The 57,671-nt window shown below is 49.1% G+C and carries 56 protein-coding genes (2 of these 56 only partly in view); 22 read left to right on the top strand and 34 right to left on the bottom strand.

The annotated features are described in order from the left end of the window. Together EL268_RS03805 and EL268_RS03800 are read right to left on the bottom strand one after the other, a co-directional pair. Positions 1-503, bottom strand: the beginning of a protein-coding gene (locus tag EL268_RS03805) for a DEAD/DEAH box helicase (protein ID WP_047069536.1). It extends 1,780 nt beyond the left edge of the window; only the first 503 of its 2,283 coding nucleotides appear in the window; its start codon is at positions 501-503; its stop codon lies beyond the left edge, outside the window. Between the two features lie 523 nt (positions 504-1,026). Continuing rightward, entirely contained in the window at positions 1,027-1,614 is a 588-nt protein-coding gene (locus EL268_RS03800; protein WP_106657368.1) for a TetR/AcrR family transcriptional regulator, read from the bottom strand. A gap of 155 nt (positions 1,615-1,769) precedes the next feature. Between EL268_RS03800 and EL268_RS03795 the strand changes: the two genes are divergently transcribed. After that, complete coding sequence (locus tag EL268_RS03795; RefSeq protein WP_106657367.1) at positions 1,770-2,333, top strand: YEATS domain-containing protein; 564 nt, start codon at positions 1,770-1,772, stop codon at positions 2,331-2,333. 12 nt (positions 2,334-2,345) lie between these two features. On the opposite strand, the gene EL268_RS03790 is transcribed toward EL268_RS03795, so the two are convergent. Continuing rightward, complete coding sequence (locus EL268_RS03790) at positions 2,346-3,101, bottom strand: DUF4241 domain-containing protein (protein ID WP_106657366.1); 756 nt, start codon at positions 3,099-3,101, stop codon at positions 2,346-2,348. Between the two features lie 181 nt (positions 3,102-3,282). Between EL268_RS03790 and EL268_RS03785 the strand changes: the two genes are divergently transcribed. Next, the gene (locus tag EL268_RS03785) at positions 3,283-4,461 is read left to right on the top strand and encodes an oxalate decarboxylase family bicupin (RefSeq protein WP_106657365.1); all 1,179 of its coding nucleotides are present in this window, start codon (positions 3,283-3,285) and stop codon (positions 4,459-4,461) included. Positions 4,462-4,500: 39 nt separating this feature from the next. Here EL268_RS03785 and EL268_RS03780 read toward each other — a convergent pair whose 3' ends face one another. From EL268_RS03780 to EL268_RS03750, 6 genes are all read right to left on the bottom strand, one after another. Beyond that, positions 4,501-5,574 carry a glycerophosphodiester phosphodiesterase gene (locus EL268_RS03780; protein WP_106657364.1) on the bottom strand — a complete coding sequence of 358 codons (1,074 nt, stop codon included), beginning with the start codon at positions 5,572-5,574 and terminating at the stop codon, positions 4,501-4,503. A gap of 192 nt (positions 5,575-5,766) precedes the next feature. Further along, a complete protein-coding gene (locus tag EL268_RS03775) occupies positions 5,767-6,996 on the bottom strand; it encodes an MFS transporter (RefSeq protein WP_106657363.1) in 1,230 nt (409 codons plus the stop codon). A gap of 65 nt (positions 6,997-7,061) precedes the next feature. After that, positions 7,062-7,661, bottom strand: a complete 600-nt coding sequence (locus EL268_RS03770) for a TetR/AcrR family transcriptional regulator (protein ID WP_106657362.1) — start codon at positions 7,659-7,661, stop codon at positions 7,062-7,064. 441 nt (positions 7,662-8,102) lie between these two features. Continuing rightward, entirely contained in the window at positions 8,103-9,251 is a 1,149-nt protein-coding gene (locus EL268_RS03760; protein WP_106657361.1) for a chromate transporter, read from the bottom strand. A gap of 177 nt (positions 9,252-9,428) precedes the next feature. Further along, positions 9,429-11,228 (bottom strand): vWA domain-containing protein, encoded by a 1,800-nt coding sequence (locus tag EL268_RS03755; RefSeq protein WP_106657360.1) that lies wholly within the window; start codon positions 11,226-11,228, stop codon positions 9,429-9,431. A 3-nt stretch (positions 11,229-11,231) separates the two neighbouring features. After that, complete coding sequence (locus EL268_RS03750) at positions 11,232-12,296, bottom strand: AAA family ATPase (protein ID WP_106657359.1); 1,065 nt, start codon at positions 12,294-12,296, stop codon at positions 11,232-11,234. A 247-nt stretch (positions 12,297-12,543) separates the two neighbouring features. On the opposite strand from EL268_RS03750, the gene EL268_RS03745 reads away from it, so the two are divergent. After that, the gene (locus tag EL268_RS03745; RefSeq protein WP_115984486.1) at positions 12,544-13,503 is read left to right on the top strand and encodes an alpha-helical endospore appendage domain-containing protein; all 960 of its coding nucleotides are present in this window, start codon (positions 12,544-12,546) and stop codon (positions 13,501-13,503) included. A 155-nt stretch (positions 13,504-13,658) separates the two neighbouring features. Then, positions 13,659-15,200, top strand: coding sequence for a vWA domain-containing protein (locus tag EL268_RS03740; RefSeq protein ID WP_106657357.1), 1,542 nt, complete (start codon positions 13,659-13,661; stop codon positions 15,198-15,200). 9 nt (positions 15,201-15,209) lie between these two features. Here the strand turns inward: EL268_RS03740 and EL268_RS03735 are convergent, their stop codons facing one another. Next, positions 15,210-15,821: a DedA family protein gene (locus EL268_RS03735; RefSeq protein WP_106657356.1), complete on the bottom strand. Its 612-nt coding sequence runs from the start codon at positions 15,819-15,821 to the stop codon at positions 15,210-15,212. A 131-nt stretch (positions 15,822-15,952) separates the two neighbouring features. Here EL268_RS03735 and EL268_RS03730 point away from each other — a divergent pair, with 131 nt between their 5' ends. The 5 genes from EL268_RS03730 to EL268_RS33190 all read left to right on the top strand — a co-directional run bounded on the left by EL268_RS03730 (position 15,953) and on the right by EL268_RS33190 (position 20,154). Further along, the gene (locus EL268_RS03730; RefSeq protein WP_232030246.1) at positions 15,953-16,801 is read left to right on the top strand and encodes a helix-turn-helix domain-containing protein; all 849 of its coding nucleotides are present in this window, start codon (positions 15,953-15,955) and stop codon (positions 16,799-16,801) included. Between the two features lie 79 nt (positions 16,802-16,880). Next, positions 16,881-18,359: an amidase gene (locus tag EL268_RS03725; RefSeq protein ID WP_106657354.1), complete on the top strand. Its 1,479-nt coding sequence runs from the start codon at positions 16,881-16,883 to the stop codon at positions 18,357-18,359. Positions 18,360-18,532: 173 nt separating this feature from the next. Further along, entirely contained in the window at positions 18,533-19,279 is a 747-nt protein-coding gene (locus EL268_RS03720; RefSeq protein WP_106657353.1) for a hypothetical protein, read from the top strand. A gap of 106 nt (positions 19,280-19,385) precedes the next feature. Further along, positions 19,386-19,898, top strand: coding sequence for a DUF1254 domain-containing protein (locus EL268_RS03715; protein WP_232030244.1), 513 nt, complete (start codon positions 19,386-19,388; stop codon positions 19,896-19,898). Continuing rightward, positions 19,837-20,154, top strand: a complete 318-nt coding sequence (locus tag EL268_RS33190) for a DUF1214 domain-containing protein (RefSeq protein WP_307724184.1) — start codon at positions 19,837-19,839, stop codon at positions 20,152-20,154. The genes EL268_RS03715 and EL268_RS33190 overlap by 62 nt, the downstream gene beginning before the upstream one ends. Positions 20,155-20,208: 54 nt before the next feature. Here EL268_RS33190 and EL268_RS03710 read toward each other — a convergent pair whose 3' ends face one another. Genes EL268_RS03710 through EL268_RS03700 form a run of 3 tightly spaced genes read right to left on the bottom strand, consistent with a single transcriptional unit; the run spans position 20,209 to position 23,221 of the window. After that, positions 20,209-21,135, bottom strand: a complete 927-nt coding sequence (locus EL268_RS03710; RefSeq protein WP_106657372.1) for a glycine betaine ABC transporter substrate-binding protein — start codon at positions 21,133-21,135, stop codon at positions 20,209-20,211. Between the two features lie 17 nt (positions 21,136-21,152). Then, positions 21,153-21,998 (bottom strand): ABC transporter permease, encoded by an 846-nt coding sequence (locus EL268_RS03705; protein WP_106657352.1) that lies wholly within the window; start codon positions 21,996-21,998, stop codon positions 21,153-21,155. Continuing rightward, positions 21,995-23,221, bottom strand: a complete 1,227-nt coding sequence (locus EL268_RS03700; RefSeq protein WP_106657351.1) for a quaternary amine ABC transporter ATP-binding protein — start codon at positions 23,219-23,221, stop codon at positions 21,995-21,997. Before EL268_RS03700 ends, EL268_RS03705 begins: the two co-directional genes overlap by 4 nt. A 260-nt stretch (positions 23,222-23,481) precedes the next feature. Here EL268_RS03700 and EL268_RS03695 point away from each other — a divergent pair, with 260 nt between their 5' ends. From EL268_RS03695 to EL268_RS03685, 3 genes are all read left to right on the top strand, one after another. Beyond that, a complete protein-coding gene (locus tag EL268_RS03695; RefSeq protein ID WP_088909459.1) occupies positions 23,482-24,030 on the top strand; it encodes a GbsR/MarR family transcriptional regulator in 549 nt (182 codons plus the stop codon). 215 nt (positions 24,031-24,245) lie between these two features. After that, positions 24,246-24,803 (top strand): cysteine hydrolase family protein, encoded by a 558-nt coding sequence (locus EL268_RS03690; protein WP_106657350.1) that lies wholly within the window; start codon positions 24,246-24,248, stop codon positions 24,801-24,803. Between the two features lie 113 nt (positions 24,804-24,916). Beyond that, complete coding sequence (locus EL268_RS03685) at positions 24,917-25,342, top strand: NUDIX domain-containing protein (protein WP_106657349.1); 426 nt, start codon at positions 24,917-24,919, stop codon at positions 25,340-25,342. Between the two features lie 53 nt (positions 25,343-25,395). On the opposite strand, the gene EL268_RS03680 is transcribed toward EL268_RS03685, so the two are convergent. Beyond that, positions 25,396-25,599 (bottom strand): YwbE family protein, encoded by a 204-nt coding sequence (locus tag EL268_RS03680; protein WP_106657348.1) that lies wholly within the window; start codon positions 25,597-25,599, stop codon positions 25,396-25,398. 78 nt (positions 25,600-25,677) lie between these two features. Here EL268_RS03680 and EL268_RS03675 point away from each other — a divergent pair, with 78 nt between their 5' ends. The 7 genes from EL268_RS03675 (at position 25,678) to EL268_RS03645 (ending at position 33,134) form a co-directional block, all read left to right on the top strand. Beyond that, positions 25,678-26,157, top strand: coding sequence for a hypothetical protein (locus EL268_RS03675; protein WP_106657347.1), 480 nt, complete (start codon positions 25,678-25,680; stop codon positions 26,155-26,157). Positions 26,158-26,269: 112 nt separating this feature from the next. Then, positions 26,270-27,892 (top strand): response regulator, encoded by a 1,623-nt coding sequence (locus tag EL268_RS03670; RefSeq protein WP_106657346.1) that lies wholly within the window; start codon positions 26,270-26,272, stop codon positions 27,890-27,892. A 12-nt stretch (positions 27,893-27,904) separates the two neighbouring features. Continuing rightward, a complete protein-coding gene (locus EL268_RS03665; protein WP_106657345.1) occupies positions 27,905-28,267 on the top strand; it encodes a response regulator transcription factor in 363 nt (120 codons plus the stop codon). Then, positions 28,264-31,152: an ATP-binding protein gene (locus tag EL268_RS03660; protein WP_106657344.1), complete on the top strand. Its 2,889-nt coding sequence runs from the start codon at positions 28,264-28,266 to the stop codon at positions 31,150-31,152. Before EL268_RS03665 ends, EL268_RS03660 begins: the two co-directional genes overlap by 4 nt. Before the next feature lie 152 nt (positions 31,153-31,304). Next, positions 31,305-31,511: a cold-shock protein gene (locus EL268_RS03655; RefSeq protein WP_106657343.1), complete on the top strand. Its 207-nt coding sequence runs from the start codon at positions 31,305-31,307 to the stop codon at positions 31,509-31,511. A gap of 84 nt (positions 31,512-31,595) precedes the next feature. Further along, the gene (locus EL268_RS03650; RefSeq protein WP_016741286.1) at positions 31,596-31,904 is read left to right on the top strand and encodes a hypothetical protein; all 309 of its coding nucleotides are present in this window, start codon (positions 31,596-31,598) and stop codon (positions 31,902-31,904) included. Positions 31,905-32,093: 189 nt separating this feature from the next. Further along, entirely contained in the window at positions 32,094-33,134 is a 1,041-nt protein-coding gene (locus tag EL268_RS03645; RefSeq protein WP_106657342.1) for an acyltransferase family protein, read from the top strand. An 84-nt stretch (positions 33,135-33,218) separates the two neighbouring features. Here the strand turns inward: EL268_RS03645 and EL268_RS03640 are convergent, their stop codons facing one another. From EL268_RS03640 to EL268_RS03630, 3 genes are all read right to left on the bottom strand, one after another. Next, complete coding sequence (locus EL268_RS03640; protein WP_106657341.1) at positions 33,219-34,361, bottom strand: sensor histidine kinase; 1,143 nt, start codon at positions 34,359-34,361, stop codon at positions 33,219-33,221. 145 nt (positions 34,362-34,506) lie between these two features. Continuing rightward, on the bottom strand, positions 34,507-40,614 hold the full coding sequence (locus EL268_RS03635) for an alpha-helical endospore appendage domain-containing protein (protein WP_197724039.1): 6,108 nt from the start codon (positions 40,612-40,614) through the stop codon (positions 34,507-34,509). 441 nt (positions 40,615-41,055) lie between these two features. Next, positions 41,056-42,144 carry a glycosyltransferase family 2 protein gene (locus tag EL268_RS03630; protein WP_106657206.1) on the bottom strand — a complete coding sequence of 363 codons (1,089 nt, stop codon included), beginning with the start codon at positions 42,142-42,144 and terminating at the stop codon, positions 41,056-41,058. A 150-nt stretch (positions 42,145-42,294) separates the two neighbouring features. Between EL268_RS03630 and EL268_RS03625 the strand changes: the two genes are divergently transcribed. The 3 genes from EL268_RS03625 (at position 42,295) to EL268_RS03615 (ending at position 45,095) form a co-directional block, all read left to right on the top strand. After that, positions 42,295-43,398 (top strand): glycosyltransferase family 2 protein, encoded by a 1,104-nt coding sequence (locus EL268_RS03625; protein WP_106657205.1) that lies wholly within the window; start codon positions 42,295-42,297, stop codon positions 43,396-43,398. Positions 43,399-43,400: 2 nt separating this feature from the next. Beyond that, a complete protein-coding gene (locus tag EL268_RS03620) occupies positions 43,401-44,279 on the top strand; it encodes a glycosyltransferase family 2 protein (RefSeq protein WP_232030243.1) in 879 nt (292 codons plus the stop codon). Positions 44,280-44,591: 312 nt separating this feature from the next. Beyond that, positions 44,592-45,095: a S4 domain-containing protein gene (locus EL268_RS03615; RefSeq protein ID WP_106657203.1), complete on the top strand. Its 504-nt coding sequence runs from the start codon at positions 44,592-44,594 to the stop codon at positions 45,093-45,095. Between the two features lie 46 nt (positions 45,096-45,141). Here the strand turns inward: EL268_RS03615 and EL268_RS03610 are convergent, their stop codons facing one another. The 17 genes from EL268_RS03610 to EL268_RS03535 all read right to left on the bottom strand — a co-directional run. Then, a complete protein-coding gene (locus EL268_RS03610) occupies positions 45,142-45,978 on the bottom strand; it encodes an N-acetylmuramoyl-L-alanine amidase (RefSeq protein ID WP_106657202.1) in 837 nt (278 codons plus the stop codon). A gap of 6 nt (positions 45,979-45,984) precedes the next feature. Next, positions 45,985-46,440 carry a phage holin family protein gene (locus tag EL268_RS03605; protein ID WP_106657201.1) on the bottom strand — a complete coding sequence of 152 codons (456 nt, stop codon included), beginning with the start codon at positions 46,438-46,440 and terminating at the stop codon, positions 45,985-45,987. A 135-nt stretch (positions 46,441-46,575) separates the two neighbouring features. Then, a complete protein-coding gene (locus EL268_RS32630) occupies positions 46,576-46,722 on the bottom strand; it encodes a hypothetical protein (protein WP_164724428.1) in 147 nt (48 codons plus the stop codon). A 29-nt stretch (positions 46,723-46,751) separates the two neighbouring features. Beyond that, a complete protein-coding gene (locus EL268_RS03600; RefSeq protein WP_106657200.1) occupies positions 46,752-47,051 on the bottom strand; it encodes a hypothetical protein in 300 nt (99 codons plus the stop codon). After that, positions 47,048-48,103, bottom strand: a complete 1,056-nt coding sequence (locus EL268_RS03595) for a hypothetical protein (protein ID WP_106657199.1) — start codon at positions 48,101-48,103, stop codon at positions 47,048-47,050. Before EL268_RS03595 ends, EL268_RS03600 begins: the two co-directional genes overlap by 4 nt. Further along, positions 48,103-49,707 (bottom strand): hypothetical protein, encoded by a 1,605-nt coding sequence (locus EL268_RS03590; RefSeq protein ID WP_106657198.1) that lies wholly within the window; start codon positions 49,705-49,707, stop codon positions 48,103-48,105. Before EL268_RS03590 ends, EL268_RS03595 begins: the two co-directional genes overlap by 1 nt. Then, on the bottom strand, positions 49,708-50,013 hold the full coding sequence (locus tag EL268_RS03585; RefSeq protein WP_106657197.1) for a hypothetical protein: 306 nt from the start codon (positions 50,011-50,013) through the stop codon (positions 49,708-49,710). 3 nt (positions 50,014-50,016) lie between these two features. Continuing rightward, a complete protein-coding gene (locus EL268_RS03580) occupies positions 50,017-50,661 on the bottom strand; it encodes a putative phage tail protein (protein ID WP_106657196.1) in 645 nt (214 codons plus the stop codon). Further along, entirely contained in the window at positions 50,658-51,473 is an 816-nt protein-coding gene (locus EL268_RS03575; RefSeq protein ID WP_106657195.1) for a baseplate J/gp47 family protein, read from the bottom strand. Before EL268_RS03575 ends, EL268_RS03580 begins: the two co-directional genes overlap by 4 nt. Next, entirely contained in the window at positions 51,461-51,895 is a 435-nt protein-coding gene (locus EL268_RS03570) for a DUF2634 domain-containing protein (RefSeq protein ID WP_106657194.1), read from the bottom strand. Before EL268_RS03570 ends, EL268_RS03575 begins: the two co-directional genes overlap by 13 nt. Continuing rightward, positions 51,895-52,143, bottom strand: a complete 249-nt coding sequence (locus tag EL268_RS03565) for a hypothetical protein (RefSeq protein WP_106657193.1) — start codon at positions 52,141-52,143, stop codon at positions 51,895-51,897. Before EL268_RS03565 ends, EL268_RS03570 begins: the two co-directional genes overlap by 1 nt. Positions 52,144-52,146: 3 nt before the next feature. Next, positions 52,147-53,100 carry an XkdQ/YqbQ family protein gene (locus EL268_RS03560; protein ID WP_106657192.1) on the bottom strand — a complete coding sequence of 318 codons (954 nt, stop codon included), beginning with the start codon at positions 53,098-53,100 and terminating at the stop codon, positions 52,147-52,149. Positions 53,101-53,115: 15 nt separating this feature from the next. Beyond that, on the bottom strand, positions 53,116-53,706 hold the full coding sequence (locus EL268_RS03555) for a hypothetical protein (protein WP_106657191.1): 591 nt from the start codon (positions 53,704-53,706) through the stop codon (positions 53,116-53,118). Next, on the bottom strand, positions 53,703-56,078 hold the full coding sequence (locus EL268_RS03550; protein WP_106657190.1) for a hypothetical protein: 2,376 nt from the start codon (positions 56,076-56,078) through the stop codon (positions 53,703-53,705). Before EL268_RS03550 ends, EL268_RS03555 begins: the two co-directional genes overlap by 4 nt. A 227-nt stretch (positions 56,079-56,305) precedes the next feature. Next, complete coding sequence (locus EL268_RS03545; protein WP_106657189.1) at positions 56,306-56,692, bottom strand: phage tail assembly chaperone; 387 nt, start codon at positions 56,690-56,692, stop codon at positions 56,306-56,308. A 14-nt stretch (positions 56,693-56,706) separates the two neighbouring features. Continuing rightward, positions 56,707-57,159 carry a hypothetical protein gene (locus EL268_RS03540; protein WP_007723453.1) on the bottom strand — a complete coding sequence of 151 codons (453 nt, stop codon included), beginning with the start codon at positions 57,157-57,159 and terminating at the stop codon, positions 56,707-56,709. Further along, positions 57,160-57,671: the 3' end of a phage tail sheath subtilisin-like domain-containing protein gene (locus tag EL268_RS03535; protein WP_106657188.1), read on the bottom strand. The gene runs 826 nt beyond the window's last position; only the last 512 of its 1,338 coding nucleotides appear in the window; the start codon falls outside the window, past its right edge — the gene reads right to left on this strand; the stop codon is at positions 57,160-57,162.

The following is a 57,671-nucleotide window of genomic DNA, read 5'->3' as shown; positions in this document are numbered from 1 at the left end:
GAGTGCAGCATGTCTGGGTTGGTGATGACGATATTTCCTGCCTTGCGTACCATCTGCCGGATATTTGCAGGCGTATCACCGTCGTATGTTTCGGACTTGATCGAAAGACCCATTTCCGTAATCAGCTCGTGCAGCTCTGACTTTTGATCCTGCGCCAAGGCCTTGGTTGGGAATAAGTAAAGAGCCCGCGCTTGCGTGTCTTCCGATAACGTCTGGAGAATCGGCAAATGATAGCACATGCTTTTGCCTGAAGCCGTGGGCGTAACCGCTACGATGTGTTTGCCTTCGCGCACATGGCGAAAAGACGTTTCTTGATGCGTGTATAAGGAGGGAATGCCTCTATTCGTCAGGGCATCTCGAATGCGTCCGTCCAGTTCACTCGGAAATGGAACAGACTTTGCTTCACGAGCAGGAATGACCCTCCAATGCGCAATGTTATCGCGAAATCGTTCGTCTGTTTTTATGTGATCCAATATGGCTGCGATATTTTTTTTCACATTCATCTTCGTCACCTTCTTGCTACCATTTTACGAATGGACGTTCGGCATGTAAACATGGAATAATGATCCACACGTTGAACTCAAGTTGTGGACGACATGGAGCAGTATAGATACTGGAAAAAATAGGCTCTAAAATGATTTAATATGCGAAAGTCGAGTTTAAGGCAGATTAGCTTTTCAATCTCTATCATGATTAATTGGAGATGATTACCCTTGATCGTAGAATTAGTAATTCTCCCTTTGATATTTGCTTTGCTATTACCTATCGCATTCGGTGTAAAAAAAATTACAGTGCAAAATGATAAAATAATTGAACTTCTAGAAGAATTGAAAAAGCGTTAAAAGCTATTTCTAAAAATCGCTATGAGAAGAATCTTGTTCGTTCCCATCTGCGTGCCGACGAAAAAAAGCAATCAGATCAACCTTCCCTTGATCCGATTGCTTTTCTTTATGGGAGTGCTTGTATGTGTTTCTTATCTTGTATGAAAAATGGACCGTCTTTTCCTTAAAAGAACTGTAAAGCAAGTTAATGAAACAAGGATGCAAGATGATGCTCCAGCACTTTCGTGATCCGTTCCCCATTGACACGCTCTGGCTCGAGATAGGCATGCAGTGCCAGACCATCGATGACGGCATAGAGCTTCTCTGCTTCCATCTCTTTGTCCAGCTCTTTGCGTAATAAATTCAGTTGATCAGCAGAGTCCAACAGCTTGCGGACGCCGGCATAGATCCCGTCATGCTGTGCGTCAAAGCCTTCTTTCTTGTGTCGGAAGTACACGGTAAAAGCAAACCATACTTCCATTTCGACCATCTTTTCTTGATTCGTAGGGAGAAGCTCCAAAAAGATTTTGGTGATTTTCTCTTTTGGCGCCCATTCTTCATTGGCGGCGATTTCGGCAATTCGAGCTGTCGCCCTCTCTTTTACGAGCTGCATGGCATACATCAGCAGTTCATCCTGTGTTGCAAAGTAATGTCGCAGTGCACCTAATGAAAGTCCCGCTTCTTTTGCAATGCCCCTTACCGTTGCCCCCTCCATTCCTTGCTCGACAATGACACGCCACGTTGCTTCTGCTATTTGTTCTCTTCTTTTCTCATGATCGATTATTTTTGGCATAGTTGTATTTTAACAAGATTGGCAAGGGACAAGCAACCTTAATGGTACAGTTGTATTATTTTAAAATCGATGATAAAATTCTTTTTGTTAGCACAACTGTATTACAAAAACTTCTCATATAGGAGAAGAAACTTCCGAAAAGGGGACCTATACTAGTGAATTTTGTTGCATGGATGATTGTCACATGCGAAATTGCATTTTGGGTGGTCATTGTACTTGGCCTTTTCACAAGGTACGTGCTCAAACAAAAAAAGGCCGGGCTTTTTCTTCTCGCCCTGACGCCTGTTGTTGATGTAGTTTTGCTCATCGTTACGAGCTTGGATTTGTATCGTGGGGCTACCGCTACGATTCCTCATGCGCTGGCTGCTGTTTATATCGGGGTATCGCTTGCGTTTGGGAAAAGCATGATTCAATGGGCGGATGAAAAATTTCAGCAGTACGTCACAAAGCAAGGTACGCCTAAACCCAAGTTATACGGCATGGAGTATGCCAAGCATTACGCAAAAAGCTGGTTTAGACATCTCTTCTCCTATGTAATTGGGGCGGCTCTCTTAGCAGGGACCATCTACTTTATCGATGATGCGGAACGAACTGCTTCTTTGTGGCATATTCTCCGGCTATGGACCGTTGTTCTGGGGATTGATCTGTTGATTACAGCCAGCTATTTTCTCTTTCCAAAGAAAGATAATCGAGGCACCGTTTCCAAAAATGATTGGTGAGAGGCTTATCTGCTAGCTTTCGTCTTCGCTGTCATCCTCACCAAATGCAAATTCAATGTAAATAAATTGAATCACCAGCTGGCATATTTGATCATTTTCATCCAACCCAAAATAAACAGGATAGGCTCCGTCTCCAAATCCCGTCTGAATCATCGGAATCGATAAATCGGTGCCTGGTATCGTCCAGTTTATATAGTCTCCAGCGCTTCTTTGGTATTTTGGATGGTCTTTGTAACTTTGTGCGAAAACATCAGCAAAATAATCATCATAAATATTGCCCTCTGGATTCTCTTTTTTCCACCTATCATAAAATTCCAGATAAGCATCTCTCGTTTTGACATCTACCACAGTAGCAAGGCCTGCATCCACATTAAAGCCAAAATATTCACCTTCCTCTAGATTTTCGAGATCCTCGTCTCCAATGAGGGCTTCCGTAAATTTTTGGGGAGTTTTATCTGTAAACTCTACCTTAGCAGCTGCATACCGGTAATGGTCTTCTTCGACAGTTACCACACAAACGGTTAATGGGAAGGTTCCTGTAGGGACTTTTTGAAAATACGGGGCACTATTTTTCTCCAGATACACAAGCGGATCACGAACCATGATGTCTCCAGTGGGAATCGTTATTTCTCCCAATGAAAGCAAGTTGATTGGTTTCCCACTGATCTCCGTTGATGTGAAATAGGTGTGTAAATCAACAAGGGGCGCTAACTTCTGTTTATTTTGTTCATATCGTGCTAGCCATTGCTCATTCGGAATCTTATTCATCTTTAACCCATCCTAAAATTGTCTATTTGTAAATCACTCCTAAAATTATACAAAATCACCCATAGAAACGGTAGAACGGCTTTGATGTTTGCATAACGGGCAAGCTGATGCATAGGCATGTTTAGTGGATGAAGTACGACAAAACCTATGCCTGTCCAAGGATGAAGGAGGTTGCCCCCGAATGAATCCGCCAGACAAAGGGAATCAAATTCCTCAGCCGATGAGAAGTGACGGGACCGGATGGGTCGATCTCGGTCCACGGAACGTCATGCGTGATCGGCAAAATCCGAATATGCTAGTTCCTCCCGTCACAGATGCGGGCTTGCTGCCCAATCTGAAATTTTCCTTCTCAGATGCGTTTATGACATTAAATCATGGCGGGTGGTCCCGTGAAGTCACCATACGCGAGCTGCCAATCGCCACTACACTTGCGGGTGTAAACATGAGCCTGACGCCAGGCGGTGTGCGCGAGCTGCACTGGCATCAGCAGGCGGAATGGGCCTACATGCTGCTCGGCCGTGCACGAATTACATCCGTTGACCAACGCGGACGTAATTTTATCGCAGATATCGGCAAAGGCGATCTATGGTATTTCCCTCCCGGCATCCCCCACTCGATTCAGGGACTTGAGGAAGGCTGCGAGTTTTTGCTCGTTTTCGACGATGGGCATTTTTCCGATCTGAATACACTATCGATCTCTGATTGGTTTGCTCATACGCCACCAGATGTGCTTTCCGCGAATTTCGGTGTGCCTGAATCAGCTTTTGCCGATATTCCCTGCAAGCAAGTGTACATATATCAGGACGAGGTTCCTGGTTCCATTGAAGCAGATGAAGTAGAATCTCCGTACGGAACCGTCCCCCTCCCTTTTTCCCATCGTTTACTCGCCCAACGCCCTCTCATTACACCTGGAGGCAGCGTGCGAATCGTCGATTCCCGCAACTTTCCGATCTCGAAGACAATCGCGGCAGCACTCGTAGAGTTACGTCCCGGTGCCATGAGAGAGCTGCATTGGCATCCCAATAATGACGAGTGGCAATATTACATTTCAGGCCAAGCGCGGATGACCGTTTTTACCGGAAACGGAAACGCCCGAACTTTTGACTACCAAGCAGGTGACGTCGGTTACGTTCCTTTTGCAACGGGGCATTACATCCAAAATACCGGGACCGAAACGGTGTGGTTTTTGGAAATGTTCAAGAGTGACCACTTTGTCGACGTTTCGCTGAATCAATGGATGGCGCTCACCCCGCATGAACTCGTCGCTTCCAACTTGTGTATAGGTCCTGAATTGCTGGATGCTTTGCGCAAGGATAAATGGCCTGTCGTCAAATATCCTGGATATGGCTATGTCCCGTGACTACAAGAAGAGACCAGCCCGAATGGACTGGTCTTCTTACTACTTCTCTATTTTTGGGGTCTTGTAGCTCTTCGGTTGCTTCAGACCACGCTGCTCCATGACCTCTCGCAGTCGGTCCGGGTAATCCGTAATGATCCCGTCTACGCCATCGTCGATCAGTTTGTTCATCGTAGGTGCGTCATTGACCGTCCACGGAATTACCTTCATCCCGACCTTGTGCGCGTCTTCTACCATTTTCTTCGTGACATAGGGCACGTAATTCTCGTCGGTGAATTTGCCGTTCTGTGGAGAGCCATGCACGGGGGAGATGGCATCTGCACCGAACGAGTGTGCCGCCGCCACGAGGTCTCCTCCAAAGTCGTCAATGTCGATTCCGCCCAACCACGGTGAAGCTCCCGGTTGACCTGGCTGCAAGAATTGCGCACCGTTCGTCAGTGCCACAATCGGCAAGCGCGGCTCAACCTCTTTCATGCGCATAAGCGCCCCCCAGTCAAAGCTTTGGATCGATACCCGATCAAGCATCCCGGCATCGCGGACTTCGCGAGCGACGATCTGCACGAAATCTTCACGCGGAGCGGTTTGCTCTGGTGCTCCCGCCTCTACCTTCGTCTCGATATTCATCCACACATGATTGGCCTTGTAGTCTTTGACGAGATCAAATACATCACTCAACAGCGGCATCCCGGCACCTGGGCTTGGACGCTGCTCTGGGTATTGCGGCAATGTCTGTGTGCCACAGTCCAGCGTGCGTACTTGGTCGAGAGTGAGGTCCTTTATGTACTTGCCAACGTACGGATACTCAGGATCACCAGCGAAAAGTGGGCCTGTGTCTCGGCACTTGGCACCCGAAATCTTGCGGTCATGCGTAATCACTGCCTGCTTGTCCTCCGTGATTTGCACGTCGAGCTCGAGCGTGCTCACCCCTAATTCAAGGGCATGGGAAAACGACGCCAATGTGGACTCTACCGTGAGCCCGAGTCCGCCGCGGTGAGCTTGAAGATCGAACTCTTTTGGAGAGGTTTTTGACCAGTGAGGATTGCCAGCGGCAGAAGCAATTGGTGCTACACACACCATAAGGGCAGCAGTTGCTATCATTACTTTGTTTCTCATCATTTGCTTCACTCCTTAAAGTATGGCTTACCGTTTTCACTATAAATGAATGATGTAAATTTCTATTCCTATCTCTATTAAGTAATCATGAAAGATTTATTTACCCGAATAATGGAACAGCGGCGAGCTAAGACCTGAACATAAAGTCTTAGACTCGCCGCTGTTTTATTCAGCTATCGTATCCCTTTCACTTTATCATCCATGAATGGACGCTTGACTGGAAGCCGCATTGGCATCCTTCAGGTTGCGGTTTTTCACTCCTAGCGATAAGACGAAACAGATAAGCAAAATCATACACGCTAGCGCATACGGATAGTTAATATCTATATCGAATAAAAATCCAGCTACGATCGGACCTGCAATATTCCCAAGACTGGTAAAGGCTGAGTTAAGGCCAGCAACATACCCCTGTTGATCCTTTGCAAGCATCGACATTTGGGTACTGATGGCCGGTCGCAAAATATCGATCGCCAGAAATACGATAAAGGTAACCGCAAAAATCATCCAAAATCCGTGAACAAACAGCGTCAGAACAATAAACAAGCCAGCAAAGAGCAGACAGACCGAAATGACCTTTTTCTCGCCAAAGCGATTCATGATCCAGCTAAAGGCAGTAAGCTGGACCACTGCGCCTGCTATTGACCCGAATGTAATGATAAACGCGATATCTTTCGGCTCAAATCCAAACTTATGGTCGACAAACAATGAAAAGACCGTTTCAAAATTAGCCAGTCCGAAAGACATGACAAACACAATGATCAAACTGAAAAAATAAGGCTCTCGATAGGAGTACATTAACTGGGAAAGAAGACTGCTTCGTTGTTTTTCACTAGAATGTGAGTCAGATAATGCTTCTTCCGACGGTTTCGATTCCTTGAGGATGAACAACGTGATGCATGCAGCAATCAGTCCTGCAATTCCCGCGGTATAGAAAGGTGCGCGAATACCAAATTCAGCAATGTATCCTCCTATGCCTGGACCGATAATAAAACCAGTCGTAATGGCTGCCGTAATATACCCCATCCCGGCCGCTCGTTCTTCATTCGTTGTAATATCTGCTGAGTAAGCCATTACAGCCGGCATAATCAGTGCGGCACTAATACCGCCTAACAACCTAGAAACAAACAGCAGGACCGGAGAATTCGCTATACCGAACATCCTTTCTGAGATAGCAAACACGACCAAGCCAATCACAATGATCTTTTTTCTTCCGAATGAATCGGCCCATCGCCCGGCAATTGGGGAAAAAAGAAGCTGCGTCAGCGAAAAGGCTGCAACTAACAGGCCGATTGTCCCCCCAGTAATTCCCAAACTCTCCATGTACTTTGGCATAATCGGTATAACAAGCCCGATCCCCGTAAAGACAAGGAAAATATTGAACATCAGAATCAGTAGGGCTCCCTGATTTTTTAATAATAATGCCATTTACGATTCCTCCAATCTAGTACCAAAACACTGAATATCCATTCTAGATAATCGTGTAAAAAAAGCTAGCGGGACGGTTTGACAATGCCAAATAAAAACACATCCATCGCTAACCGAAAAGTTGCCAGCGCTTCCTCTCGTTCCATTCGCCGCGAGTGTTGATTTAAACCAAACATCAGGCTGTCCAGGATAATGGCGACTCCGGTTACATTCGTCATTTCAAATTCGCCGTTATCAATCCCCTTCTGGAGCAGCTGTTGATTAAAGTCAATATAACCTTGGATCATTTCGTTGATGCGCTCCTCCACATCCGAAGGCTTATCCGACATGTCGAAAAATTCATCAGCAGCCTTGGTCAGCGGATGGTTCATAAAATCGGTCGCAAAATGTTCAGCCATTCCATACAATTTATCGATCGAAGTCGTGTAGAGCTGTTCTTTGGTCAGCCATTTCTCTTCCCATTCGCTGTTCCAAGCTTCAATCAGATGTAAAAATAGCCCTTCCTTGCTCTTGAAATGATAATAAATGTTACCGCCGCTGTATCCAGTAGCTTTCACGATATCTTCTATGGATGTGGCCTTGTAGCCTTTTTGCATAAATAAAATCCTGGATGCATCCGCTATCTTCTTCTTTGTCTGCTCCGTTTGCTGCTTCTTTTTATTCAATGGTCCTTCACCAACTTCCCATCCAGAAATACTGAACTTTCATTCAGTATTATAAGGGTTACAAACATAGTTGGCAAACCTTCTTTGGTTTGAGTCAACATAGTGGAGGAGAAGAAAAAGCACAGGTCTCTTCGACTCTGACACGCCAGCTGGGGGATTCACTGGTCGTCTCCACTTTAAAAAGGGGACCGTCGAGCCAAAGCCACCCTACGGGCGGAAGCTTCTCATGGAAGAAGTGTTCGACAAGCGTGGTCCCCTTTTTAAAGTTCCGACTGGGTTGGCGTTGTCAAGGTCTAGGAGCCCTGTGCTTTTTCTTCTCACCAGCTTTATTGGTTCGTTTAAGGCCTTTAAAAACTTAGGATGATAATGACTGCCTACCTATCTAAAGTATGGACCCACGGAATTTATACTTTCCAATATGATAAAAAAGCTGGCGTCAGTCTAAGCCAGCAACAGACCGCACAAAGCCCCCGTAACCACAACCACCCATGGCGGCAGCTTCCAATGCTCCAGCATGATAAACAAAATAGCCGCTACGATAAAATCCGGCGGAGCAAGAATGGTACTCGTCCAAATCGGATCGTACAGGGCTGCAAGTAAAATACCGACGACTGCTGCATTCACACCCACCAGCACTCCTTGAATTTTGGAATTTCTCCTCAAGGAATTCCAGAACGGCAATGCGCCGATGACGAGTAAAAAGGCCGGTAGAAAAATCGCAATCGTAGCTACTACTGCACCGACTCCTCCTGCAATCATTGCTCCCAAATAAGCGGCAAACGTAAACAATGGCCCTGGTACCGCTTGTGTAGCCCCGTAGCCCGTCAGAAAAGCTTCTTGCGTTACCCACCCTGTCGGGATCACCTCTCTCTCCAGCAAAGGCAGTACAACATGACCTCCGCCAAAAACAAGTGAGCCCGCACGGTAAAAGCTCTCAAACAACGCTAGCAAGGAAAAGCCTGTGCTCTCTCGGAGGATGGGCAGCACAAGCAAAAGTCCGAAGAAAACAATCCAGCAGGCAATTGCTAGTGCACGACTGATCGGCACACGAAATTCTGGGAGCTCCGAAGCTTTTTGCTGCCGGAAAAAAAGCAGTCCTGCTATTCCTGCTAGGATCATGACTGTGACCTGACTCCATGCAGAATGCCACAGTAACGTGATGGTAGCAGCGCTGATCGCGATCGTCACCCGCGTTCGATCCGGGGCAAGCTTTTGTCCCATCCCCCATACGGCATGAGCAACAATCGCAACAGCTACTACTTTTAGACCGTGAATCCAAGAAGCACTGCCACTGTCAACACCTTGTAAAGTGAAAGCAAATATCAGAAGCGCCAACACCGAAGGCAGAGTGAAGCCGATCCATGCAGCAACCCCTCCCCACAATCCGGCTCGCATGATCCCAATTCCGATCCCTACCTGGCTGCTTGCGGGACCAGGGAGGAACTGACAAAGCGCAACCAAATCTGCGTAGCTTTGCTCATCCATCCATTTTCTACGTCGAATGTATTCGTTGTAAAAATAACCGAGATGCGCGATGGGACCGCCGAATGAAGTCAAACCGAGCTTGGTAGAAACAAGCAAAACTTCCATCACAGACCCCCATCTACTTTTTTGGGGCTCTATTCCTTCTGGGAGTTTATATTCCACTTCGCTGCTCACCTCCAGTTTCCGCTTTCATCATACAGGCTATTTATCGCTTTTACTATTGTGTTCATTGTAAAAAATTCGTAAAAAAAGGCTCCGCATCGATACGGAGCCTAAACCCTACTATTCCATTCGAAATACCGGTCCTCTCGCCACGAACGGCAGATTACTCCCCTTCGGCAGCATGATGGCATGACTCCGGGTTACTTTGATCCGATCGCATTCCCCATCGGTAATGATCAAAATCGGTCCGTCCTTTGGAAAATCGGTTGCTTTCTCCAGCATGTCAATGCCCGGCTGCAGGATCGTTCCCCCGCGTCCTTTTACTTTGACGCGGCCTGCAATGTCCTCGGGAGAAAGGTAGCCCGCATCATACGCCTGCGCATCACAAAAGACCACGCGCGCATACGGAACATCTCGCGCTTCACTGTAGCTCGCGATCGCCCCCAATGCCTTGCCGAGCAGCTTGGTATCCATCGAGCCGGATGTATCAATCACGACGCCAAACGTGCGTGCCAGCTGATCCGTTTCCCGAAAGCTCCAGGCAGGACGGGCAATGTCAGGCGTAGAGGACTGTCTACGGCTTGCCCTTGCATAGGTGCGGCTCTTTTCCAACGGAGGAAAATGCTCGTCAAACCAACGGGCAAGCTGAACATCCCACGGAATCGGCGGTTGTCCCAAGGCGCGAATCTCTTCTACCAACCCCGCAGGCAAAAGCCCTCTCCCTTTCTCTTGGTGGTAGATCAAGCCTTGCGACATCGCATTGCGATAAAAGTCATCCAACGTCGTTCCCGGACCCTTTTCCCAAAAACGCGGATCGTCTCCATCCAGAATATCGCCCATCCCGATTCCTCGTAAGGTGTAGAGCTTGCGATACGTACGCATGTCCGTCACGATTCGATCGTAAATGGCCTCTGCCGAAAGTCCCTTCAAGTCTGGGTCGTACAGTCCGCCAATTTGCGGAAAACGTCCGACACCGAGCTCCATCAGCCATTGATTGATCACGTAATCGCAGCTGACATTCCAGTAATACGGGTCCCGGCCTTGGCAACGCTCATGGTGGCGAAGCCCTGCGTGCAACAGCTCATGTGCCATCACGAATTTGCATTCCTCTTCATCCAAACCCGCCGCAGGATTGATGAAGATTTCGTTGGATGTTACATCAATGGCTGCCACCGAGATTTGCAGCCGCTGACAGATCTGTGAATCCTCGATAATCGTGAAATGACTCGCTAAGGAAGCCAGCAATGGATAATGATTGATGAACCAGCGCTTGGCCTTTTGTGCCTCAGACAGCTGGTTCTCTTCATTCCCGAGAGCATCGGAATAGCCGCCCGCTACGCTGACAGCACTTTGCACAGCTTGCGCCAGCCCGATCCCTAAGAGCCGCTCCCACTTCACATCTCGATTGTAGGTGTACCGGACGTATTTATCCGCGAACAGCATATCTGCCTGTTTTTCTCCGCCCGTTCCAAACAGCTTCAAATGCTCTGGCACCCCGTGCTCTACGAACCAGTCATACAGCTCTTCTTCGCTCTTTCCCGATTTATCCAGCTCAAAGGCCATTTCAGCAGGAGGCTTCCCCAGCTTCATGTCTCTCAAAAAACGCGTAATATAGCAATCGCATGCAATGTTCCACAAAATCGGCTGCTCTTTTTCCACAAAATGTCCGAAGCCCAAATGCAGCAGCGCATGTGCGAGAACATAAATCCATTCCCCGACTTCCCCTCTGCGCTTCGGATGCGCGTACAAGCTGCCTTCCCGGGTCACGACTACCCAACCGTTATCCGGACAAATACTTCGCTCGGAACGATAAAAGTGCGCTCGCGAGGACAGCGGACCAAACATCGGGTGATGACTCAAAAAATGGACGGCCTGCTCGTAGTTTTGCGTCGCCGGGTCGTTTTGAACTCCTCTGGCCATTGGCTATTTTCCCTTCCTGTCCATAGCCAGACGCGGTAAATCACGAATGACCTCCACAACGAACCAATCTGGCAATCCGTCGCCATCCTCGTGCCGCGCGACTACCATTTGCGCCATTTCCAAAGAGATGGAAGAGAGCTCCTTCAAGAGAGCTTTCGCCCGGTGCGCGAACCGTTTATGCTGCTCCCCCAAGGAGGCTTTATCCGCTGGCAGTTCTTTTTTAATCTGCGAACGGAATGAATCGGACAGAAAATACAGTACGTCCCGATCCTCTGGAGCCGTCGGGAAGGAAGCTTCTCCCTCCAAAATACGGTTGAGCTGGTATTTGCCTTGAATGTTCTTGTGAAAAGCCCGAAATTGAGCAGCATGCTGGGGCGTCAAGCATCCGAAGGCCAGTACCCCCACCATCTCTGACGTCAAGTTCTCACCGAATTCGTTCAGGGCATCAGAGAGCATGTGCCAGGAACGCGGAGTAGAAAACGGTTCCTCGCTCTTCGGTGGCTGCGACCACAAATAGTCCGGGCGCACCTCCAAAAATTGCAGCACGTAGGAATGGATGCCGTTACTGTACGCCCAATTCATCCATTGTTCATACGAGACTAGCAATTGCACATGGAACATCCGGTTGATCAGAGCAGACGACATCGGTTTGACAATCGCGCTATCCTGCGCACGGTTTCCTGCTCCAATCACAATGGACCCTTCTGGCAGATGGTACTCCCCGATTCTCCGCTCATGAATCAGACTGTAAAACGCCTTTTGCACTTCTTGCGAGCATGCATTCAATTCGTCAAGAAACAAGCAGTACGGTTCTTCTCGCGCAATTTGCGCAGGTGGGCAAAATCTGCTTTTCCCGTCTACGATCTGTGGGACACCGATAATATCCTCAGGTGCCAGCTGACTACCCAATAACGATACGCAAGGCAGGCCCACCTGCTCAGCAAACGCCTCGACAAGAGACGACTTGCCGATACCCGGTGCGCCCCAAATAAATACTGGACGAGCTACCGCAACGTTTAGCAGCACATCCATCAGTTGATTTTGCGTTACTTGAATTCCTAGATTCATTTCATAACCTCTCTTGTTTGATTGATTTTTGCAGCAATCTACCTCTTTCCATGATGGATTTCCATTGACTAGAGCGACCGTCACACCACAAATATTTCCTAATATTACAAGAAGATTGAATAACGGGCAAGAAAGAAAGGCACCGCATGGTAAACCGTGCCTGAATAAAAACAATAAAACCGACGAATTCCCTTATGCATGATATCGGAATAGGATGAAAAGACATAAATAAAGGAGGACGTTTTATTTGTCTCAAGCAAATATCCCCAGCATTACACCGCTGTTTACCATTACACAAAGCCAAGTCGTAAACTTGCTACTCGCATCCTTCGCTTTGGAGGAACTTGGTTTAAGCCATATCATTAACGCAGAGGCGGAGAAGCTTCAATATGTCCTTGGTACGCTTCCAGGATTGACAGGTCCCCCTGCAACCATTAGTGATTTGCTAAACGTGAATTCCAGCGTAGTAAATACGCTCAAAGAGATCACAAAGAAAGACATTCTGCTGAACAACAAGCTGAATTCCGTATTAACAGCATCGTTTATTGCGAGTCTGACAGGACCAACGGGAGCCACTGGAGCGACTGGACTACCAGGAGCAACCGGACCAGGCGGAGTGGGAACAGGAACAACAGGGGCAACAGGTGCTACTGGCGCTACTGGCGCTACTGGCGCTACAGGTACTACAGGTACTACAGGTACTACAGGTACTACAGGTACTACAGGCGTTACTGGTACTACAGGAGCCACGGGTGTAACAGGCGCGACGGGGACTATTTCCAGTGTTTTCGGTAACTTCTGGCTATCCTCCGCTATCGATATTTCGCCAAATACGATCGTCCCGCTTAATGTATCGAATGCAGACAATTCACTTGGCTTTTTACTCGCTGGCGGACAAGTGACCGTACCTGCAAGCGGCATCTACCTCATCAGCTATCGTGTTACTACTGCACAGGAGAGTGAAGTGTCATTCATTATCAGGAGGAATGGCACCAATATTACGGGATCTGCTGGAACGTCAAGCAGTGCGGATAGTGCAGTGGATGGAAATTCATTCGGTATGGTTACCTCTTTCACCCGATTTGTAGCAGGAGACATCGTAGACATATTCCGTATGGGAGGTATCGCAGACCAGTTTTTGCAAAGCTTCGCAGACGGAACGACGACGGTGACCGGCTTCCTCACTTTAGTGAAGATTGCCGACTAAACCAAACATAAATCATTACGCCACTCGGAGCACAGCTACGACTCGATCCTGGCTGTCGTTGCGAGTGAAGCTCTTACTTCGGACAAGCTCGGCACTCCTCCTTATGTAACATTCCTTTTTTTACCACGTCACATAGGCAAAGGGGGAATAAAAAGATGAGAAAAATTGTGAAAACCAGTGGCATCACCATGTTGGTCGTATCCTTGGTCGGATGCAGCTCGAGCGAGCAGTTCGTATCAAGAAGCGAAAACGGAAACAAACCAGCAGCATCTGTTGCGCAAAGCCAAAACAATCAGGTAGCCTCCAGTCCAAGTCCTCCCAGCCAACTAGCTGATTACGCCCTGAAAAAATCGGCCGATCCCCTCCCCAATGACATGTACTTCAAAGATTACGGCACCAACCAATTTGTCACGACGGCGAAGGACCGCCTGTCTACTTTTGCCGCTGATGTGGACACCGCCTCTTACACCATGATGCGCCATTTTATAAAAGACGGTACTCTCCCGCCAGCTGAAGCCATTCGGGTGGAGGAATTCATCAATTTCTTCCCCACTTCGTATCCCGCGCCTACCAATCAGACATTTGCGATCAAAGCCGATAGTGGCCCCTCTCCCTTTCAAAAAAATCTTCAAGTAGTGCGAATCGGGATCAAAGGAAAGGAATTAAGTGCAGAAGAGCGGAAGCCCGCTAATCTCGTCTTTGTCATTGACGTATCTGGCTCGATGAATCGGGAGAACCGATTAGAACTGGTGAAAAAAAGCTTACATGTCCTTGTCGATCAACTCCAACCTACAGATTCAGTAGGGATCGTCGTCTACGGATCAGAGGGACGCGTTCTTTTGCCCCCAACCTCTGCCGAAGACAAACACGCGATTTTATCAGCCATCGATGAACTGCAACCCGAAGGCTCCACCAATGCGGAAGAAGGGCTCGTGCTCGGTTATGAAATGGCGGCCCGTTCCTTCAAGCCTAGTGCCATTAACAGGGTGATTTTATGCTCCGACGGGGTGGCGAATGTAGGAGAAACAGGGGCCGAGGGCATTTTGCGTTCGATCGAGGACTATGCGCGAAAAGACATTTACTTGAGCACCTTTGGCTTTGGCATGGGAAACTATAATGATGTTCTGATGGAGCAGCTGGCGAATAAAGGAGAAGGCAACTACGCCTACATTGATACGTTTTCGGAGGCTCGCCGCATTTTTACGGAATCATTGACGGGCACCCTCCAAACGATCGCTCGTGACGTAAAAATTCAGGTGGAATTCGACCCTAAGAAGGTAGGCTCGTATCGCTTGATCGGCTATGAGAACCGCGATGTCCGCGACAAAGATTTTCGCAACGACAAGACAGATGCGGGGGAGATCGGCGCTGGCCATAGTGTGACCGCTCTTTATGAAGTGAAGCTCGCTTCCCCTGCCCATGCAGATATCGGGACGGTTCGCGTGCGCTATCATCATGCCTCTTCCCAAAAAGTAGAGGAAATCTCCGAGTCTGTGAAGATGCAAAATGCCTTGTCTCCAGAAGTGGCGTTCCTTGCTGCTGTAGCAGAATACGGGGAAATATTGCGGGAGAGTCCGTATGCCGAAAGAAGTTCCCTTGCCGATGTACTCAAACTGGCGGAAGCCACAGCCACCGGAGAGGAACAGCTCGAATTTGTCCGTTTGGTTAAAGACAGCATGGCAATCAGCAGGAACTAATGCTTGTTCCTAGACTCTGGTGTCGCGCCTGTACCTCATCCAAATATAGACCATCAAGCCAATCGCCGAACCGATTAGCAAAAATGTGATGCCGTAATGACGTATATAAACGACGACCTTGAGCCACTCTTTCTCAAGCGCCTGTCCCAACAGTAAAAACGTGACACTCCAAAGAAATGCGCCGGCGTAAGCAAAAAAGGCGAATCGTCGAAACCCCATCGCAGAGACTCCTGCCAAATAGGCGGTAATATGACGGACGCCAGGCAAAAAATAGCCGATGAGCAACAGGTATGGACCGTACTTGGCAAACAGCTTTTGGGTCGACTCTATTTTTTTCGGTGTAATATGCAAGTACGGTCCAACCTTCAGAAGCAGCGGCAGTCCCCACTTCCATGCGACGGCATAGCTGATCGTTATCCCTACAGCCGCTCCCAAAAAGGCACTCAGCACCGTAAACGGCATGTGCAAAACACCGCGGGAAACCGCATAGCCAGCGTACGTCATTAGTACCTCATCGGGTATGGGGAGCCCTACAACACCAAGTGTGAGCGAAAAAAAGATGCCGACATATCCATATTTCATCAAAAAAAGATCCAGATGCTGCTCCACGGCTACCTCCAGTAATGTTGTCCTACTTCATTGTATTCTCTCCCTATTCTTTGGCATTCTGGCTTTTTTACAAAAATTCAGGCCAGGGCATATGGTATCCTAAAAAGATCTTATTTCCTTTTTCAGGTGACGCCATGAACTATATGGAACAAATAACATATGCCCTTTCTTTTATCGAAAAGCAGTTAACGGAAAAAGTAACACTCGATGAAGTGGCTTCAGCAGCCGGATATTCCAAGTACCATTTTCAACGGTTGTTTTTTCACGTGACAGGAGAAACTGTCGGCCAATACATTTCGAAGAGACGCTTGACCGAAGCTGCCAAAGCGCTGTCGCTCGAACAAAAGAGCGTGACAGAAGTCGCCTTTACATATGGCTTTGATTCCCACGAAGCCTTTACTCGCGCCTTTACGAAACGTTTTGGTCTGCCTCCTTCTGCACTTCGCCGATCAGGAAAAATGCCGCGGTACACCATGCTGGAACGTATCGAGCTACCTTATTTGGAAAATATTCAGCTGCAATCGATTGAGCCCGTCTACATCCCTGCCCACGAAGAACTGAACCTGGTAGGCTACTCCTCCACTACCCGTTTGACAACAGATATTGTCCATTGTTGGAAGCGTTTGGGACAGAAAATCTCCATGCAGAAAAACCAGAAGCGATATGGGGTCATTCGCTACCCGGATGCTTTCGAGCTGTCGTTAAGCTTTGCCTATTTTGCTGGCATACACACTACGGAGCATGTTGGTACAGACGGATTGGAATTGCTCACTCTGCCTGCATCTGGTTATCTTGTCTTCCCTCACAAAGGATCGGTGCAAAATCTCAAACTGACGTATCAATACATATACGGGAGCTGGATGACACACGCAGCCACATCCGACCAGCTTTATGCCCGATACGATTTTGAATACTACGACCACCGCTTTCTTGGAAGTGACCATCCTGATTCGCTTTGCTTCATATATATACCCGTTCTAGCCCGAGAATAGTTGATGGCAGTTCGCATTTTCGATCAAGTTTTCCTCGTTTTCCTGTCGTACGCTGGACATGTGAAAAGGAGTGAATCGAATGAAAGAACTGACCTATTTGACAGCAACGGAGATGGGCACATGGATTCGAGAGCGTAAAATAAGTGCCGAAGAAGCTACCCGGCATACCTTTAAAAGAATCGCCTCGCTTAATGGCAAAATGAACGCTATCGTCGCTTATGACGAGCAGGCTGCTCTCGAATCCGCCAAGCAAGCGGACAAAGAAATGGCGGAAGGCAATATTCGGGGGCCCCTTCACGGGGTGCCAATCACAATCAAGGATTCCTTTGCCACAGCCGGACTCCCTACTACTTCTGGCTTCCCCCCTCTAAAAGGCTACATTCCGCAACATGACGCAGCCATCGTCCGCAGACTGAAACAGGCAGGAGCCGTTTTGATTGGCAAAACGAATGTCTCTACTCTGCTCATGGATCTCCAAACAGACAACGATATTTACGGTCGGACGAATAATCCGTGGAATCAGGCGAGGACTTCGGGAGGTAGCAGCGGAGGCTCGGCAGCTGCGGTTGCCGCGGGACTTTCTTATTTGGATATCGGGAGTGACATCGGAGGATCGTTGCGCGTCCCTGCTCATTATTGTGGTGTATTCAGCTTGAAGCCGACAGAAGGAGCCGTTCCGGCAACAGGACACATGCCCGGCTTTGAAGGAATGTCTGATTATAGATCGTCTCGTCACCTGGCCTGCTATGGCCCTGTAGCCCGTTCGATCGAAGACCTGGAAGTGGCGTTTTCCATCATGAGTGGCGGAACCGGCAATGCTGGCTTGCCTCATGGACCACAAGTCTTGCCCCCTCCCCTAAAGGAGCAGCCCCTGCACATTCGCTGGATGGAGGAGCTGCCCGGCTACCCGACGAGTCGAGCCATTCGGGATCAGTTGCGCCGCTTCGTCAAAATGCTGGAGCAACAAGGGATGCATGTTGAACAAGTGACGGCACCGCCCTTGGATGTACGCAAAACCTGGGAAACATGGGGAAAAATCATCGACGCGGAGTTAAACTCAACGACGTCTCCACTCATTCGCGGTTTTGCTCATGCTCATCTCATTACGATGCCGATTTATCGCCAGGTTCCCACGGCTACCATGCTCATCCCGTTGACGTTCAAAAACTACATGCGAGTCTTAACCATTCGGGAGCAGCTCATTCGCAGCTTCGAGCAATTCATGGCAGACTGTGACTTGTTCTTGTGTCCGGTCAGCTGCACGACAGCCTTTCCTCATATGGCAAAATCGAAAATGTGGGGCTACAAGCCGATATACACCAAACCGCTGTACGTAGACGAGAACCCGCAAAACTACTGGGCCGCTACGACTTTTTATACGAGTCTGTTTAATGTCACAGGAAGTCCGGTCGTGACGATGCCGATCGGTTTTGATGAGCAAGGTCTTCCTATCGGCATACAGTGTGTGGGCAAGCGATGGCGTGATAGGGAATTGCTACAGGGAGCGTCGAAATTGTATACGACCTGCCCAGAGTGGCAGGCGCCTGAAATAGATTGATTAGCCAATGAAAATTTTACTGGGGAACCTGATACGAACTGCGTCGAAAGCACAAAGCTTCCGGCGCAGTTTTTCTTTTACATAAGCTATATTTTTTATTCCTGATGACCGATAAGCATATTAGCAAGAGGTTATATTAGAAATTCAACTATCTAAGCAGAAAAGAGGTTCTCATGAAAAACGCGATCATTGTTGTATTGTTAATCATTATTGGAATTATGGTTTATGATGAATATTTGGAGGAAGAAGACGATGCGGTCTACGTCTCTACGCCAGTTGCTATCGAAGAAGAGCAAGATCCTCAGGTTTCCATTCTCGATAAAATAGACCTTGTTTGGGGAGAGGGTTTTGTCCAAAGTCAAACTGTACTTGTTTTCAAGAACGAAAATAAATACCCTGTTCATGTCAGTGACTTTAAAGCGACATTTAACTCTGTTCAAGGACGAACAGAGTACGCAGAACATTTTAACATCGTACCCGATCTTCTCCAGCCAGGTGAAGTAGGATATGCAGTACTTGATAGTATCCCGAGCTATATTGATTACGCAGAAGATTTTTCAGGTACCGAAATTACACAGGTTGTCAAAAAAGAAGAATCCAATGGCACATATACAAAGCTACAGCTCTCTAATGTAGGCTTTGAGTATGATCCTTCAGATTCTGAACTCCTTGTAAGGGGGACAATGACGAATAATAGCAATATAAACGTAGATGGCGATAAAATCACCGCCATTGCTTTACTGTATGATAGCAAAGATAAATTAATAGGTGCGTTTAGCGAAGATCTAAACATGCTTGGTAAGAGAGTTCGCAACGGCGATCAGTTGGATTTTCTGATAAAAAGCGGGCTCCTATCTAACGATTTGACAGCGAAAACTACTCGCATTGAAGTTGTTGCCGGATGTCAAACTTGTAATTAGAACAAAACCGGAATGAAATATTCCAGCCTACCTTGCATAAAGCCCCTTTCCCTATGAAGAAAACTACCAGTGCGAACCCCCATTTCTGGTAATGAGGAGGGGCTTTATGCTTCCATTATTGAAAAAGCGCCTGACACTGATCGTTTCCCTGCTTTGCATGACGCTTCACCTGTCCGGTCTATCGTTTGCAAAAGAGACAACAAACACTCCATCTGCCCAACAGTCACCTCTCTTCCAATCGAGGTCGTTTCTTCATTCGCAGGAGAGGCTTGCCTACTCGCTCGGCATTCAAGCATACATCTACGGCTATCCATTAGTGATGTCCGCCAAAACAATGGAAGCCATGGTCAAAAACCGGGCGCCGATCAACCAGTTTTATTATGCGGACACACTCGCTTCCCCAGCTTTTCGGGATATCGTGACGCCGAACTCCGATACATTGTATATGAGCGCATGGCTGGATTTGTCAGAGACGCCCGTCCGCTTGACTGTCCCCGCCAATCCACAAAACCGCTACTATACCGTGAAAACCACTTACGGGAGTCAAAAGCTAAACGCTGCATTTTACAAAGGAACAGCTTCCCAAGACGTCTGCTTTCTGGTCGATCAACGTCTATGACAACCAGCTGTTTTTAGCCAAAACAGCAGCCGATCGCGCATCGGTTCGCAGCAATACAGGAACACTTGCGTACAATCCGGATGGCTCCCTCGATCTGTATTTGCAACAGCAACCGCCCAAAGTCAAGGAAGGCAACTGGCTCCCGCTCCCTGAAGGCGAGTTTAATCTCGTTTTGCGGATATTTGCACCGGAGCCTGCAACGCTGGACAAACAGCACGCTTGGCCCGCTGTCATGGAAAGCAACCCAATACCTTAACACAACGAAAAAGGCACCGCCCCATCGTGAGCAGTGCCTTCTGTATTGAGTCTGTTACTTCTTCAAATCTTCAATGGAGTTGATCTCCATATAGGTTGGAACAGCCAAGCCCAGCTTGGTTCCTTGCAGATTCGGACCGAGGTCCTCTACGTCTTTCCCCAGCTTTTCCATGTAGTCAGCGTGCGTGGTTGGCAGCCAAGCTGCTACCATTCCATCCACATCGCCGTTCGATACACCGACCCACATTGGGCCAGCTTCTACTTGGCTCATTTCCACCTGGTATTTCAGCTTTTGCTCCAGAACCGTCTTCACCACATTTGTGCTGGCGATCTCAGAATCCCACGCGACGTAGGCGAGCGTCAATTTTTTGCCTTCTGCAGGCTGGATGCCTTCTACCCACTTGTTGACGGTAGCCTCATTGTTTTTCACCCATTCGGCTGCTGCCTCTTCCGGCTTTTTGCCGCTCTCGATATCGAGCATCACTTTTTCCATGTCCGCAGGTGTCCACGAAAACTTGTCGAGGAACGCATACGCGCTTGGGTGCTCCTCCTTCAGTCCTTTGCGTACGATGGTATGAATCTGTTCATCCTTCCCGAAGACGCCTTTCGGGTCTTCGAGATATTTCATCTCGAACTTGGAGAACATCCAGTGAGGTGTCCAGCCTGTCACGATAATCGGCTTTTTGTCTTTGTAGGCTTGTGTCAGTGCTGCCGTCATCGCTGCACTAGAGCCCTCTACCAGTTCCCAATCTTTCAGATCGTAGTCTTTCATGGCTTTTTCCGTCGCTTTCATCAGACCAGCGCCCGGATCGATTCCGATAATTTTATGATCCACTTGTGCTCCAACGCTATTCGGTGCAGACGTACCCGCATTTCCCTCTGCAGGCTGATTTCCCTGCGGTGTTCCCGCGGTTGAACATCCTGCCATCACCATGCTGAGTCCGAGTGCGACTGCCAGCCCTTTCAAGGCGCCTTTTTTCATTTTCATGAAAACCCCTCCTACGCGTTTTTTCTCTTTCCAACACTTTGCGTGAGACGATCTAACAGAATCGCCAAAATAACGATGGCCAGACCCGCCTCAAAACCTTCACCGATCTTGATCTGTGTTACGGCACGATACACGTCCGCCCCCAAGCCTTTCGCCCCAATCATCGAGGCAATGACGACCATGGACAGCGCGAGCATAATGCTCTGGTTAATCCCCGCCATCATTGTCGTCTTGGCAATCGGCAGCTGTACCTTCGTCAGCTTTTGCCAGTAGGTAGAACCGAACGCTTCAGAAGCCTCGATCAGATCGGCTGGAACTTGTCGAATTCCCAAGTTGGTCAGACGAATCGTCGGTGGCATCGCAAAAATGACAGAAGCGATAACCCCCGGTACTTTTCCGAGCCCGAAGAAAAAGATGGCGGGAATCAAGTACACAAACGCCGGCATCGTCTGCATGAAATCAAGCAGTGGTGTGACGACCTTTTGCACGGAATCATTCTTCGCGCACCAGATACCGACGGGAATCCCGATAATCACCGAGATCAGCCCTGCCGTCAATACCAGCGCAAGTGTTTCCATTGAATGCTCCCAATAACCCAGATTCTGAATCAGAAGAAGTCCAATGAAGGTAAAAAGAGCAATTGCCACTTTGCCAGCCCGATAAGCCAGCAGCGTAAACAAAATGATCAGGACCCAAAACGGGATTCCTGTTAGAATCCACGAAAACAAGTCAACGGTTCCACCGATTCCAGCTGATATGAAGTCGAACAAGAAGCCCAAATTCTCTTCCAGTCCATCTACAATCGTTTCTACCCAACTGTCGAGCGGCAGCTTCGGAAATAGTTGATTTTGACTCATGATGGATTCACCTGCCCCTCTTCATTCGTTGGCTCTGGAACTTGTTGATTTACTTTTCCTGCCAACCCACCCAAGACGGCTCCTTTTACAATCACGCCCAGGAGACGATTTTGTTCCCCGATAACCGCCACTGGAATATCCGAAAACGCAACAAGGTCAAACATCTCATTGAGAAGTGTCTGCGGTCCGACAGTCGGTACCTCCGTTCGCAGCACGGATTCCAGCGACTGTCCTGCTTCCTTGGCTCCGTTTACCGCGTCTGCCGTCAGCACACCCAGCAATGTTTTTCGTTTATCCACCACGTACAAACTGGAAACACCACGCTCACGCATCATTTGCAGTGCGACGCGAGGCCCTTTGTCCAGAGTGATCGTCTCTGCCCGCTTCATGACTTTTTCAGCGGACAATACCTTGGAACGATCCACATCCTCTACGAAGCGCTCTACGTATTCGTTTGCCGGATTGGTCATGATTTCTTCCGGCGAGCCGATTTGCACGATCGCACCGTCTTTCATCAAAGCGATCCGATCCCCGATCTTCAATGCTTCGTCCAGATCATGCGTAATGAAAATAATGGTCTTCTGCATGGTGCTTTGCAGTTCCAACAGCTCATCCTGCATGTCCTTGCGAATTAACGGGTCCAAGGCACTGAATGCCTCATCCATCAACAGCACATCGGGCTCATTCGCGAGCGCACGGGCCAGCCCCACACGCTGCTGCATCCCGCCACTCAGCTGATCCGGGTAGCTTGCTTCCCAACCGCCGAGTCCGACGAGTGCGAGTGACTTTTTCGCTTTTGCCTCACGCTCGGCCTTTGGCATCCCTTGAATCTCCAAGCCGTACTCCGCATTTTCAAGTACCGTCCTGTGAGGGAACAAGGCGAACTTTTGAAATACCATGCCCAGTTTCTTTCTTCTTACATCCTGTAACTGCTCGGTGTTCATACTGACGATATCCGTACCGTCAATCAGGATTCTGCCTTCTGTCGGTTCAATCAACCGATTCAACAATCGAACCAAGGTCGACTTCCCGCTTCCCGAAAGCCCCATGATGACGAAAATTTCGCCTGCATGCACCTCAAAACTCGCTTGATTCACCCCAAGGGTAAGACCCGTTTCCTTCAATATTTCTTGCTTGGTCTTCCCCTGCTTCACCTGGGACAATGCGCGTTGGGGTTGGCGTCCAAAGATTTTGGTCAAATTCTCTACTTTGATCTTGGGCATATGTTCACCTCCAACTTTTACGCCCGGCATCCGGACTGTTCTTTACCCTTACAATTGTAACCAGCCATTTTTTTTACCTCAAACTGGGTGAGGCATGATAATCCGCCATTTTCAGCGTTCAGAAAAAACTTTACGTACTTTACTTCCTGTATTCTCAGTTTATCACGTATATACTGTACAACATCTCCATTTACTTTTTGCTTTTGGAGACGTACAATTCTAGTCAGGTTACTATGACTAGAGGAGCTGCTTTTTTCAAAATGGATACCAATCAGGAAAAAATCCTCGAAAAAGCTCAGGAACGCGTGATTGAAACGCTGGCTCGCAACATGGATCTGTATGGAATTACCATGTCAACGGGACTGCTGTATGGCACATTGCTCTTTCAGGACAAGTCAATGACACTCGATGAGATGGGCGAAGCACTGGGCATGAGCAAAACCAGCATGAGCACCGGCGTCCGCACATTGATGGACTTAAATATGGTAGAAAAGATATGGAAAAAAGGGACACGGAAGGATCATTACGAGGTCAATCTGGATTGGTACCAGAACTTCATCGACCTCTTTTCCGTGAAGTGGAGACACGCCTGTGAACATAATGTACATGCGTTGAAAAAGTCGCTCCTTGAGCTTCGCGCTCTCCAGCAATCCGAAGAGCTTACGGAAGAAGTCAGTGAGCGTGTGGAACTTAGTATCAAGCGCATTGAAAATGGTTTGGAATATTATTTGTGGCTGTCCCGGTTGATCGACTCCTTCGAATCACATGATATCTTTCAGTTTGTACCGAAAAAGGAAAATGAATCATAAGAAGTTCGCGATCGAAAAAGACTCGTTCCTTCCAATAGGAATGAGTCTTTTTTGTGGTACAATTATCCAGAGCGGATTCACGCTCTTCTATGATGAAAGGAGTGGTCAGTTATGAAAAAGGACATGAATCAACGTTCTTATAAAGCTGTGCGTGTACCAAACAACCAAAAAGGGGAACACCAACACTAGCCCCCTTTCACTTAGGAGGAAATGGATTGATTCGAAAAACAGCTCTACTGATTATTGATGCGCAGGTAGGTATTATCGAAGGGCAATTTGGTCCTGTTTTTCAGCCGGCTACACTTGTCCAAACATTGAAAAAAGTAAGAGAAGATGCCTATAGCAAGGATATTCCTGTGCTGTACGTTCAGGATGCGGATGTCGGAGAAGTCGGTTCGGACGACTTTGCCATTCACCCTGAGATCGCCCCTCTGCCATCAGAAACGGTGATTCAAAAACTGGCGACAGACTCGTTTCACGGAACAGACCTGCACGAAAAGCTACAAGCACTCGGGATTAACCACCTCGTCATCATGGGCTGCAAAACCGAGTTTTGTATCGACAGCGCCTGCCGCAAAGCGACGACACTCGGCTATGATGTAACGCTTGTCAAAGACGGGCACTCTACATCGGACAGTAAGGCCCTGTCAGCGGAACAAATCATCGCCCATCACAATACGTGCTTGCATGGATTGGGAAATATTGAGCCATTTATTTTGGTGCGGGAATCAACAGAGGATGTCTTCGCGCCTACCCATGATTCTTACCGCTAACGTTTTGCTGAACTTCTCGAAACCGTCTCTTCAGGCGGTTTCTTGTTTTGTCCTGCTTACGATTGGACCTTGCTATAATAGAAGAAACGAATCTGCCTATCGAAGGAGAAACCATGTCGACTACTATCGCTATACCAAGATTGGGCGTAGGAGCTGTCATCCTAAACGACAAGAATGAGCTTTTGCTGGTTTTACGAAACAGAGATCCAGAGAAAGATACGTGGAGCATTCCCGGGGGAAAAGTTGATCCCTATGAACAACTGGAGACGAGTGTCATCCGTGAAATCAAAGAAGAAGTCAATCTCGATGTCGAGGTAAAGGCCCTGCTGTGCACCGCAGAAACCATCCGCCCGGAAAGTGCCGAGCATTGGGTTTCGGTCATTTACGAAGTCACAATCCTGAGTGGAGAAGCACGCAATTTAGAGGAAGGCGGGGCGATTGGAGACATGCGCTGGTTTTCACTCGATGCACTTCCGTCGAATCTGGCTTGCTTCGCCGTACCAGCTATCGAGCATTTGCAAAACCGGAACCGTTCATGAAAAACAAAACGGACAGTTGCCCATGTGGCCTGTCCGTTTTTTCTTGAAGAAGATTACTCCCCTTTTTTGATAATCTCTTGCACTCTGCCCACTTGTCCATCCGTCAAACGAACCTTGATTCCATGTGGATGTATACTGGAATTCGTCAGGATATCCTTGACAATCCCACGGGTGCGCTTGCCCGTGCGTTGGTCCGGTTTCAATACAATGTCTACTTCAAGACCCGCTGTGATGTCTTTTCGGTTTTTTCCGTTCATTTTTCCCTTCTCCTTTTTTCGTTCTATGTCCCACCTATGATATAATCGACAAACAAATCCATCTCACCGGAGGAATCCATGCTTACTTTTGAAGAAAAACTAGCGATTATTGAATCTTTTCCACAACTGACTCGGAATGACGTCTCCCTGAAACGGGTTAATTTTCATTATGAGGAAAGCCTTCATGACAAAAAGACAGTCGTCTATCATCTGCATCCGAACGGCAACGGCTTTGTGTTTGCCGCGTTTTTGAAGGGCTACCAAAAAGACGACAAGGGCTATGTCAACATCCGTGATTTCTCGGCGGACGAGCTGCGCAAGGTAGTCGAGGCTTCGATCCAATCCCTCTCCGTGAAACGTGAACCAGCTCCAAAAGCTGCGAGTGCAGCTGAACAATTGGAGCAAACATGGATTGACAACCAAAACCGCACGCTCTTGCTGCAACAGGAAGACGCGCTGTGGAACGTATACCACGGGATGAACCTGGAAGCTTCCTTTGAATCGTACGTGGAAGCGGAGCAGTATTTGATTGAAGAAGGATTTTCCCTGCAACAATAAAGCCCTTCCTCCTCCCTGCTACATGTACCATACCAAATCGTAGACGTTTTGATCAAATTGGCGCAAGCGATCCGACTGCTTGCGCCATCCCAACACAGGGGGACGATGCGACATGATCAAGTACAGAGATACACTTCTTACAAATATCCATAAACAGATTGAGGCGTGGTATGCCCAGAAGTCTCCCGTCTCTCATGAAGAGTTATATCGCTTTCTTCATTCGTTGAAGGGGACATCCGGGACAATTGGATTGACCGACTTGTCTGATCTGTCTCAGATCCTTCTGGATCGAATGGATGACATGCCTGTAAAGGAATGGTCGCTCGGTGAATGGCGAGTGTTTTTGCAAGAGTTGATCACCTTATGCTACGAACAGCGATCCGAACCGGAAGTTTTCATCGAGAACTCCACTCTTCAACGGGAAACCCCTTGTGAGCAACAACCTTTGGTCCTCATCCTGGATGATGACGTCACCCTGCTTATGTATCTAAAGGAATATTTAGAAAAACGCAATTGGTCTGTTATCGCAACGGTCTATCCTCATAAGGCTCTCGACTATTTTCACGACATAAATCCTGACTGCTTCATTCTGGATTTGAACATCCCGGAAACAGGCGGCTTCCAAGTGATGCAGACGATCAGCGAAAAAATAAAGAAGCAATACGTGCCTACGACCATCATCAGCATCGATTGCGAACGGGAGACCCGTCTGAATGCCTATCGTTTGGGCGCAGATGACGTCATGTGCAAACCGCTTGATATGGAAGAGCTGGTCGTACGCCTCGAACGCCAGCTTCGCCGGAAGCGCTGGATGAACAGTATCTTGTTTTTGGACGAGCTTACGGGTGTCAACAATCGCAATTCTTTTGTTGATACGTACCAACGGCTTCTTTCTGATGCCCAGCGAACCAACCCCCCCTTCTCACTGGCATTTTTGGATATCGATTTTTTCAAAGGGGTCAATGATACATACGGGCATCTGATCGGCGACGAGGTGCTGACTCGTTTTGCTGCTTTCATCGGGCAGAGCGCCGAAAAACAGGATGTATTATTCCGGTACGGCGGAGAGGAATTTATCCTGCTGATGCCGCGTACGAGTGTACAAATTGGAAAGATGCGCCTGGAGCAGATGCTGTCTGCTTTTTGTTCGCTTGCGTTCGAAGCTCCTGAAGGAACGTTTTCTTTGAGCTTTTCCGGTGGAATCGTACAAGTAGATGATCCTCATAAACCGCATACGTATTGGGTAGAAGCTGCGGACACGGCTTTGTATGCTGCGAAAAATGCGGGGCGGCGCCGGATTGAAACCGCTCAAATCACAGAGACGCATGACTCCCCCAAGGTAAAACTGAAGGTCGCCATTATTGATGATGATCCAATGATTCGCGTGATGCTGGCCGATTCCATCCAAACCAGTTTTGACGGTTGGATGCACGTCGACATCCAGACTTACGAAGAAGGAGCAGCTTTCTTCGACTCCACCTGGCATCAGGGACAAGAGCCATATCTCGTCATTTTAGACGGGATGATGCCACAGATGGATGGCCTCGAGGTTCTCCAGAAAATCCGGAATTTGCCGAATGCCAAGAAATATACGGTGATTATGCTGACAGGTCGTACTGAAGAGCAAGACATTGTCCGAGCCCTTCAGCTCGGTGCTGACGACTATATGACCAAGCCATTTCGTACACGCGAACTGGAGGCTCGCATTATGCGACTGGTTAAGCGAATGTTGTAAGGAGGTAGCAAGATGGCAACAATTATGCTGGCCGAAGACGAAGCCGTGTTGCGCATGTTGATTGGCGACACGCTCGAAGATGAGGGACACGAGCTCGATATCGCTTGCGATGGAGAGGAAGCCCTGCAAAAAATCGGTCAAAATGAGTACGACTTGATTATTTTAGATTATATGATGCCAAAGCTGACAGGCTTTGAAGTATTGCAGCAGCTCAAACAGATGGACGATAAAAAGACAGTCAAGGTCCTAATCCTCTCGGCAAAAAGTCAACATGCCGAACAGGAGAAAATGCGTGCAGCTGGTGCCGATGACTTCATGCCAAAGCCCTTTAGCCCGATGGACCTTGTCCGGAAAGTAGAGGAAATGCTCGCATGACCGGGTTCTGGGCGTTTATCAGAAAAAGCATCACCCGTCGCTTCATGGCGATGATGCTTCTTTTTCTATCACTGTTGATTGCGGGCGCTTCCATCGTTCAATATTTGAATAGCAACACATTAACCCAATATCAGACGGCGATATACAATACCAAGGAAAAACAAAATTTGGTCGCAGACATCGCTGAGCACACGAACCAGATCTTTTTTCGTGCAAGGGGTTATTACGCTTTTTTGAGCCCATCTGAGTACAATGAGCTATTTCTTGAAAAAAAGAAGCTGGAACAAGCGCTGGATAATTTTAAGAAGCTTCCGCTCAATGATGAGGAGCAAGCGCTTGTCGCTTCGATCGAGTCTTTCTTCACGAACTTTTTCGCCAATGTGTTTCCTACTTTTTCGAGCTATGCAAAGAACGGAGACTTTGAATCCCTGCGAAAAGCTTCGGCCAGTGGCGTGAATCAGGAAGTAAACAACTTGCTTACATACGCCGGGCGGTATCAGGAAGAGCACGATCAGCTTTTATATACGAGAAACCAACTACTGTTCGAAGAGCTGTCACAGCTAAGCACTTGGTTTCTCGTGTACTCGCTGATGGTGCTGGTGATCATGGTGGTAGTCACCATTCAAACCACACGGGATATCGGCAGGCCGTTGGTTCGTCTATCCGAAGATGCTGAACAGTTTGCCAATGGCGGTACACCTCTTTTGCAGGATTTGAACAGGATTGACGAAATCGGCAGGCTCTCCCGCTCCCTCGACTATTTGATCAGGCAAATTCAAGCCAAAGAAGAAGTTCTCATGGCACAAAACGAAGAGCTACAAGCCCAGCAGGATGAGCTGATGATGCAGCAAGAAGAGCTGCAAGAAGCAATGGGCAAGATGGAGGATAACGAACGGTATTTGGAAAAGAAAAACCGTTTCATCCTCTCTTTGTCGAATACGTTGGATAAAGGTGAGCTGCTTTCCAGTATCATTCGCAATATAACCGAGGTCATGGATGCCGATAAAGGTGTCATCGTCATGCTGAACACTGACAGGGATGCAGCCAGTTTTGGCGTTTCCCAGAACGGTCTGGAGCAATTGCGCAAAGGATTGGATGATGGTCCATTCGTGCGAACCAGGGAAACGGGCCTGCCGTATGTCCTGATGCGTGAAAGTACTGACGCTGAGCGCGGCTACACAGAGGAAATGTCACAAACATGTGAGCTTTACCTCCCAGTATTAGATGCCCAGCAGACAATCGTTGCATGTATCATCCTCTCCCGTATCGGTCGAAAATTCACGAATCAGGAGCTACAAGTCATCATCGGAATCGCCAAGCAGATTTCCTTGGCATTCGATAAGCTCGCGATGTTTGAAGAGACGGAGCGTCAGCGGAAAATGACACAGGATATGCTCGATTCAGTACAAGAAGGCATTCAGCTCATTGATCTGGGTGGAGAAACGCTGCAAGTAAACCGGAATTTCTGTGAGCTATTGATCTACGACAATCAGCTCGCTTCGCAAGGATTTGACTTGGAACAGTTCCTTTCCCATCTACAGAGTCGAACCTTAGAACCCGATCGGCTGATTCAGTATGTCAGAGCAGTCGTTTTAGACGAAGGCGCCATTCCTTCAGGCAGTATTGTGTTTCAGATGACCGGGCCGGAAGTACGTTATATTCAGCTCTATGCAGAGCCTCTGTTCCGGAATCAGGAGAAATGGAGTACCTTGCTCGTTTATCGTGACTTTACCAAGGAATACGAGATCGACCAAATGAAGTCGGAATTCGTCAGTACGGTCAGTCATGAGCTGCGTACTCCTCTCGCCAGTGTGCTCGGCTTTGCGGAGCTGCTATTAACGAAGGAGCTCAAGCCCGAGCGTCAACAACGGTATTTAGCGACCATTTATCAAGAAGCGACCCGCCTGACTGCGCTAATCAACGATTTCTTGGATTTGCAACGCATGGAATCCGGGAGACAGACGTATGAGGTAGAGAACGTTGCGATTGATCAAGTGATTCAGGACATTTTCGGACTTTATCAAGTCCAGTCCCCTCTCCATAGATTCGAACTCGATTTGCAAACGGAGCAAACCGTTGTTTATGGCGACCAAGCCAAGCTGCGTCAAGTATTTGTGAATCTGATCAGTAATGCCGTCAAATACTCCCCGCATGGCGGTCATGTCAGAGTGCGCTGTCGCCAAGATGGGAACCGCTTGCTCGTGGAGGTCCAAGATGAAGGGCTAGGCATTCCTTCCGAAGCTATCCCTCATCTGTTTACCAAATTTTATCGTGTTGATAACTCGGATCGCCGCGAGATTGGCGGTACAGGACTGGGACTCGCCATTGTTCAGGAGATCGTCCATATGCACCATGGAGAAGTTGCCGTTACGTCCGAATCAGGCAAGGGTAGTACATTTACAGTTACCCTTCCGCTGGCTGAGCACGCCTTGTCCCCTGACTATCCTGCGGGAAGTGAGGAGGCAGTCTCTCCAACTGGTCAATGCAATGGAAACGTTGTGATCATCGAGGACGATTTGAACCTAACCGAACTGTTGCGTGATGAGCTGACGAGTTCTGGATTCCGTGTCAATTCCTTCTCTACAGCTTCTGAGGCAGTAGCAGCAATCGAGGAGCTGCGACCGGATGCTGTCGTGCTTGACCTTATCTTGAAGAACGGCGAGAGTGGTTGGAAGGTCATTGAGGAAATACGCAAAAACCCGGATTTACGGACCATTCCAATCGTGATCTCCAGTGCTTTTGAGGAAAAGAAAAAGGCATTTGATCTGGGGGCAACCGGCTATCTGATCAAGCCTTATCATCCAGATACCTTGTCAAAAGCGATTTTGCTGGCCATCACGAATCATGAAGCAACGGGACAGATCTTCATTCCCGATGAACAGTAAAGATGACCATGGACAAAAGAGGCTGCGGCTATGAAAGCGCGGCCTCTTTTTTTACCTTCTACCAAAGAAAATCTTGGTATATTCATGCGCTTTCCATCACACATTAATAGAGGTTACTTTGTGCACTTTTGCCCTGCAAAGGAGGAGTTCATGTGTATTTCTCAAAAAAAGCAGTCGTTCCAATCGAAGAAGAGGAAACAGATGTATGGACGTGCAGTAATGAGGGCTGTACGTGCTGGATGAGAGATAACTTTTCCTTTGATAAGAGCCCGAGCTGCCCCTTTTGCCATTCCCGTATGGTAAAAGACACGCGCATGCTGCCAGTCATAACTAATCACAGCAGCAGGCGGAACTCTTGAGCCCTTCTTTTCTTTTTTCTTGCGGGTATTCTTCCTCTTCTCTACAATAAATTCATGACGTACGAATGTTAGAGGAGTATGCCCATGAACCGAAAAGAGATGGAAGATCAAGTGATTCAAGCCTACCAGCGCGACGAGGGCATGATGATTCTCGTTTTTGCCCAATGGTGTGTGAATCACGGTCTAGATGCACGCGAATTATACCGTCGCGCTTATCCCGCTCAAGGGGAAAATACGTTACTCGCTCAAATGCTGGACAATACCGTTCCCAAAGAAGAAGCAGAGGACATTCCTGATGCGACTCTCCTTGGTGTATTGTCGCTGTTTGGCAATGACGATTTGGCGTTTGTGGTCAGTGAGACCATCGATGAAATGAAAAAGAATCCGAAATAATGCATGAAAGCCATACTCGTGCGAAAGCTGCGCACTCGGGTGTGGCTTTCTTTCTTTTTTTCCCTTTCCAAAACTCCCCTCCCCTGTCCAAATACGAATCAAAGAAAACTTTATTATCATGAAACCATTCACAGTTTATTGTTTGAGCGACAACGTCAGCCGACAAACGATGAAATGGAGAATATCGAAATGTATACAGATTCAAAAATCTTGAAATCTCTGTTTTACATCCAGCTCTTCTCAAGTTTTCTCGTTGTAGTCGGTCATTTCACGGCTTCTGCCCTTTCGTTTACGGATCCATTTTGGATCGTGGCCCTCAATCAGATCAGTCGCTACGGCACTGTCCTGTTGACGATCGCCACCGGTTATTTGACTGCTTATTCTTTTGAAGCCAAGAGCCCTACTGCTCGCGAGTTTTTTTCAGGGAAGCTCCTGTATATTTTTGTCCCGTATTTAGTATCTGGCGTCCTGTACCATTACTTGTTGAAAAAAGGAATGCCTCATACTGCCCAGGACTTCACAAACATTGTTCTCGGCAAAACAGGTGATCATCTGTACTTTGTGTTTATGATTTGCCAGTATTACGTTTTTGCCTATCTGTTTCGCTGTGTGATCACGAAGCGCAACATTTTGTATGTCATTTGGATTCTGCTCGGTATTCAGTACGTGTACATTAATTTCATCCATCAGGGCTGGTTCGGGCTCACCACGCGTCACATGCTCCCGAGCTGGATCTTTACCCTGTACATGGGGCACGTGTTGTATTGGTACCGTGAATCGATTCTTTCCTTTTTGCGAAACAACCGCTCCATCCTGACGCTGATGACGGGTGTTTCCACTGCGGCTGCGATGTTTTTTGTTGTCTCAAACAAGCTGTATGTGGCTGTGCATTTGACTTTTGTGTTCGCCACGCTTCTATCGTTTCTCGTGCTCATGGTCTTCTTTCTGGAACGCGTCGATCGTTTGCACATCAAGTTTCGAAAAGGGCTGACGTATTTTATTTTCTTGTTTCACTCTGCTTTTTTGATCATGTTCAAAGATTATCTGTTTGCGAAATACGGCGAGGTCTCTTGGCTGTTTGAAAACACGTGGTACTCGCTCTTGTACTTGCTCCTCATTATCGGGTGCAGTTGTCTGTTGGCGCTCATGCTGGTCTGGCTGGTAAACAAACTGGAGCGTATCTCCAAAACCATACGACAAACACGCAGGCAGCTTCACGCTAGCGAATAAACAGCTTTTTCACAAAAAAATGACCTATTCATGGTGCACGTCTGTATCGATCGTGCCTTCATGAATAGGTCGTTTTTTGTGGCATTAAATATGATGGCTCATCGACATCGAGCCACTCGTACACGTGTCGCAGGGCTTGAATTGCATGGAAAATTTCGTCTGCTGATCAGTAGACTCGCACGTAATCGTTCCCCCATGCCGCTCAATGATTTCTTTGCAGACGTATAAGCCAATTCCAGTACCGAGCTCCTTCGTCGTGAAAAACGGTTCAAAAATAACCGAAAGCAGGTCAGGTGGAATTGGCGATCCATTGTTGGAAACGGTAATCAAGGAACTGTCAGGCGTTTGGGACACCTCAATGACAATCTCCTTTTCGCCTGTTTTTTTATGTAACGCATCCAGCGCATTGGAAATGATGTTGATAAACACCTGCTTCATCTCATCCTTGTAGCCTTTTAGTTGAAAGGTAGGGTCGATACTGCATTTGATATCCACATTCACGTCAACGATATTCGGATAGAGGAAGGAAAGAATCTCATCGAACAACTCCCAAACGCTAAAAACCTCCATTTGCTTATAGACGGCTCCCTTTTTCGAGACCAGCAAAAACTGCGAAACCCGGTAGTTCAATTGCCGCAGCTCATTTTCAATAATCTCTACGTAAGGGAGATTCGGATAATCTTCTTTTAACAAACGAGAGAATCCCATAATGGAAGTAAGCGGATTCCGGAATTCATGGACGAAGCTGGATGCCATTTGTCCCAGAATCGTGAGCCTGTCTTTGTGAGAACGCTCGATAAATAGCTTCTTCTCTTCCAAATCGCTGTCTTTGAGGTCGGTGTATTTGAAAACAGCGTGTACCAAAAAGACATCAAAGCATTCGTTTATTTTTAATAAGGCAGGCATTAAAGCGGCAGGCGTAAACGGACCTTTTTGGAGAAGATCGATAACCATTTCCCGGCCCATGCACACGTTGGAAACGAAATCGCCAATGTTGGTCTCTGCCCGGTTTCGTTCATATGCGACCTTGTAAGCCAATTCTTTAATATCCTCAAGAGTGATTTCCGAACGAAAATATTCAATAACCATACGATACAGTGCTTGCCCATTCAGATGGATCAATCCTTTGTATTGATCACTGTCCGAAACGGCAATTCGTCGCTTGAATTCTTTCACGATCGTTGCCTCGTGCTCGTCCAAATATACTGCCAAGTCATCCATCGGCATCTATCCCCACTCCGAATAATAGGCAAATCCCCTTCCAACCTATTATACTACCATCACCGTTAATTAACTAAATATTTTTACTAGTTGAACAAAAAGAAATGACAAGGGGAAAGGAGCTACTTGTCATCGTAGCTCCTTTTGCTTACTACGTGCTTATTTTTATAATCGTCAATGTCGCTCCAGCCCCTGTAAGAAGGGTAGCGGTTCCCAATAATCCAAACAGTTGCAGCGTGATTGTGGCTCCAGCGGTGAGAGGGGCGATGACGGTATTATTGAACGATGAAAGTGATAAAGTTGGTGAGATGATAGTTGGTGTGTATGGCGTCCCATTTATCAAGATCCTCGAGCTAACCAGTAATGCAGCTGTTGTATTGATGGAATACGAAATCAAATAGTTGCCTGCCGACGGAACCGTAAATACGGTATTGGCGCCATTCACGGAAATGCCACCTGCTAACACCTGGTTGTTCGGTAGAGGGATATTCGTTCCTCCTAGGATTACTGCTATGAGAGATCCTGAGGTATTGGCTCCGAAGGCGTTGATGTTGGTGAAGACTGTACCGGTTGCTCCGGTGGCTCCCGTCTCTCCAGTGGTTCCAGTTGCCCCGGTTGTTCCGGTTGTTCCAGTCTCGCCCGTTGTTCCAGTCGCTCCGGTTGTTCCAGTTGATCCCGTAGCTCCGGTTGGTCCGGTAGCCCCGGTTGTTCCAGTCGCTCCGGTTGTTCCGGTTGTTCCAGTCTCGCCCGTTGTTCCAGTCGCTCCGGTTGTTCCAGTTGATCCCGTGGCTCCGGTTGGTCCGGTAGCCCCGGTTGTTCCAGTCGCTCCGGTTGTTCCAGTGACTCCGGTCTCTCCGGTGGCTCCAGTCTCTCCCGTTGCTCCAGTCGCTCCAGTTGATCCGGTTGATCCAGTTGATCCGGTCGCTCCGGTCGCTCCGGTGGTTCCGGTCGCTCCGGTCTCTCCTGATGCTCCAGTCTCTCCGGTTAATCCAGTCGCTCCGGTTACTCCGGTCTCTCCTGTTGCTCCGGTTGCCCCGGTCTCTCCCGTTGCTCCGGTAATTCCGGTGGCTCCTGTCGCCCCCGGTGCTCCCGTCTCTCCTGTTACTCCAGTAATTCCGATGGCTCCAGTCTCGCCCGTTGTTCCAGTTGATCCTGTCGCTCCGGTTACTCCGGTGGCCCCGATCTCTCCGGTTGTTCCAGTCGCTCCGGTTGTTCCAGTCGCTCCGGTTGTTCCGGTTGTTCCGGTTGTTCCGGTGACTCCCGTTGATCCGGTCGCTCCGGTTGCGCCGGTCTCTCCGGTTGTTCCAGTGGCTCCCGTTGATCCGGTTATTCCAGTGGCTCCCGTCTCTCCGGTTGTTCCTGTCGCTCCAGTCTCTCCTGTTGTTCCAGTGACTCCCGTTGATCCGGTCGCTCCGGATGATCCAATGGCCCCGGTCTCTCCGGTTGTTCCTGTCGCTCCAGTCTCTCCCGTTGCTCCGGTCTCTCCGGTTACTCCAGTGGCTCCCGGCTCTCCGGTTGTTCCAGTGGCTCCCGTCTCTCCGGTGGCTCCAATCTCGCCCGTTGTTCCAGTTGATCCTGTCGCTCCGGTTACTCCGGTAATTCCGGTGGCTCCGGTTGATCCAGTGGCCCCGATCTCTCCGGTTGCTCCGGTTAATCCGGTCTCTCCCGTTTCTCCGGTTGTTCCAGTAGCTCCGGTCTCTCCGGTTACTCCAGTGGCTCCCGGCTCTCCGGTTGTTCCAGTGGCTCCGGTTGATCCAGTTGTTCCGGTTGTTCCAGTGACTCCCGTTGATCCGGTCTCTCCGGTAATTCCTGTCGCTCCAGTCTCTCCCGTTGCTCCGGTTGATCCAGTTGTTCCGGTTGTTCCGGTTGTTCCGGTTGTTCCGGTTGTTCCGGTTGTTCCGGTTGTTCCGGTTGTTCCTGTCTCTCCGGTTACTCCAGTGGCTCCGGTCTCTCCGGTTGTTCCTGTCGCTCCAGTCTCTCCCGTTGCTCCGGTTGATCCAGTTGTTCCGGTTGTTCCAGTTGTTCCTGTCTCTCCGGTTACTCCAGTGGCTCCGGCCTCTCCGGTTACTCCAGTGGCTCCGGCCTCTCCGGTTGTTCCAGTGGCTCCCGTCTCTCCGGTTACTCCAGTAATTCCGGTAGCTCCGGTCTCACCCGTTGTTCCAGTCTCTCCTGTCTCTCCGGTTACTCCAGTGGCTCCCGTCTCTCCGGTTGTTCCAGTGACTCCGGTCTCTCCGGTTGTTCCAGTGACTCCCGTTGATCCGGTCTCTCCGGTGGCTCCGGTAATTCCTGTCGCTCCAGTCTCTCCCGTTGCTCCGGTTGATCCAGTTGTTCCGGTTGTTCCTGTCTCTCCGGCTACTCCAGTAGCTCCCGTCTCTCCGGTTACTCCAGTGGCTCCGGTCTCTCCGGTTACCCCAGTGGCTCCGGTCTCTCCGGTTACCCCAGTGGCTCCGGTCTCTCCGGTTACCCCAGTGGCTCCGGTCTCTCCGGTTACCCCAGTGACTCCGGTCTCTCCGGTTACCCCAGTGGCTCCGGTCTCTCCGGTTACCCCAGTGGCTCCGGTCTCTCCGGTTACCCCAGTGGCTCCGGTCTCTCCGGTTGTTCCTGTCGCTCCAGTCTCTCCCGTTGCTCCGGTTGATCCCGTTGATCCGGTCTCTCCTGTTACTCCAGTAATTCCGGTAGCTCCAGTCTCGCCCGTTGTTCCAGTTGATCCTGTCTCTCCGGTAATTCCGGTGGCTCCGGTCTCTCCGGTTACTCCAGTAGCTCCCGTCTCTCCGGTGGCTCCGGTAATTCCGATGGCTCCGGTTGATCCAGTGACCCCGGTCTCTCCGGTAATTCCGGTGGGTCCGGTAATTCCGATGGCTCCGGTTGATCCAGTGGCCCCGGTCTCTCCGGTTGTTCCGGTCGCTCCGGTGACTCCTGTTACTCCGGTAATTCCGGTGGCTCCCGTGGCTCCCGTGGCTCCGGTTGGTCCGGTTGGTCCGGTTGTTCCTGTCGCTCCAGTCTCTCCCGTTGCTCCGGTTGATCCAGTTGATCCAGTTGATCCGGTCTCTCCGGTTGTTCCAGTGGCTCCCGTCTCTCCGGTTGTTCCAGTGGCTCCCGTCTCTCCGGTTGTTCCAGTGGCTCCCGTATCTCCGGTTGTTCCAGTCGCTCCGGTTGTTCCAGTGACTCCGGTCTCTCCGGTTACTCCAGTGGCTCCCGTCTCTCCGGTTACTCCAGTGGCTCCCGTCTCTCCGGTTGTTCCAGTCGCTCCCGTCTCTCCGGTTACTCCAGTGGCTCCCGTCTCTCCGGTTGTTCCAGTCGCTCCCGTCTCTCCGGTTACTCCAGTGGCTCCCATCTCTCCGGCTGTTCCAGTCGCTCCCGTCTCTCCGGTTGATCCAGTGGCCCCGGTCTCTCCGGTTGTTCCGGTTGTTCCGGTTGTTCCAGTGACTCCCGTTGATCCGGTCGCTCCGGTGGCTCCCGTCTCTCCGGTTGTTCCAGTGACTCCCGTTGATCCGGTCGCTCCGGTGGCTCCCGTCTCTCCGGTTACTCCAGTGGCTCCCGTCTCTCCGGTTGTTCCAGTGGCTCCAGTCGCTCCCGTTGATCCGGTCTCTCCGGTTGCCCCGGTGGCTCCAGTCTCTCCTGTCGCTCCGGTTGTTCCTGTCGCTCCAGTGGCTCCCGTTGATCCGGTCTCTCCGGTTGCCCCGGTGGCTCCAGTCTCTCCTGTTGCTCCAGTCTCTCCCGTTGCTCCGGTTGTTCCTGTTGCTCCAGTCGCTCCGGTTACTCCAGTCTCTCCTGTTGTTCCTGTCGCTCCAGTTGCCCCGGTCTCTCCCGTTGTTCCATTAATTCCGGTGGCTCCAGTCTCTCCCGTTGTTCCAGTTGATCCTGTCTCTCCGGTAATTCCGGTGGCTCCGGTTGATCCAGTGGCCCCGATCTCTCCGGTTGTTCCAGTCGCTCCGGTCTCTCCCGTTGCTCCAGTGGCTCCGGTCTCTCCCGTTGTTCCAGTTGATCCTGTCGCTCCGGTAATTCCGGTGGCCCCGATCTCTCCGGTTGTTCCTGTCGCTCCGGTCTCTCCCGTTGCTCCAGTGGCTCCGGTCTCTCCCGTTGCTCCAGTGGCTCCGGTCTCTCCCGTTGCTCCAGTGGCTCCGGTCTCTCCCGTTGCTCCAGTCGCTCCGGTTTCTCCGGTTACTCCAGTAATTCCGGTGGCTCCAGTCTCGCCCGTTGTTCCAGTTGATCCTGTCTCTCCGGTAATTCCGGTGGCTCCGGTTGATCCAGTGGCCCCGATCTCTCCGGTTGTTCCAGTGGCTCCCGTCTCTCCCGTTGCTCCAGTGGCTCCGGTCTCTCCGGTTACTCCAGTGGCTCCCGTCTCTCCGGTTGTTCCAGTGGCTCCGGTTATTCCGGTTGTTCCGGTTGTTCCAGTGACTCCCGTTGATCCGGTCTCTCCGGTTGCGCCGGTGGCTCCCGTCTCTCCTGTCCCTCCGGTCTCTCCTGTTGCTCCGGTTGTTCCAGTGGCTCCCGTCTCTCCTGTCGCTCCGGTCTCGCCCGTTGCTCCGGTTGATCCAGTGGCTCCGATCTCTCCGGTTACTCCAGTGGCTCCCGTCTCTCCTGTTACTCCAATGGCTCCGGTCTCTCCGGTTACTCCAGTGGCTCCGATCTCTCCGGTTACTCCAGTGGCTCCCGTCTCTCCTGTTACTCCAATGGCTCCGGTCTCTCCGGTTACTCCAGTGGCTCCGGTCTCTCCGGTTACTCCAGTGGCTCCCGTCTCTCCGGTTGTTCCAGTGGCTCCGATCTCTCCGGTTACTCCAGTGGCTCCCGTCTCTCCGGTTACTCCAGTGGCTCCGGTCTCTCCGGTTACTCCAGTGGCTCCCATCTCTCCGGTTGTTCCAGTGGCTCCCGTCTCTCCGGCTGTTCCTGTCGCTCCCGTCTCTCCGGTTACTCCTGTTACTCCTGTTACTCCTGTTACTCCGGCTGCTCCTGTCTCTCCAGTAGTCCCAGTTGCTCCAGTGGCTCCAGTCTCTCCTGTTACTCCAGTAATTCCGGTTGCTCCGGCCGCTCCGGTCTCTCCTGTTGCTCCAGTCTCCCCTGCTGTTCCGGTTGTTCCAGTGAATCCGGTCTGACCAGTTGTTCCTGTCGCTCCAATCTCGCCCGTTATTCCAGTTGCTCCTGTTGCTCCGGTGGCTCCGGTTGATCCAGTGGCCCCGACCTCTCCAGTTGTTCCAGTCGCTCCGGTTGTTCCGGTCTCACCAGTTGTTCCTGTTGTTCCTGTTGTTCCTGTTGTTCCGGTCTCACCCGTTGTTCCAGTTGCTCCTGTTGTTCCGGTCTCGCCCGTTGATCCAGTCGCTCCGGTTGTTCCTGTCGCTCCGGTCGTTCCGGTCCCTCCTATTGCACCAGTCGCTCCAGTCGCTCCGGTCGTTCCGGTCCCTCCTATTGTACCAGTCGCTCCGGTTGTTCCGGTCCCTCCCGTTGCTCCGGTTGATCCAGTCGCTCCTGTTGTTCCTGTCTCTCCGATGGCTCCGGTCTCACCAGTTGTTCCGGTGGCTCCGGTTGAACCTGCTTTACCAGTCTCTCCCGTTGCTCCGGCTGCTCCTGTCTCTCCAGTAGTTCCCGTTGTTCCTCTCGTCCCAGTAGCTCCCGTTGTTCCTCTCGCCCCGGTAGCTCCCGTCGAACCTCTCGTCCCGGTAGCTCCCGTTGTTCCTCTCGCCCCAGTTGCTCCCGTCGAACCTCTCGCCCCAGTTGCTCCCGTCGAACCTCTCGCCCCAGTTGCTCCCGTCGAACCTCTCGCCCCAGTTGCTCCCGTCGAACCTCTCGCCCCAGTTGCTCCCGTCGAACCTCTCGCCCCAGTTGCTCCCGTCGAACCTCTCGCCCCAGTTGCTCCCGTCGAACCTCTCGCCCCAGTTGCTCCTGTCGGTCCAGTTGCTCCCCTAACACCCTTAGCACCTGTTGCCCCGGTTGGACCAGTTGGCCCCGTAATCCTCCTTGCCGGATGTTTAGAAGCATCCAGCACAGCCTCCAGTTTCTTTTGCAAAAGCATGTCTTGTTTTGTCGTTGCTTCGAGCATGTCCCGCGCACTCTTGTTTAACTCGAGCAAATCGGCAATAGTGGCTCCTGGTCCAGATAGTCCGGGAATTGTCCCGAGTGCATACTGAATTTTTTCAGCTTCCGCATTTAAAATATGACTGAGCCCCAACTCTTCCATAGCTAAAGAAGACAGCATTAAATTGAGCGCTTCTTCACGCCCTATATGAATGGTCGGGGTGATATTCGGTAAATTTGGAAATGACATGATTCTCCTCCTCTTTGAAAAGGATGTTCCCCTCCCTCATGAGTTGTTACACAAGAAGCCATGGCATACTGATTTCCCAATCACTTGAAAAAGTATTGGACAAAAAGAATGGCGCTTACTGACAACCACGAGAAAATAGAAGGAGAAAGGAAACCGTTGCTCATTCATTAGAGGAATCAATACGAGGAGTAATCGTTAGTGAAGTGCTTTACCAAACTGTAAACGGGGTCTTTGTATTCATCCATCCTCTTCCTCCAAAAAAGAAGCCATCCCCCTTAATCTAAAAAGGGATTCCAACACACTGTCATGCAGCTCTTACCAGAAACGGATGGAGAATCTCCTTCTTTAATCAACGAGGATCGATTCTATTTTTGTAGAGAAGACCTGTGCAAATAACAACTTCCCCAAAACAATACGGACAACAAGAAGGAGTATAGCCATCTATTGTTCTACCGAATCCAGTTCCTCCAGTCTTGCAAAATAAGCTTCGTTGTACGCTACACTTGGATGCGTCGGGTAGTACAGCTTTGCCATGTCGTGGTGAATTTTAGCTTTTCGTTGATCCCCGAGCCGATCGTAGCAGTAGCATAGCTGTATATGAGGCAACCACGTCCATGCCGATTCATCTACCTTCCCCATGGAACCTTGTGGCCGCTCCAATAATGTTGCTTGCCGGTACCAGTAAATGGCCTTCGGGAAATCTTGCTTCTCCGCAAAAAAAGCCCCCATCCTGCAGCAAATCTCCGCACGCGGTAGGTCAATCGCAAGTGTCCTGGTCAAAGATTGAATCTGTTTTTCAGGTTGCTTCAAGTGTGCGTAACACTCTGACTGCTTCTGGCACGCCCATATTTGGTCCTCGATCCAGCCCAAGCCTCCGTCCAAAAACAACTGATATTGCTCAGCCGCCTCTTCGTACCTCGCATGATCGAACAATTCATTCGCAAAATAAAATTGGTCACGTGGATCAAAAACTTCGCCATTTTCCTTGCGCTTTACATAGATTTGCAAATTCCGGTCTGTGTACAGCTTATTTTTTTGATGAGTAATGGCGATTTCACTGTGCAGGATTTCCCCCTCGACAGCCAAATACTCATGGACCGCCCCATGCCAAACAAAGTTGCACTTCCGTCTGACGAGGCGATTTCTTCGCAAATAGTGAACAGGCTTCCCTCGCTCATCTACCTTTAAGTGGTACGGCATCGAGACACTGTCGTAATCAAAATTGTCCATAGTCTTCAGTGCAGCAAAACGTTCCCGATCCACTTCCAAAAGCACATCGTCCGCATCCAACCAAAAAATGTACGTCATCTTGGCTTGCGCAAAAGCAAAGTTACGAGCTGCTGAAAAATCGTCCACCCAGGTAAAATCAAACAATTGTGCACCATAGGTCAATGCAATTTCCTTGGTCCGATCTGTCGACCCTGTATCGACAATGATGATTTCATCCACCAAATCGTAGACCGTCGACAAGCATCGACCGAGTGATTCTTCCTCATCCCGAACGATCATGCACAAGCTAATCGTGAACATGCAGATCGCCCCCTCCCCAGAAAATCATTTTCTCAACATCCTATTTCCGTCCATCCCCCTTTATGTATCCGTACTTTCATAACCATCTCCTCGCACGAATATGGTGTAACAATATGTTCTGACAACACTGAAAAGAAGGTGATCATCCGAATGAGCCCGCCTCTCCTTTCACTATGCATGATCGTCAAAGACGAAGCGGATCAGATCGAAGCATGTCTGTCCAGCGTGCATATGGTGGTAGACGAGATCATTGTTGTCGATACAGGATCAACCGATGGTACACAGGATATTTGTCGGAAATACGGGGCCAAAGTTCTGGAGATTCCTTGGGAAAACAGCTTTGCGAAAGCGAGAAACGCCGGCTTGCAGGTTGCCAAGGGAGAGTGGATTTTATGGCTGGATGCGGATGAAATCGTACAGGAAGAAAAACCGGGAGTACTTCGTCAGGCTGTAAGTGCGAGCAAAGGCGACGCCTTTTTTATGAAAATGATCCATTACACTGGTTCGCAAAAGGAGCAAGCTTCGCGCCACTCCGCCTACCGATCCGGGCAAATCCGTTTGTTTCGCAACAAAAAAGGATTTCGATTTGTGCGAGACATACACGAAGTGCTTCAATGGCCGGCCACCGTTTCTCGAGAGCTCGCCATCCCTTTGCTACCTGTACATATTCACCATCTTGGCTATATGGACGATGCCGTTCAACGAAAACAAAAAGCTTTGCGCAACTTGAGGCTCTTACGTCACGAAAGAAAGCAATCCAAACAAGACCCGTGGTGCGATTACCATCTCGCAAACGAATTTTTTCGCGCCAAACAATTAGAGCATGCATTTACACTGGTGAATCAAGCAATGAAAGGCTTTTTGACAACCAAACAACCTCCCCCGTCTATTTGCTACAAGCTGAAATTCGATATTCTTTTCCAGCATGGCAGTATGCGCGGAGCATGGCCGGGGATTGCACGAGCTATTCAAATCTACCCCAATTACGTAGACCTTCATTTTTACAAAGGCGTTTTCCTGATGGAGCATGGTCTGTATGCCGAGGCGATAAAAGCTTTTGAGCATTGCTTAGAGATCGGGGACAATCAGTGGGAACATTTTAGTGAGCAAGGAATGGGGAGCTTTTACGCTTTTCACTTCTTGGGACGGTGCATGGAGCGCATGGGCAAGGAACATGAATCCCTTGTCTACGATTACACAGCGAGCTCCATACACGCTTCGTACTTCGCACAAAAGCGAGAGGTGGTGCTATGAGCATGAAAACGAGCGTGCTAATCGGAAGTCCAGTTTGTCAGAAACCAGATATTCTCCGATTATTTTTGTTTTCATTAGAAAGGCTGTCGACCTCAAACTTGACGTTGCACTATATGTTCGTAGACGACAACACCGATCCGCTTTCGAGCAAAATCCTTCAAAACTTTGCAGACAAACACACGGGACAGGTCGACATTATCCCCGCTGCTGGCAGCATGCGTCCTGACACATACGATGAAACGACCCATTACTGGAGCGACGCTCTCGTTTGGAAGGTAGCCGGATTCAAGGACGAAATGATCGCCCGCGCCAAACATCAAGATTACGACGCCCTCTTCCTCATCGATTCGGATTTGCTTCTCCAGCCAGCTACTTTGGAAGTTTTGCTTGCCTCTGAAAAAGAGATCATATCTGAAATCTTCTGGACGAGCTGGACCCAAGATACCGTCCCTGTCCCTCAGGTGTGGCTCAAAGATGAATACACCCAATTCGAATGCGCACGCCATGAACAAATTTCCTTAGAAGAACAATACCTGCGGAAGTACGCTTTCTACGGACAACTCCGTGTCCCCGGCGTATACGAAGTAGGTGGTTTAGGGGCTTGCACCCTCATCCGCAAAAAAGCACTGCAGGCTGGCGTCAGCTTTAAGCAAATTCCGAATCTGAGCTTTTGGGGCGAGGACCGTCATTTCTGCATTCGGGCGCAGGCTTTGGGGTTGTCCCTTTTTGTGGATACACACCATCCCGCTTTTCATCTCTACCGGGAGAGTGACTTTGCGGAAGCGCGAACCTGGATGAAGCAAATCTACGGCTCCGCCCCTTTACGCGTCAAAACCATTCACCCTCCTGTGGTCAACAATACGATTCCCCTTGGAAACTAAGCCATTATATGGTATATTTATTCCACGTCTATTTGGATGGAAAGGTACGGTAACTACGTATGCCAACAACTACTTTGTAATGGCCTAAAAAACTGGATAGCTTGCCCTTCGGAAAACGAACTGTTTTTCGCACAGGTGCAGTCTGCCCTTTTTTCCCATTACAAAGGAACGTAACGAAATCTGTAGGTGTAAATCCTGACGGAGGTTCGCTATGGGGAATCTCCGTTTTTTTGTATCCAAAAACAGGCCTGCCCTACGGGACATCCAAATAGCAGGTGCGTTCCTTTCACTTTTTACATGAGGTGAAGGACCATGCATACCATCGAGCATACGTGGGTATTACGTGAAAATCATGAACATCAGCCAGTGCGGCGATATTGCAGCAATTGCGGGCGAACCGTTCTCTTTTTCGATACAAACGTCCGCCGCCACAACGCTAACGGCAAAAACATCTATCGCTTCGCTATTTATAAATGCGAGAAAAATCATACGTGGAACGAAAAGCTGGCCATCTACAAAGCCTTTACAGATCATCGGGAGGTGCCAGATATGGAGTTCAGTGAAGAAATCGCGCCACTCACTCCTCTCCCCTTGCATGACTACCAGGAAAAGGGCGTTCGGGAAGTGACGATTCGGATCGAGCGCGCAGAGACTCGCTTCCGCCTCGACAAGCTGCTATCTGAACAGATAGAAGGCTGGAGCCGCAGCCAGATTGTCCGCAAGATCAAGGACGGGCAAATTCGCCTGAATGAACAGGAAACGAAACCAAGTGCTGTCTTGAGTGCAGCGGATATCATTCAAATTCGGATTGTGTAAAAGTATGTATAGGGAAAAGTCGCAGACGGGATCTGCGGCTTTTCTGTTATTTCTTCAATACGACCGCTTTTCGCGGCTCGTCCCACTCGACTTGCAATCCAAGCAAGTCAGCCAGCTCTCTTGTTTTCGCGAAAGTAGTTCCCTGGTCGTTTACATAGGAGACTTCCTGTCCGTTCACGGTTACTTTTTGAGTGGAAGGCTCCCATTCCACGGCTCCACCCACTGCCTCCGCAATCATTCGGATGGGTACATAGGATACATCATCGATTAGTTTCCCGGTGGAAGAAAGTGTCAGTTCAACTGTACACTTATCCACATCAGGCTGTGGTTTTTGTGGATAAGCTGTGAGAAACCTGTGGACATCCTGTTGAAACTTTACCCATGCGTCCTTCGCTGACACTCCCGTATATTTTTGAGCGGTCGTATTGACGACAAAAAAGGCCGGGCAGTTTTTCCCTGTAATGTCGTAATGACGCCACAGGTGCTCGACTCCCCAGCCATGTCGTTTCAAGATATCCGCGGTCAATGCCACTGTTTGCTCGTACATTTTCGCATAGCTTCCATCTGCATTGACGCACATTTCAATCCCAATCGTGCAGTTGTTCGGGTAATTGCTCAATTTGGTCAAGGCGGCCTGTGAATAAGTTTTCGCCCCGACGTGGTAGCCCATCTCGTCCTCGGGCAGACAGCGAATGATTTGCTTGTCGTCCACGATGTAGTGGGCGCTCGCTACTGTCGTCGGTCTGTTGAAGTAGTTTCGGTTTGCAACGGCATCTGCACCGCTGCGTTCGTTGGCCGTCCAGTGGATGACGACTCCTTTTGGGACGATCTTCTTTTTGGGACGGGAATTTACGTTGGACAGAAGCATCTCGGTGATTTTCATTGTTTACTAGGACTCCTTTCGTTTAGCTCGCTCAGCCTTTGCCTTGATTTCGGCGCTGACTAATCTCTCGATGGATTTGGGCATCGGCCATCCTGCGCGGTGGGCATTGGCGGTCAGGCTTGTCCACGTGTGGTAGATGAGGCCGAAGGTGACGCCGTAGAATAAGAAGCCTGGGGTGCCCATGACGCGGTCTAGGAGATTGGCTACGGCTGGTAGGGCCATGAGGAATAAAGTGCGCGGAATTCGGGAGAGGCCGTAGTCGGAGGAGTAGGATTGGTCTTTTTTGGCGGCGGAGATGCCTGTGATCCAGTCGAGGACGATTAGGAAGAAGAGGACAATCAGGATGTCTTGGCGGTTGGTGCCGTATAGATAGTGAAAGGCGGGCGACACGATTGCACCTGCTGTTGTCGCCCAGGCGTTTGCTGGGGTTGCGATGCTTTCTAGGCTGTGTAGGGGTTTCATGGTGTGTCTCCTCCTTTTAGTCCCTTATAAAGGAATAAAAATAGCCCCGCTAGGAACGGGGCGAGCTGTTGGTCTTGGTGCTAGATAGCTAAGTTTTCCATGAAAAAGCGCCTCTCCTGAGTAGGATAAGGCGCTCTACATGCTTTTTTGTGGTTGTGTCATAATCTCTGTTTTTTCTGGCTCTGTGATGTGCTTCTTGGTGACGGCGATTGTCAATTCAGCCTCTGTCCAAACTCCGTCTTCCCAGCGCATTTTGCAGTAGTTGTACAGTTTGCTTGTCATGAATTATCCCCTCCTGTTTTATCTTGTTCTTATGCAAGCAGTATAGCGTCTAGCGCGTCCTGCGTTGCTTTGAGTTTGGCTTCTAGTTGTTCGATCTTCTCGTCCTGCGTCAATGGGCGGTCTACGTACTCGTATACAAGTTTTTTCGCTTGTGTGTCGACCTTCAAGATAGCGTCCTTTTGCGGGATACTCTCCGATGTCGGGATAGAGCTAACTTTGAGGAAATCACCCTCGTAAGCCATTTCCGCAAAAACCTCGTCGTTGTAGGCGATCCTGTCAACTTCCGCGACTGTTTTACCTGTTTCCGGTGTGTACAGTGCATAAATCATAATATTTTCACTCCTGTTCTGTATAAAAAGACTTGATTAGTGCTTTGGAAAACGGCGGCTGCAACACCTTTTCTCGTTACGACAGAATGTAGGTTTTGCGTTTGGCTTACATTAGCGAGTTGCGCTACATTTGTCGAAGCTAACATTCCACCACTTTTGTTTACAGTCACCACCGCCGGGAAATCAGAACCTATTGTGTACTTTAGTAATCTAGTTCCGTTGTCTGCTGCACTTCCGTTGAGTCGCATACCTTGCGAAAGACTGACATTTACGTTATTTGCTATGTTTTTGTAGGTAATGACTCCTGTGGTTATGTCGACAGTTCCGCTCCTCATTCTTGACGTGACGATATAAAACTTACCATCCGCTTTATCAAAATAGAGGTACGGGATGGCGTCGCCTAAACTCGTCGACCACACTTTATTTCCTAACTTGTCATACTTATGCAGTTGGCTGTTTCCGACTCCGTAAAAATTATCGTTGCCGTCAACTTCTAGTGTGGAAAATGCAGCCATCAGAAGGTTTGCGGGATTGTAATTGTCGAATTCAAAAGCCAATGTCTCTGCATTGAACTTTTGCATCCTGCATCCACCAGCTTGGTTATTCGACATGATGTGATAGAAATACTTTCCTCGAACTGCGGATATACCCGAACCCATCCTATTAGGTTGGTCAGGCCAAGGTTGGTTGTAAAGTATGTTTAACGTCGATGCTTCCAGCACCATTAACCTAACGCGACTGAAACAAATGATTCTATCTAGTGACGGGACGTACTCCATGTAAGTTTCTAGAGAACTCATGTCGGATGGCAATACAATAGAAGTGAGCATAGAGCCTGTTTGGTTATGCTTCCTCAGCGTTCTAGTTTGATCGACGACAAAGATATTACCTATGTTATCCATCGCCAATCCGCCATCGAGAACAGATGATCCACTAGAAAATGTGGTGATCATTTCCGAAATGAACCCGGCACTATCCAAAGGGACGAAGCTGTTTTTTCGGTATCCTCCATTGCCGACTCCGTGATTGTGAAGAAAGGTATCGATGCTCATTAGTCGTTTTTCACCACCTGTGACAAGATTTGTCCGTCGGCGTCATACGTGAACGTCCAAACCTCTGTGTAGTAATTAAATCCCGATAATGAATAATATTTTTTTGTTAACGTTTGGTAGTTTCCTGATGAATCAGGATTCGACAGCGTACTCTTCATTACAAGAGCGCCATTTCGCTGCTTGTAATCCACGACCGTATAAACGCCATTGGAATCTTTTCCGCTTTTAAAAACATTGTAATCTCCGATGCGCTTATTGATATGCGTAATGTCGGCGGAGTTGTCATATGGCGTAGCTCTCGATCCGTTTTCTAATTTCAATTTTCTCCACGCTGTATTTGTGTTTGTTGAGTTAGGAGGTAAGGCTAGTCTCACCTTGCAATAAACTGTGTTCACTGGCGCTATTGACGTTATTGAAAAAAATTCCCAGTGCTTACCTGACGGAATCAAAACCTGTTCTTGTTTCAAGGTATTAAGGTTTGAGTCCATGTAATGAAGCTCAACAAGCGCATTGGCCCCGATTAAGCCGACGGTATAGACTTCGCCCGAAAGGGTTGTCTGTGCGGTTGGAGCTAAACGAATCGGGGTAGAGTCTAACGATTCATATAATGTCGATGTATTTGAGTAATGACCGAAAAAGTTAACTTCGCCATACCCCCCCTCACCTGCGAAAAAGTTACCGTGATTTGTAACGTCTTTCCACCCAATTAAATCCAACGCTGCCGACGAGTTGAAAAGTGCATTTTTATTCCCCAAAAGCGCATTCATGTTTTCTGCGTGCAGAAGTGTTTTACCGCTGACTGATGGATCGGTTCCATCGTGGGGAAGTTTTATCAAATCCCTAACCCAATTGCCATCGTCGCCCACCAAATGAAAAGCAGTTGCGCCACTATCATTAACAATATTCACTATCTTTTTGTCAGCCTCACCGTTTAAATCTTGAAGTTGCAAAGTCGGCGTATTGTTGGCGATGGTGAGTGTAGAATTTCCGTGTTTTCTTGCGTACTGCGTGTGCGGGTCGGTAGCAACCGTGTGAGCATCCAATTTTGCTTGAGTACCTCCTGCCTCACCTGTAATACTGAATGCACCTTTACCAGTTCCATCAAGGCGGGGAATCTTGTTTGCTCCATTATCAGCAACTTCTGTTTGCTTAACAAACACCTCCTTCGACACCATGTTCCTACCGTCAACCGAAGTAATGATAGAACTCGCATCGGTAGCAAAGTACCACAGCTTGCATTTAGCATCGGCTGTTGCCTGGGAAGTCGTGTTTTTCACCACACCATCAGAATCCAAGTAAATATACTGACCTTGCGTGGCACTTAACTTAATACTCCCCGCATTCACTTCAAAACGCACACCATTTACATAAGCCACGCCAGCTGTCCATTGAGCTGTTAATCCGCTTGCTGAAAACTCCAATCCTGAAACCACCGGACTACCAATCACTGTCTGCGCCAAAGCCTCAGTAAGTACCTGCGCGTCAGCAATCCCTTGCTCCATTTTATTCATCCGTGTTGCCGTTACCTTTGTTCCCTGCTGTACAACCTCCCCTGTTACGGGGTCAACAATATGATCAACCCAGGTCGTCTTTTGATAAGCCACTTATACCACCTTCACTTCCAGAGAAAATTCAAAAGCAACCAACAGCCCGCTGTCACCCTTTACCACCTGCATGTTTTTAATTGCTAGAGCGTTACCCTCACCGTCCACTAATACCGCCGACTGAATGCGACCTTGTGCCTGTACATCGTCTAAGTAGATATATTTGGTTACTTTGAAGCCATTTTTAATTGTTTTGTAGATCGGATAGGATCGTAACGTACCGTCTACGTTAATCAATGCCCCTTTAATCTGATTACTTAAATCATCTCGCAATAATTCTAGTAACCGATTTTGGATGATAGCCAAGCCCTACACCTCCCCTTCTGGATACATCATGTTTGTTAGTGGATAGTTCACCGCATGAAAACGAGTAGCCTCAGCAACCTGCACCGCTTCTCGGAAAATGCGTCCGTCCATATCGTCTTCAGGGTAGAACATTCCACAGATTGGATATTCAACCTCAATGAACCGAGTTGGAGCCGAAATAAGGATATCTTCACCTCTGCTGTTAACTGCCACCCTGCTACTGTTGACATGCAAAGGCCGTATCCACTCAAAATCCTTGGACAGTCCAACAGCATTAATTGGTTGTTCCGCTGAGAATTCGAAAACGATCTCCTTATTCGGGAAATCCTCTGTTACTTTTTCTAGCTCTCCAGCAGCTTGCCCCATCGCTTCTAGTACAGGTAAAGTAAATGGCGACCGAGCCCAATGCTTTCTTTGAATGTTTTTACGTCGCTCTTCAATGGACTGCAATTGCTTACTGCCAAAGTAGATCCAATCCCAAACATCCAGTCCCCAGGTTGCTGACCATGGGCTAAACTGTTGCAGGAGGTCCTCGCGCTGAGAATGGAAAGCATCTACTGCTGTACCCGCACCTTCCAAGTGGTATTCCGCCACTTCATTCTCATACCATTGCGGCGGCAGCATCCGCCGATAACGATCTGGAATCATGTTGTCACCACCACGGTTAACGTCGCCACAGAATCAGCAGGCACCGTCAAGTTCACATCCCCGTCATTTAAGGTGTAGCCTGTAAAGTCCGTCACGCCATCCACAAAAAAGAGCGCTCCGATCTGCTGGTATACGATCTGCGAACGCCCTTTTAAATAGGTTTGGATTTGCTTGATGATCTGTTCTTGAATCTTTGCCAAATCTGCATCTGGACGCATAGTCACTTTCACGTTGACGGCTACCGGAAACACTTTTGCGGGATGGATTTGGAGATCGTGCAGTGCTCGTCGTTTGTCTTCCAGCTTCGTCCGTACTTGTTGTGCCAGCTCAGGTGTAGCTGGCTGACCAGCCAAGTCCGTAATGTACACATCAATAGACAGATCGTGCCGCGCTTTCTCTACGGCGACTGCTCCCCCTACGCCCTCAACATTTCGGGTCCAGCGCTCATAGTCTTGCCTGCGTCCATCCCCTTCTTCTGTTCGGGCCCTATCTATCAACCTTTGTCTGTAGACATCGTCCTCTTCTGCCACATTCCTTTGCAGTCCAAAGAATACGCCAATTGCGTCCAAAAATTCTCCGTCCGCCCAAGGAAGGAATCTCTGGAGAAAGCCATATTCCAAAAGCTGCTGCTGATCGCTGATTTCCTCCGCAATCGGGTAGCCCAGATCGTAGTAGATTTCCCCTTCCTCCGTAGCAGGCGGCGTATCCCCGCGCTGCTCAGCCAATTTCGCCATTCTGTTCGCCATCCGTTGATAAATCTGGTCCGGCGTCTCCCGGAGTATCGGCATCTCCGGCTTCTCTAACGTTGCCATGCATCCACCTCCATTCTCGTCGAACCACGCATCCCGGCAATCTCCACATGTAAAATAACCCGATTCCCCTCAAAGCGGATATCGAGCACCTCCGCATGCTCAATCTCACTGTGCGCCTTCAACGCTTCTTGCACCTGTGCCTTAATCACGGACAAGGACAGCGCAGACCGCATTCGCCCCTTGTCAGACAAAAAATCTACACCATACCGCTCCGAGTAGATTGCATAGCGGAACCGCCGTGTATGGAGGATCTTTTTCACCGTCTCCTCCAAGTACTCCACGTAAGTCTTGGTGCGCAAATATCTGCCATCTGGTCCCTGCCGCAGCTGCTTCGTTTCCCAATCGAACCGATATGTCCATGGAATCGGCAATGCGGTTCCTTGCGCCAATATCTCTTCTGTTCCTTGCAACTGCGGAAACATTATTCCACCACCCCAAGCAGGAGGTATTGCTCGTTGTTGCACCGTAACAAAGCTACTTTTTTGCCCACATCCTCCGGCTTTAATTGGGCAGAACGTAGTGCCGACAGCTCATACGGTTCCAAAGGTGTCGGGTCCTCATCAAGTTTTACTGACAATGGAGACACTGACAAAAGCTTGCCGAACTCCCCTTTGGTGTTCTCGATACCGTCCTGTGCATGCCCTCTTAGTTTTGCGATAACCGAATGCATCTCTTACGTCCTCCTTTCCAATTGGAGATCCATTGTGTATTGACCGCCCTGCCAACGCGCTTGGCAGCTAGTGACGATCCAATCTGTGATAGTTTTGTTGTCTTTTTCCATGATTTTGATGAGCCAGCCCGCACGTAGCCTCGCAGCATTCTCATCCTCGTGCCTAACCGAAATGGAGCGTGTCTTGGGAATTTTGGACAACTCTGCAAGCTGCTTGGCTGCCAATCCAGCTACGTTTTTGTCCTCGCCTGCGTCGATGATTTTTTGCATGCGCCCGATTTGTTTGACCAGGCTATCGTTAGATTTCGTTGCACTGCTCACGACCCGATCATCCCGGTAGCGCTCTACTGTCACGACAGTGTAAGCATCCTCGATACTTTCTCCCGTTGAACTGCTTGCGAGTAAACTAGCCTTGAACATCGGGATGATGCTGTTTTTCCCCTCGGGCAGTACCGTCAACTTATCGCGCTGGTATTGCACGAAATAGCGGATGCCTGTCTTTTCATAAGCTTGCTCGGTCAGCGAAGTAAAGAGAGACGTGTATGATTGGGAAGAGATTCTCTCCTTGACCGTAAAACCGAAGGAAGGGCAGCTAAAATTGATACCTGCCGACTTGATGATTCGCGCTAGCTCTGTCCCTGCGTCTCCGTCCAGCTTGAGTCTGGAGACTTCGTTTTTTTGCAAATACCAGCCCAACTCGTATGCTGTAGCCGATAAATCGCCAGTCCGATCGTCTCGGTCAAAACGAACGAGTGGACCATGGAAAAGCTGTTGGGATTCTTTTAGCTCTGCACCTGCAAAGAGCATCAAAAAACCCGCCGATTGAAGCGGCGGGCCTTCCTTGATTCTCACATCGCAATTTTGCGCGATTTGTCCCCTGGCAGAGGACCAGGACAACTCGGTAACGGCTGGGGTCAGGTCATAGCGGGTCTGTTCTTTTCCGTAAATGACTTTCATTTCGTCTGCCCTCCGTTACATTCTGTTTTCTCTTTCTAGCTTTTCGTGAATCTCTCTTTTCCTGTCTTCCAACTTTTTGCTGTCTATCCGTGGGGCCGCTTGCTGCTTCTTCGTCTTCTTTGCTACCTTCCCGCTCGTGTTCGGACGAGCTGGCTGCTGTTTCGTAATGACCGCCCCCGGGGATAGAAGCTGTGTCTGATTGCTCCACGTAATGAATTCGTCTTTGACAAACAGCGGCAGCTCAATCGAGCCATGAAAATCGACGTTTTTTCCATGAAATTTGCCGTCACATGGCCCGATGAGCACATTCCACGCCAGATCAAGCTCCTCTATAGTCAAAAGTGCTTCAGAGCCCGTTAAGCGATCCAATCCAGCAAGCCACTGTCTGGGCCCTTGATAGCCCTGCACCTCGACATAGGGAGCCGTACTGTCTCCGGGTAAGATGAAGTCAAAGGAGATAGACTTTGGGCGTCTGGAAGAGATGCGGTTGCCGGACAATAATGTAATCGATGTTGTACTCTCGATATCATTGCCGTATCCGCGAAACTGGATTTCTGCGGGTGTGACCGGAAACGTCAGCCTGTATTTGCCTTGAAGTCGGATCATGTGGTTACCCCTCCCCTCGTCTCTAGTGCATCCAGCAGAGAACGTTCGATGATGTCTTTGATTCTCTGCGCGACAGATGGATCGCTGAGCATTTTCAACATGGTCGGGATATCCTGCAGTACACCTTGTACGTGTAATGGGACTGAAATTTGCGGAATGGTGATGGAGACGGGCTGTTTCGGCATGCTGCTGACAGGTGAACGATTGGGCATCGAAGCAACTGCTGGGATTAAGGGTTGTATACTAACCGATTGTGGAGGAGACGTGTCCTGCCACCATGATTTGACCCAATCATATAGGGCTCCACCTGCCATTGATCCACTGATATTGCCACCGACACCACCAGCCAAACCGCCGACGAATGAACCAGCTCCAGGTGTAACGAGTGAACCAAGGGCTGCTCCGGCGAGCATTCCCACTCTTCCTCCAGCCCAGCCACCGACGGTCTCCGCTCCAAAACGAGCGGCAACGTCAAGTTTGTTCTCCGATGTGAGAACTTCTTCGAGACTTGTTAAGGTTCCGAGGTAGGGCACCTTTTTCGGCCCGAAGTTAAACTTGTCCAGAGGCAAACGCTTGAACTGTTCCATAAATTTGTCTTTGAGTTTACTCGGGTGCAATTCTCCAAGCTTATTCATGAACCCATCCTTGAGTTGGTCGAATGACAAGCCTTTGAACTGCTCCACAAGCTTGTCTTTTCCCAACCACAATCCCTCAAGACCGAGGCCTTTCATGAGTCCATCTTTGAGCTTATTCGGGTGCAATTCTTCAAGCTTATTCATGAACTCACCCTTGAGTTTGTCTAATGACAAGCTATTAAACTGCTCCACAAGCTTGTCTTTACCCAACCACAATCCCCCAAGCCCAAGGCCCAACATGATCTTACCTGTCCGCCCACCTTTGAGCTTCCCCAAAGGAAAGCGTTTCATGAGCTGGTCTTTTAACTGATCTGCTAGCTGGTCTATAACCTCACTCGTACGTCGTTTCCTAGGAGTATTCTTGTTACGTCTATTTTTTGAAGAGGAACCTGATTTACGTTTACGGCTATTTCCCTGACAACAGCAACAGCAGCAGTTTTTTTCGCCAGTTGCTTCTTGAGGAAACTTTTCTATTGTTGTCCGAAGATCTTTGAATTTTTTCAGTTGAGATGTCGTATGGATGTTCAGAGCACTACCAAGGAGTAGTAATCCTCCGGCAAAAATCGCAGTACCTTTTATCGACTCGTCCAAAGAGTTGAATGAGCTCATTACTCCTTCAGCTGCTTTCGAAATCTCCGTATTTATCCCAGACATTTGTTCTGTGTACAGAGTCGCGATCTCCATGGCCTCGTTTCTTGCCATCGCTTGTGCCTGCCCAGGTTTGAAATAAACATCGTTCTGTGCAGACAGCTTATGTGCATTCACCGCTTCATTCCCGACTTTATATTCGTTTTGTTTTTCATATTCTGGTACAAAAACCCCTGTAGTTATATCCTTTACTTCTTTCAGACCTTTCGACAACTCATCTCCAGCATCGCCTGTCAACCCAGTGAATGCCTCTCGTTGTGTTGTCTCATCTTTTATGGAAGAAAAAGTCGTTATGAGTTTTGCGAGGGCGATATTAATTGTTTCTTTCTCCCCCGATGCGAAATCTCGATTCAGCTTTGCTATATCTTGGGCGGCCTTGGCCTTTGCATCCTTCTTATTTTGAGCCTTGTAATGCTTCTCAAGGATTACGGCGAGATCACCATTATCCGACATCTTCATTGCATTCTCATACAACGCACCATACGTTTTAAAATCATTCAAAAGCTTTCCTATTGAGACAAAAGTAGCGGCCATCTTTTCAGGCGTATTCAGCAATTTGCCATTCTGAAGGTTGAAGTGAGCCATGGATTCCACAAATTTTCCGGTCGCGGCTCCCCCTCCCTTGTTGCTTAAATACTGAACGGCATTTGACTGTCTAACAGTACTATCATGACCAGTAGAAAACTCAATGGAACTCATCATTTTCATGATCTCATCTTCCGTAAACCTCGTCGTGTATTTTAGCATGCCTGCTTTTTCTGCGTACTTTAAACCATTGGAAGCATGCACAAGTTCGGCTTTGGCGATGAGGCCGTATGCTTGATCTTTCTTTATATCCGGGTTGAGCTCACGTATTTTTATGGAAGTCTCTTCTACCTTCAGGAGTTGCTCATTACCTTTGCCACCAGCTTCAAAAAGTGTCTTTTCTCTTTCTGTCGCCTGAGCTTCTTGGGCAACCGAACTCAGCGTTGTTCCAAGAGCCTTTTCGATCATGGGAGTTAGTGAGCCCAGGAGTCCTTTTTCGAATTCGTCATATTTACCTACTATTCCGCTATAAGCATCAAACGTTTCCATCATTGTTCCTGCCATTCTTTCACCTCCTTGTCCTCCCAGATGTCTACACCCAGCAGAACCCGAAAAAAGCCGGGAGACCTACCCCCCAGCCCTTTCCTCGTCCTCCGCCTCAATCATCTGACAAGCAAAAATAAACAGCTTCTGCTTGTACAAATCGACTTCGTACTCGAGTAGATCCGACGGGCGGCCTCTGCCTTTTAGAAAAGCGCGGCAAATATGCCAGGCCTCGCCGTCAGATCGGATCAGTTTTTTGCTTCTTCAATGGCTTCTTCTTCCGTCTGGGTTGCATTGACTTCACGGACAGCATTGAGCAGCTTGGTGTAGCCTTCTGGATTGTCGCGGAAAATTTTCTCGACGAGCTCGTACTTGGTGCCGACCTTGTATGCTTTCTTCAGCTCTTCCTGGTTCCAAGGGAAATCGTACTCGGTGGCTTTCACCAGACGTGCATCGTTGTACAGGAACCAATCCGTTTTCTCGCCTTTGTCAGCCATGCGTTCGCAATCGCGCAGCTCGGACAAATTCAATTGACGAACCTTCCACTCGTCCCCGTCGATGGTTACGGTGATTTCTTTTCGCGGAGCTTGTTCATTGGCTTTGGCCAAAAATTTCTCGAGTTTGTTTTTGTTCATATGCAAGCACTCTCCTATTCGGTGTAGGTTGGCAATTCATCGAGGTAGTCCGGCTTTTCGATGGACATCCCTTTTAGGTCGTATGTCGCGTGATCGTTGCCGTCTGCTTTTGCTTCCCACAGCGTAATCTCGTCTGGGTTCAGCACGATATTCGAAATGCGGACGCGTTCGGAGTTGCCCGCTTCCTTGTCCAGCGTCTCGCCGATCAGGAATGGGAGGACTGGGGTCTTGCCTTGAGTCAATTGATCGACGCAGTAGTATTTCAGCGCAGCGTTGGTTGCGGTAATTTTCAATGTCACTTCTACATGCCAGTCGTTGACAGTCTGGATTTTTCCTTTTTGCAGGCGGTTCGTGTCGCCGTACTCCACCTTGAGGACCATTTTTCCTTCAAGGGTACCGAAGATCGGGTCTCCGTTTTCATCGTAAATTTGGCAGTTCTTCAGTTTAATATCACGTGCAATAGCCAATTACAGCACCTCCCAGTCAATGTCAAAGTATTCGATGGCATCAAGCGGCTTCGCAGACAAGAGGAAACCACGGCGATCCCCGATGCCGTTCTTTTGATCCGTAAACGTCCAGCCTTTATCAATTGCGCCTTGCTGCTCGCGGACGGTCATGTACGCATTGACGGCAGAGACAAACACCGCGCCGCCCAAATCGTTGTTGCCGAGCTTGCCTTTGTATTTCTTGCCGACTTGGCTGATATCATTGACGATCTGATCCAGCGTCATGCTGACACGGATTTTTCCGTAGTCCTCGCGCTCATGCGTACCCAGTACAGCCAGCGTATTGACGGCGCTCTCGATGATGTACACATCTCCGTCGCGGGTTGCGATCAGCGTACCAGAGCCCAGCGCACTCAAAATATCGGTGTGGCCCCAGTCCTTGAGCGCTTTTTTCAACGGAACGACGACGGCTGTCAGCGATTCATGCGCAGGTGTCGCGGCGATCATACCCGCTACCCATGCGGCCCACTCCA

It is taken from the genome of Brevibacillus brevis (assembly GCF_900637055.1).
Lineage (GTDB): Bacteria > Bacillota > Bacilli > Brevibacillales > Brevibacillaceae > Brevibacillus > Brevibacillus brevis.
Note: the sequence above shows the minus strand (reverse complement) of the source record. Positions and strands in the feature narration are given on the sequence as shown.

Coding starts and splice junctions, on each gene's coding strand:
- EL268_RS03800 (WP_106657368.1), bottom strand. CDS start 1,614: ATGCCAAAAATAATCGATCATGAGAAAAGAAGAGAACAAATAGCAGAA.
- EL268_RS03790 (WP_106657366.1), bottom strand. CDS start 3,101: ATGAATAAGATTCCGAATGAGCAATGGCTAGCACGATATGAACAAAAT.
- EL268_RS03785 (WP_106657365.1), top strand. CDS start 3,283: ATGAATCCGCCAGACAAAGGGAATCAAATTCCTCAGCCGATGAGAAGT.
- EL268_RS03780 (WP_106657364.1), bottom strand. CDS start 5,574: ATGATGAGAAACAAAGTAATGATAGCAACTGCTGCCCTTATGGTGTGT.
- EL268_RS03775 (WP_106657363.1), bottom strand. CDS start 6,996: ATGGCATTATTATTAAAAAATCAGGGAGCCCTACTGATTCTGATGTTC.
- EL268_RS03760 (WP_106657361.1), bottom strand. CDS start 9,251: ATGGAAGTTTTGCTTGTTTCTACCAAGCTCGGTTTGACTTCATTCGGC.
- EL268_RS03755 (WP_106657360.1), bottom strand. CDS start 11,228: ATGGCCAGAGGAGTTCAAAACGACCCGGCGACGCAAAACTACGAGCAG.
- EL268_RS03750 (WP_106657359.1), bottom strand. CDS start 12,296: ATGAATCTAGGAATTCAAGTAACGCAAAATCAACTGATGGATGTGCTG.
- EL268_RS03740 (WP_106657357.1), top strand. CDS start 13,659: ATGAGAAAAATTGTGAAAACCAGTGGCATCACCATGTTGGTCGTATCC.
- EL268_RS03730 (WP_232030246.1), top strand. CDS start 15,953: ATGGAACAAATAACATATGCCCTTTCTTTTATCGAAAAGCAGTTAACG.
- EL268_RS03725 (WP_106657354.1), top strand. CDS start 16,881: ATGAAAGAACTGACCTATTTGACAGCAACGGAGATGGGCACATGGATT.
- EL268_RS03720 (WP_106657353.1), top strand. CDS start 18,533: ATGAAAAACGCGATCATTGTTGTATTGTTAATCATTATTGGAATTATG.
- EL268_RS03715 (WP_232030244.1), top strand. CDS start 19,386: ATGCTTCCATTATTGAAAAAGCGCCTGACACTGATCGTTTCCCTGCTT.
- EL268_RS03710 (WP_106657372.1), bottom strand. CDS start 21,135: ATGAAAAAAGGCGCCTTGAAAGGGCTGGCAGTCGCACTCGGACTCAGC.
- EL268_RS03705 (WP_106657352.1), bottom strand. CDS start 21,998: ATGAGTCAAAATCAACTATTTCCGAAGCTGCCGCTCGACAGTTGGGTA.
- EL268_RS03700 (WP_106657351.1), bottom strand. CDS start 23,221: ATGCCCAAGATCAAAGTAGAGAATTTGACCAAAATCTTTGGACGCCAA.
- EL268_RS03695 (WP_088909459.1), top strand. CDS start 23,482: ATGGATACCAATCAGGAAAAAATCCTCGAAAAAGCTCAGGAACGCGTG.
- EL268_RS03685 (WP_106657349.1), top strand. CDS start 24,917: ATGTCGACTACTATCGCTATACCAAGATTGGGCGTAGGAGCTGTCATC.
- EL268_RS03680 (WP_106657348.1), bottom strand. CDS start 25,599: ATGAACGGAAAAAACCGAAAAGACATCACAGCGGGTCTTGAAGTAGAC.
- EL268_RS03675 (WP_106657347.1), top strand. CDS start 25,678: ATGCTTACTTTTGAAGAAAAACTAGCGATTATTGAATCTTTTCCACAA.
- EL268_RS03670 (WP_106657346.1), top strand. CDS start 26,270: ATGATCAAGTACAGAGATACACTTCTTACAAATATCCATAAACAGATT.
- EL268_RS03665 (WP_106657345.1), top strand. CDS start 27,905: ATGGCAACAATTATGCTGGCCGAAGACGAAGCCGTGTTGCGCATGTTG.
- EL268_RS03660 (WP_106657344.1), top strand. CDS start 28,264: ATGACCGGGTTCTGGGCGTTTATCAGAAAAAGCATCACCCGTCGCTTC.
- EL268_RS03650 (WP_016741286.1), top strand. CDS start 31,596: ATGAACCGAAAAGAGATGGAAGATCAAGTGATTCAAGCCTACCAGCGC.
- EL268_RS03645 (WP_106657342.1), top strand. CDS start 32,094: ATGTATACAGATTCAAAAATCTTGAAATCTCTGTTTTACATCCAGCTC.
- EL268_RS03640 (WP_106657341.1), bottom strand. CDS start 34,361: ATGCCGATGGATGACTTGGCAGTATATTTGGACGAGCACGAGGCAACG.
- EL268_RS03635 (WP_197724039.1), bottom strand. CDS start 40,614: ATGTCATTTCCAAATTTACCGAATATCACCCCGACCATTCATATAGGG.
- EL268_RS03630 (WP_106657206.1), bottom strand. CDS start 42,144: ATGTTCACGATTAGCTTGTGCATGATCGTTCGGGATGAGGAAGAATCA.
- EL268_RS03625 (WP_106657205.1), top strand. CDS start 42,295: ATGAGCCCGCCTCTCCTTTCACTATGCATGATCGTCAAAGACGAAGCG.
- EL268_RS03620 (WP_232030243.1), top strand. CDS start 43,401: ATGAAAACGAGCGTGCTAATCGGAAGTCCAGTTTGTCAGAAACCAGAT.
- EL268_RS03615 (WP_106657203.1), top strand. CDS start 44,592: ATGCATACCATCGAGCATACGTGGGTATTACGTGAAAATCATGAACAT.
- EL268_RS03610 (WP_106657202.1), bottom strand. CDS start 45,978: ATGAAAATCACCGAGATGCTTCTGTCCAACGTAAATTCCCGTCCCAAA.
- EL268_RS03605 (WP_106657201.1), bottom strand. CDS start 46,440: ATGAAACCCCTACACAGCCTAGAAAGCATCGCAACCCCAGCAAACGCC.
- EL268_RS32630 (WP_164724428.1), bottom strand. CDS start 46,722: ATGACAAGCAAACTGTACAACTACTGCAAAATGCGCTGGGAAGACGGA.
- EL268_RS03600 (WP_106657200.1), bottom strand. CDS start 47,051: ATGATTTATGCACTGTACACACCGGAAACAGGTAAAACAGTCGCGGAA.
- EL268_RS03595 (WP_106657199.1), bottom strand. CDS start 48,103: ATGAGCATCGATACCTTTCTTCACAATCACGGAGTCGGCAATGGAGGA.
- EL268_RS03580 (WP_106657196.1), bottom strand. CDS start 50,661: ATGATTCCAGATCGTTATCGGCGGATGCTGCCGCCGCAATGGTATGAG.
- EL268_RS03575 (WP_106657195.1), bottom strand. CDS start 51,473: ATGGCAACGTTAGAGAAGCCGGAGATGCCGATACTCCGGGAGACGCCG.
- EL268_RS03570 (WP_106657194.1), bottom strand. CDS start 51,895: ATGTTTCCGCAGTTGCAAGGAACAGAAGAGATATTGGCGCAAGGAACC.
- EL268_RS03565 (WP_106657193.1), bottom strand. CDS start 52,143: ATGCATTCGGTTATCGCAAAACTAAGAGGGCATGCACAGGACGGTATC.
- EL268_RS03560 (WP_106657192.1), bottom strand. CDS start 53,100: ATGAAAGTCATTTACGGAAAAGAACAGACCCGCTATGACCTGACCCCA.
- EL268_RS03555 (WP_106657191.1), bottom strand. CDS start 53,706: ATGATCCGACTTCAAGGCAAATACAGGCTGACGTTTCCGGTCACACCC.
- EL268_RS03550 (WP_106657190.1), bottom strand. CDS start 56,078: ATGGCAGGAACAATGATGGAAACGTTTGATGCTTATAGCGGAATAGTA.
- EL268_RS03545 (WP_106657189.1), bottom strand. CDS start 56,692: ATGAACAAAAACAAACTCGAGAAATTTTTGGCCAAAGCCAATGAACAA.